Source organism: Salinicola rhizosphaerae (genome assembly GCF_014652715.1).
Taxonomy (GTDB): domain Bacteria; phylum Pseudomonadota; class Gammaproteobacteria; order Pseudomonadales; family Halomonadaceae; genus Salinicola; species Salinicola rhizosphaerae.
This window is the reverse complement of the sequence record NZ_BMZI01000002.1, coordinates 373,214-428,661: the sequence shown is the minus strand read 5'-3', so window position 1 is coordinate 428,661 and position 55,448 is coordinate 373,214. Positions and strand designations below refer to the sequence as shown.

The 55,448-nt window shown below is 62.7% G+C and carries 48 protein-coding genes; 31 read left to right on the top strand and 17 right to left on the bottom strand.

Annotated features, from left to right (window positions below; genetic code table 11):
- Window positions 1-78: 78 nt before the first annotated feature.
- Both gabT and IE125_RS05405 read right to left on the bottom strand, forming a co-directional pair.
- Window positions 79-1,356, bottom strand: a complete 1,278-nt coding sequence (gabT, locus tag IE125_RS05410; protein ID WP_189443814.1) for a 4-aminobutyrate--2-oxoglutarate transaminase — start codon at window positions 1,354-1,356, stop codon at window positions 79-81.
- A 130-nt stretch (window positions 1,357-1,486) separates the two neighbouring features.
- A complete protein-coding gene (locus IE125_RS05405; protein ID WP_189443606.1) occupies window positions 1,487-2,917 on the bottom strand; it encodes an APC family permease in 1,431 nt (476 codons plus the stop codon).
- A gap of 243 nt (window positions 2,918-3,160) precedes the next feature.
- Between IE125_RS05405 and IE125_RS05400 the strand changes: the two genes are divergently transcribed.
- The 4 genes from IE125_RS05400 (at window position 3,161) to IE125_RS05385 (ending at window position 7,689) form a co-directional block, all read left to right on the top strand.
- On the top strand, window positions 3,161-4,618 hold the full coding sequence (locus IE125_RS05400) for an aminotransferase-like domain-containing protein (RefSeq protein ID WP_189443605.1): 1,458 nt from the start codon (window positions 3,161-3,163) through the stop codon (window positions 4,616-4,618).
- Between the two features lie 121 nt (window positions 4,619-4,739).
- A complete protein-coding gene (locus tag IE125_RS05395) occupies window positions 4,740-5,663 on the top strand; it encodes a dihydrodipicolinate synthase family protein (RefSeq protein WP_189443604.1) in 924 nt (307 codons plus the stop codon).
- A 161-nt stretch (window positions 5,664-5,824) separates the two neighbouring features.
- Complete coding sequence (locus IE125_RS05390) at window positions 5,825-7,126, top strand: Nramp family divalent metal transporter (protein ID WP_229808933.1); 1,302 nt, start codon at window positions 5,825-5,827, stop codon at window positions 7,124-7,126.
- A gap of 149 nt (window positions 7,127-7,275) precedes the next feature.
- Window positions 7,276-7,689, top strand: coding sequence for a hypothetical protein (locus IE125_RS05385; RefSeq protein ID WP_189443603.1), 414 nt, complete (start codon window positions 7,276-7,278; stop codon window positions 7,687-7,689).
- Between the two features lie 49 nt (window positions 7,690-7,738).
- On the opposite strand, the gene gyrB is transcribed toward IE125_RS05385, so the two are convergent.
- From gyrB to dnaA, 4 genes are all read right to left on the bottom strand, one after another.
- Window positions 7,739-10,156 carry a DNA topoisomerase (ATP-hydrolyzing) subunit B gene (gene gyrB, locus IE125_RS05380; RefSeq protein WP_189443602.1) on the bottom strand — a complete coding sequence of 806 codons (2,418 nt, stop codon included), beginning with the start codon at window positions 10,154-10,156 and terminating at the stop codon, window positions 7,739-7,741.
- Window positions 10,157-10,175: 19 nt separating this feature from the next.
- A complete protein-coding gene (gene recF / locus IE125_RS05375) occupies window positions 10,176-11,261 on the bottom strand; it encodes a DNA replication/repair protein RecF (protein ID WP_189443601.1) in 1,086 nt (361 codons plus the stop codon).
- Between the two features lie 226 nt (window positions 11,262-11,487).
- Window positions 11,488-12,591, bottom strand: a complete 1,104-nt coding sequence (dnaN, locus tag IE125_RS05370) for a DNA polymerase III subunit beta (RefSeq protein WP_189443600.1) — start codon at window positions 12,589-12,591, stop codon at window positions 11,488-11,490.
- A gap of 128 nt (window positions 12,592-12,719) precedes the next feature.
- Window positions 12,720-14,213, bottom strand: a complete 1,494-nt coding sequence (gene dnaA, locus IE125_RS05365; protein WP_189443599.1) for a chromosomal replication initiator protein DnaA — start codon at window positions 14,211-14,213, stop codon at window positions 12,720-12,722.
- Between the two features lie 621 nt (window positions 14,214-14,834).
- On the opposite strand from dnaA, the gene rpmH reads away from it, so the two are divergent.
- From rpmH to mnmE, 4 genes are all read left to right on the top strand, one after another.
- The gene (rpmH, locus tag IE125_RS05360; RefSeq protein ID WP_035473559.1) at window positions 14,835-14,969 is read left to right on the top strand and encodes a 50S ribosomal protein L34; all 135 of its coding nucleotides are present in this window, start codon (window positions 14,835-14,837) and stop codon (window positions 14,967-14,969) included.
- 11 nt (window positions 14,970-14,980) lie between these two features.
- Window positions 14,981-15,361, top strand: a complete 381-nt coding sequence (gene rnpA / locus IE125_RS05355; protein ID WP_189443598.1) for a ribonuclease P protein component — start codon at window positions 14,981-14,983, stop codon at window positions 15,359-15,361.
- Window positions 15,362-15,467: 106 nt separating this feature from the next.
- The gene (yidC, locus tag IE125_RS05350; protein WP_189443597.1) at window positions 15,468-17,156 is read left to right on the top strand and encodes a membrane protein insertase YidC; all 1,689 of its coding nucleotides are present in this window, start codon (window positions 15,468-15,470) and stop codon (window positions 17,154-17,156) included.
- 149 nt (window positions 17,157-17,305) lie between these two features.
- The gene (gene mnmE / locus IE125_RS05345; protein WP_189443596.1) at window positions 17,306-18,709 is read left to right on the top strand and encodes a tRNA uridine-5-carboxymethylaminomethyl(34) synthesis GTPase MnmE; all 1,404 of its coding nucleotides are present in this window, start codon (window positions 17,306-17,308) and stop codon (window positions 18,707-18,709) included.
- A 70-nt stretch (window positions 18,710-18,779) separates the two neighbouring features.
- Here mnmE and IE125_RS05340 read toward each other — a convergent pair whose 3' ends face one another.
- Complete coding sequence (locus IE125_RS05340; RefSeq protein WP_189443595.1) at window positions 18,780-20,237, bottom strand: aminotransferase-like domain-containing protein; 1,458 nt, start codon at window positions 20,235-20,237, stop codon at window positions 18,780-18,782.
- 217 nt (window positions 20,238-20,454) lie between these two features.
- Between IE125_RS05340 and IE125_RS05335 the strand changes: the two genes are divergently transcribed.
- Entirely contained in the window at window positions 20,455-20,685 is a 231-nt protein-coding gene (locus IE125_RS05335; protein WP_189443594.1) for a DUF1127 domain-containing protein, read from the top strand.
- Window positions 20,686-20,772: 87 nt separating this feature from the next.
- Here IE125_RS05335 and IE125_RS05330 read toward each other — a convergent pair whose 3' ends face one another.
- The gene (locus IE125_RS05330; protein WP_189443593.1) at window positions 20,773-21,594 is read right to left on the bottom strand and encodes a sugar phosphate isomerase/epimerase family protein; all 822 of its coding nucleotides are present in this window, start codon (window positions 21,592-21,594) and stop codon (window positions 20,773-20,775) included.
- Window positions 21,595-21,679: 85 nt separating this feature from the next.
- Between IE125_RS05330 and lplAB the strand changes: the two genes are divergently transcribed.
- The 3 genes from lplAB to ggpS all read left to right on the top strand — a co-directional run bounded on the left by lplAB (window position 21,680) and on the right by ggpS (window position 26,642).
- A complete protein-coding gene (lplAB, locus tag IE125_RS05325) occupies window positions 21,680-22,759 on the top strand; it encodes a lipoate-protein ligase LplAB (RefSeq protein WP_189443592.1) in 1,080 nt (359 codons plus the stop codon).
- A gap of 232 nt (window positions 22,760-22,991) precedes the next feature.
- The gene (locus tag IE125_RS05320; protein WP_189443591.1) at window positions 22,992-24,287 is read left to right on the top strand and encodes an MFS transporter; all 1,296 of its coding nucleotides are present in this window, start codon (window positions 22,992-22,994) and stop codon (window positions 24,285-24,287) included.
- A 75-nt stretch (window positions 24,288-24,362) separates the two neighbouring features.
- Entirely contained in the window at window positions 24,363-26,642 is a 2,280-nt protein-coding gene (ggpS, locus tag IE125_RS05315) for a glucosylglycerol-phosphate synthase (RefSeq protein WP_189443590.1), read from the top strand.
- Window positions 26,643-26,739: 97 nt separating this feature from the next.
- Here ggpS and IE125_RS05310 read toward each other — a convergent pair whose 3' ends face one another.
- The 4 genes from IE125_RS05310 to rdgB form a co-directional block, all read right to left on the bottom strand.
- The gene (locus IE125_RS05310; RefSeq protein ID WP_189443589.1) at window positions 26,740-27,591 is read right to left on the bottom strand and encodes a 23S rRNA (adenine(2030)-N(6))-methyltransferase RlmJ; all 852 of its coding nucleotides are present in this window, start codon (window positions 27,589-27,591) and stop codon (window positions 26,740-26,742) included.
- A 124-nt stretch (window positions 27,592-27,715) separates the two neighbouring features.
- Window positions 27,716-28,429: a YiaD family glycine zipper/OmpA-like lipoprotein gene (locus IE125_RS19355; RefSeq protein ID WP_189443588.1), complete on the bottom strand. Its 714-nt coding sequence runs from the start codon at window positions 28,427-28,429 to the stop codon at window positions 27,716-27,718.
- A gap of 67 nt (window positions 28,430-28,496) precedes the next feature.
- Window positions 28,497-29,669 (bottom strand): radical SAM family heme chaperone HemW, encoded by a 1,173-nt coding sequence (gene hemW, locus IE125_RS05300; RefSeq protein ID WP_189443587.1) that lies wholly within the window; start codon window positions 29,667-29,669, stop codon window positions 28,497-28,499.
- A complete protein-coding gene (gene rdgB, locus IE125_RS05295) occupies window positions 29,666-30,280 on the bottom strand; it encodes an RdgB/HAM1 family non-canonical purine NTP pyrophosphatase (RefSeq protein ID WP_189443586.1) in 615 nt (204 codons plus the stop codon). Before rdgB ends, hemW begins: the two co-directional genes overlap by 4 nt.
- A 450-nt stretch (window positions 30,281-30,730) precedes the next feature.
- Here rdgB and IE125_RS05290 point away from each other — a divergent pair, with 450 nt between their 5' ends.
- Window positions 30,731-31,408 carry a LuxR C-terminal-related transcriptional regulator gene (locus IE125_RS05290; RefSeq protein WP_189443585.1) on the top strand — a complete coding sequence of 226 codons (678 nt, stop codon included), beginning with the start codon at window positions 30,731-30,733 and terminating at the stop codon, window positions 31,406-31,408.
- Window positions 31,409-31,535: 127 nt separating this feature from the next.
- Here IE125_RS05290 and IE125_RS05285 read toward each other — a convergent pair whose 3' ends face one another.
- The 5 genes from IE125_RS05285 to IE125_RS05265 all read right to left on the bottom strand — a co-directional run bounded on the left by IE125_RS05285 (window position 31,536) and on the right by IE125_RS05265 (window position 38,006).
- Window positions 31,536-33,101: a bifunctional aminoglycoside phosphotransferase/ATP-binding protein gene (locus tag IE125_RS05285; RefSeq protein WP_189443584.1), complete on the bottom strand. Its 1,566-nt coding sequence runs from the start codon at window positions 33,099-33,101 to the stop codon at window positions 31,536-31,538.
- Window positions 33,102-33,256: 155 nt separating this feature from the next.
- Window positions 33,257-34,543, bottom strand: coding sequence for a glutamate-1-semialdehyde 2,1-aminomutase (gene hemL, locus IE125_RS05280; protein ID WP_189443583.1), 1,287 nt, complete (start codon window positions 34,541-34,543; stop codon window positions 33,257-33,259).
- 31 nt (window positions 34,544-34,574) lie between these two features.
- Entirely contained in the window at window positions 34,575-35,252 is a 678-nt protein-coding gene (gene thiE, locus IE125_RS05275; protein ID WP_189443582.1) for a thiamine phosphate synthase, read from the bottom strand.
- Between the two features lie 2 nt (window positions 35,253-35,254).
- Window positions 35,255-36,082, bottom strand: a complete 828-nt coding sequence (thiD, locus tag IE125_RS05270) for a bifunctional hydroxymethylpyrimidine kinase/phosphomethylpyrimidine kinase (protein WP_189443581.1) — start codon at window positions 36,080-36,082, stop codon at window positions 35,255-35,257.
- Between the two features lie 169 nt (window positions 36,083-36,251).
- Window positions 36,252-38,006, bottom strand: a complete 1,755-nt coding sequence (locus IE125_RS05265) for a chloride channel protein (RefSeq protein WP_373297375.1) — start codon at window positions 38,004-38,006, stop codon at window positions 36,252-36,254.
- Window positions 38,007-38,339: 333 nt separating this feature from the next.
- On the opposite strand from IE125_RS05265, the gene erpA reads away from it, so the two are divergent.
- From erpA to glmU, 18 genes are all read left to right on the top strand, one after another.
- Window positions 38,340-38,693, top strand: coding sequence for an iron-sulfur cluster insertion protein ErpA (gene erpA, locus IE125_RS05260; RefSeq protein WP_189443580.1), 354 nt, complete (start codon window positions 38,340-38,342; stop codon window positions 38,691-38,693).
- Window positions 38,694-38,850: 157 nt separating this feature from the next.
- A complete protein-coding gene (locus tag IE125_RS05255; RefSeq protein WP_189443579.1) occupies window positions 38,851-39,624 on the top strand; it encodes a transporter substrate-binding domain-containing protein in 774 nt (257 codons plus the stop codon).
- Window positions 39,625-39,722: 98 nt separating this feature from the next.
- Window positions 39,723-40,391: an amino acid ABC transporter permease gene (locus IE125_RS05250; RefSeq protein ID WP_189443578.1), complete on the top strand. Its 669-nt coding sequence runs from the start codon at window positions 39,723-39,725 to the stop codon at window positions 40,389-40,391.
- Window positions 40,388-41,182: an amino acid ABC transporter ATP-binding protein gene (locus IE125_RS05245; protein WP_308430118.1), complete on the top strand. Its 795-nt coding sequence runs from the start codon at window positions 40,388-40,390 to the stop codon at window positions 41,180-41,182. Before IE125_RS05250 ends, IE125_RS05245 begins: the two co-directional genes overlap by 4 nt.
- Window positions 41,183-41,916: 734 nt before the next feature.
- On the top strand, window positions 41,917-43,812 hold the full coding sequence (gene mnmG / locus IE125_RS05240; protein ID WP_189443577.1) for a tRNA uridine-5-carboxymethylaminomethyl(34) synthesis enzyme MnmG: 1,896 nt from the start codon (window positions 41,917-41,919) through the stop codon (window positions 43,810-43,812).
- A complete protein-coding gene (gene rsmG / locus IE125_RS05235) occupies window positions 43,809-44,444 on the top strand; it encodes a 16S rRNA (guanine(527)-N(7))-methyltransferase RsmG (RefSeq protein ID WP_189443576.1) in 636 nt (211 codons plus the stop codon). The genes mnmG and rsmG overlap by 4 nt, the downstream gene beginning before the upstream one ends.
- Before the next feature lie 73 nt (window positions 44,445-44,517).
- Complete coding sequence (locus IE125_RS05230; RefSeq protein ID WP_189443575.1) at window positions 44,518-45,285, top strand: ParA family protein; 768 nt, start codon at window positions 44,518-44,520, stop codon at window positions 45,283-45,285.
- 25 nt (window positions 45,286-45,310) lie between these two features.
- A complete protein-coding gene (locus tag IE125_RS05225; protein WP_189443574.1) occupies window positions 45,311-46,231 on the top strand; it encodes a ParB/RepB/Spo0J family partition protein in 921 nt (306 codons plus the stop codon).
- A 221-nt stretch (window positions 46,232-46,452) separates the two neighbouring features.
- Complete coding sequence (locus IE125_RS05220; protein WP_189443573.1) at window positions 46,453-46,863, top strand: F0F1 ATP synthase subunit I; 411 nt, start codon at window positions 46,453-46,455, stop codon at window positions 46,861-46,863.
- Between the two features lie 3 nt (window positions 46,864-46,866).
- On the top strand, window positions 46,867-47,733 hold the full coding sequence (gene atpB, locus IE125_RS05215) for a F0F1 ATP synthase subunit A (protein WP_189443572.1): 867 nt from the start codon (window positions 46,867-46,869) through the stop codon (window positions 47,731-47,733).
- A gap of 73 nt (window positions 47,734-47,806) precedes the next feature.
- Window positions 47,807-48,055: a F0F1 ATP synthase subunit C gene (gene atpE, locus IE125_RS05210; protein ID WP_011508579.1), complete on the top strand. Its 249-nt coding sequence runs from the start codon at window positions 47,807-47,809 to the stop codon at window positions 48,053-48,055.
- A 69-nt stretch (window positions 48,056-48,124) separates the two neighbouring features.
- Complete coding sequence (locus IE125_RS05205; RefSeq protein WP_189443571.1) at window positions 48,125-48,595, top strand: F0F1 ATP synthase subunit B; 471 nt, start codon at window positions 48,125-48,127, stop codon at window positions 48,593-48,595.
- Between the two features lie 11 nt (window positions 48,596-48,606).
- The gene (locus IE125_RS05200; protein WP_189443570.1) at window positions 48,607-49,155 is read left to right on the top strand and encodes a F0F1 ATP synthase subunit delta; all 549 of its coding nucleotides are present in this window, start codon (window positions 48,607-48,609) and stop codon (window positions 49,153-49,155) included.
- A gap of 16 nt (window positions 49,156-49,171) precedes the next feature.
- Window positions 49,172-50,716 carry a F0F1 ATP synthase subunit alpha gene (atpA, locus tag IE125_RS05195; protein WP_189443569.1) on the top strand — a complete coding sequence of 515 codons (1,545 nt, stop codon included), beginning with the start codon at window positions 49,172-49,174 and terminating at the stop codon, window positions 50,714-50,716.
- A 74-nt stretch (window positions 50,717-50,790) separates the two neighbouring features.
- On the top strand, window positions 50,791-51,669 hold the full coding sequence (gene atpG / locus IE125_RS05190; RefSeq protein ID WP_189443568.1) for a F0F1 ATP synthase subunit gamma: 879 nt from the start codon (window positions 50,791-50,793) through the stop codon (window positions 51,667-51,669).
- Window positions 51,670-51,786: 117 nt separating this feature from the next.
- Complete coding sequence (atpD, locus tag IE125_RS05185) at window positions 51,787-53,178, top strand: F0F1 ATP synthase subunit beta (protein ID WP_189443567.1); 1,392 nt, start codon at window positions 51,787-51,789, stop codon at window positions 53,176-53,178.
- A 60-nt stretch (window positions 53,179-53,238) separates the two neighbouring features.
- Window positions 53,239-53,664 (top strand): F0F1 ATP synthase subunit epsilon, encoded by a 426-nt coding sequence (locus tag IE125_RS05180; RefSeq protein WP_189443566.1) that lies wholly within the window; start codon window positions 53,239-53,241, stop codon window positions 53,662-53,664.
- 195 nt (window positions 53,665-53,859) lie between these two features.
- Window positions 53,860-55,227 (top strand): bifunctional UDP-N-acetylglucosamine diphosphorylase/glucosamine-1-phosphate N-acetyltransferase GlmU, encoded by a 1,368-nt coding sequence (gene glmU / locus IE125_RS05175; RefSeq protein ID WP_189443565.1) that lies wholly within the window; start codon window positions 53,860-53,862, stop codon window positions 55,225-55,227.
- Window positions 55,228-55,448 lie beyond the last annotated feature (221 nt).

Here is a 55,448-nt window from a genome sequence, read left to right as displayed (position 1 = left end):
CCTTCATCGATGGATCACTCCCCGCTCTGATTCCAAGCGGGCATCCGCCGCTTGCTCGATGACCGCAAGCCTTCGCGATCAGGCGCCGAATTCGCTCAGCATGGCCTCGATCAGATCCAGCCCCTCGGCGAGCACCTCGTCGCTGATCGTCACCGGCATCAGAAAGCGAATGGTGTTGGCGTAGAGCCCGCAGGAGAGCAGGATCAGGCCGCGCTCGCGAGCCGTTTTGCAAAGCCGGCCCGCAAGCTCTGCATTAGGCTCACCGCTCTGCTTGTCAGTCACCAGGTCGAACGCCGCCATGGCGCCGAGATTGCGGACATTGGCAACGCTTGCATACGTCTGCTGCCAGGTCTCGAAGCGGGCCTTGAGCTTCTCGCCGAGCGCCAGGCTCTTGTCGAGAATACGCTCCTCCTCGAACACCTCGAGCACTGCCAGCACCGCGGCACAGGAGACCGGGCTGCCGGTATAGGTCCCGCCGAGCGAGTTGCCGCCGGAGGCATCCATCACCTTGTCGGTGCCGACAACGGCCGAGATCGGCATGCCATCGGCCATGCTCTTGGCCATGGTCATGATGTCCGGTTCGACGCCGCTGTGCTCGATCGCGAACAGTTTGCCCGTACGACCGAACCCTGACTGCACCTCGTCGACGATGAGCAGGATGCCATGCTCGTCGCAGATCTCGCGCAGCGCCTTGAGAAAACTCGGCGGCGCCGCGTGAAAACCGCCCTCGCCCAGCACCGGCTCGATGACGATGGCCGCGGTATCGCGCGGGTTGGCATCGGTCTTGAGCGTCATCTTGAGGCTGCGGATAGCATCCTCCTCGCTGACGCCGAGAGACGGTACCGGGTAGGCCGCTCGATAGACCTGACCGGGCATCGGACCAAAGTCGTTGCGGTATGGCGCGACCTTGCCGTTCATGGCCATCGTCATGAACGTCCGACCGTGATAGCCGCCGGTAAAACAGATCACGCTGGAGCGGCCGGTCGCGGCGCGTGCCACCTTGACCGCGTTCTCCAGCGCCTCGGCACCGGAGTTGGCCAGCATCACCTTGGCATGGCCGCGCACCGGGCTCAGCTCGCTCAGCTTTTGCGCGACGCGCACGTAGCCTTCATAAGGCATGACGGTCTGACAGGTGTGCATCAGCTTGTCGAGCTGGGCCTTGACCGCCGCGACCACCTTGGGATGACGATGGCCAATATTGAGCACGCCGATACCCCCGGCGAAGTCGATGAAGCGCTTGCCGTCTTCGTCCCACAGTTCGGCATTCTCGGCACGGGCGGCAAACTGGCCCGCCGGGCTCGCCGCGCCATCGGCGACATAGCGTTTCTTGAGCTCGTCGAGCTGCGCATTGCTCATCGACGATTGGGTCATTGATGTTTCGGACATGGGACACTCCTCCTGACGCGGCACCAACGGTGCCGCTTGCATGAACTGCGCGTCGTCGGCAATCGGCAGGCGGCGCGCCCTGAAAACTCGGGATCGATATCTAAGCCTGAGGCTGTGAATCGTAGCTCTGGCGAATGAGACGATCCCCCATCTCTCGACCGTAGTGCCGTCGCGCCCATCCGTACAGGGCCAGCCCTACGATCATCCAGACACCGAAGATCCCCCACTCCACCGGCGTCAGTGCCGACGGACTTCCCGGCAGGTAGAGACAGGCCATACCAAGCGACAGCAGCACGGCCAGCGCACCGACCAGCTTGCCGGCACCGATCCGGTAGGGGCGCGGCATTTCCGGCTCGCGCAGGCGCAGGATCAGAAAGGAGAGCGCGACGAAAAGGTAGGCAATGACAATGCCCAGGCCGCCGGCGTCGACGAGCCACACCAGCGCCGGACGCCCGAAAAACGGCGCCAGTGTAGAGAGCACGCCGATCAGAATGATGGCATTGGTGGGTGTCTTGTAGCGCGGATGGAGCCGACCGAGAAAGGCCGGCAGCATACCGGAGTGTGCCAGCGCGTAAATCGCCCGCGAGCCACCGATGTAGAACGCATTCCAGCTGGTCACGATGCCGGCGATACCCGCCAGTACCATGAGGTTGCCGGCCCAGGCAGCGTCGAAGACTGCCTCCATGGCAGCCGGCACGCTCAACGTGCTGGCCTCGATGGCCCCGTTGTCGAGCATCAGGCTGGTCCCGAGGACGATCAGCGTGTACCACACCACGGCCATGACGACGGAGAGAACCAGTACCTTGCCGATATCGCGAAACGGCAGATTGATCTCCTCCGCCGCCTGGGGAATCACGTCGAAGCCGACGAACAGAAACGGCACCAGAATCAGCACCGACATGATGCCGCCGATGGCACCGCTCTCTCCGTGGGAGAAGAGCGGCTGCAGATTGCCGAAATCGCCGCTGAACAGCGAACCGGTCACGAACATCACGCCGGCCACGAGTATCAAGCCGGTCACCACCTTCTGCAGTAGCGCGGCGGTCGAGATACCCAGGTAGTTGACCACCATCATGATCAACGAACCGACGACGCCGACGGCCACCCAGCTCGCCTTGACCTCCCATCCGGCGATGGTCCAGAGGTGCCCGACCGAATAGCCGGGAAAGAGATGTTCAAAAACGGTCGGCAGTGCCACCGCCTCGAAGGACGCGACGCTGACGTAGCCGAGCACGATGCTCCAGGTGCACACGAACGAGGCGAAGTGCCCCAGAGCGCGATAGCTGTAGACGTGCTCACCGCCGACCTGCGGCATGGCCGAGGCGAGCTCGGCGTAGGTCAATCCCACCAGCAGCACGGCGATGCCGCCGATGACGAATGCCAGCATGGCACCGAGGCTACCGCCGTCCAGAATGGCGCTGCCGGTGAGGACGATCCATCCCCAGCCGATCATGGCACCGAAGGCGAGAGCGAGCACGTCGGCTCGTGCGAGAACGCGGACGAATTCCTGAGGGCGAGAGGGTTCGGACATGATGTTTGCTCGTCGGGTTATTCTTGAAAGCAGCGGAGACGCCGATGCCGTTGACGTCACGCTATCACTCTCCCCCGACCTTCCGACTAGACCACTTTTGTCCGACGATGGACCACTTTGCACAATCGCCGCATAATCCATGAGCCGGACTTGGACACCAGCGCCGTAGCGCGCTCTTGCGTCCCCCAACTCGCCGGCGTCCGGTGTAGGGAACGTCAAAAGCCATAGCCCCGAGGCCCCTTGATGAACCAGTCTGACGACGACCTGCTGACGGAAATCGGCCGTCACTACCGCCGCCAGCCCGGTCAGCTGACCAAGCAGACCCGTCTCGAACAGGCGCTGCTTTTCCTGATCGAGGACCACTGCCAGGACGGTCAGCGTCTACCGAGTCATCGCAAGCTCTGCCGCGAACTCGGTGTCGCCCGCAATACGCTGGCCGGCGTGATCGACGCCCTGGTGCGGGAGGGACACCTGGTCACCGATCACGGTCGCGGCACCTGGGTGCGCAAAACCGGGCAAGGGGGCGCCGTCGCGGTCGAGCCTCGACGGCTGTCAAATCGCGCGCGCAAGGTGATGGCCGATGTCGGCGCGAGCCAGCTGCAGACCGGCGCCTTCCTCCCCGGTGTTCCCGACATTCTGCAGTTCCCGATGGCCAAGTGGCGCCATCTCTACTCGCGCATCACGGTGGCGCACAACACCTTGCTGCTCTCCTACTCCTCGGGTGGATATGGCCCACTCAAGCGCGCGATCGCCGGATTTTTGAAGCGCTGGCGGGGTATCGACTGCGAGCTAGAGCAGATCATCATCACCGAAGGCGCCCACCACGGCATGCAGCTCTGTGCGCTGGCGCTCGCCGATAGCGCCGACCGTGTCGTCATGGATTCGCCCTTCTACTGGGGGGCACGCAACGTCTTCGCCGCCAACGGTCTCGAGATCGATCACGCCATCTGGCGCCCTCGCTCCGGCTACGATAACCGCCTGCCGTCGCGCGGTCCGCAGCTGCTTTACCTGACCGGATCTCATCACTATCCGTTGGGTCACAGGCGAGCAAGCGCTCACAAACGTTGGCTCGTCGAGCAGCTGGAGCCCGCGTGGACGTTAGAGGACGATTACGAGTTCGGCAGTGATCGCAGTCCCGATCTCCTGTTCGATCCCGAGGCGGCGGATCAGGTCCTGATCGGTTCGTTCTCGAAGTTGATGTTTCCCGGACTGCGTCTTGGCTACCTGGTCGTGCCTCGCGGCCTGAGTCCGGCCATCAACCGGCTGCGCAGCGAAATCTTCCGCGAGGGGCGCTTGCTCGATCAGGCGGTGCTGGCAACCTTCATCGACGATGGGGCACTCGATGCGTGGTGTGCGCGCATGGCGACGGAGTATTACCAGCGCCAGCAGTATCTGAGCGCGCTGCTCGAAGCGGTGCCTGGCGTGCGGGACATTTCTCCACCGGCGGGCTGCATCAGCCTCAGCGTTCAGTTCGCTCCGGCCATCGATGACGACCATCTCTCGCGCTATCTGCTGAACCGCCATCATCTGATTACCCGTCCACTGAGTGCCGTCTGCGCCCCCGGCGACGACCGGCGAGGTCTGGTGCTGGGCGTCGGCATGATTCAGGGAGAGGCGCTCATCGAAAAAGGTCGTCGCCTGGCCCACGGCATCGAGACCTATCTTGCGCATCACGCTTGGGATGTGAGGCGTGAGGTGTGAGGCGTAAAGGGATCGCGACCTCGCCTTCAACCTAAGTCGAATCGACCAATGCCCTATGTCGGGACGCAGCCCGAACGCGCTACCTTTTTGTCATACATCCTACATTGCATCGAGGTAGACCATGCTGACTGCCACCGTGACGCCAGCGGATCTGCAGCGCTCGGTCATTGCCGTGCCGCCGCTGGCGCGACGCACCGACCTGACGCTGGCGACCGAGGAAAATCGCAAGCTGGTCGAGGATCTCGCTATCGGCGGTGTCCACACGCTGCTCTACGGCGGTAACGCCAATCTCTACCACGTGGGAGTCGAAGACTACCCCGCGCTGCTGGAGATGCTCGAGGCGATCGCCGGCGAGCAGACCTGGATGATCCCGTCGATCGGCCCTGACTACGGACGCCTCATCGCCCAGGCGCGCCTGCTGAGAGATCGTCGATTCCCGACCGCGATGGTGCTGCCCCAGGGCTTTCCGGCCACCGCGACCGGCATCGAGACCGGCATCCGCCACGCCGCCGACACCTTCGGCAGACCGCTGATCGCCTATATCAAGCAGGAGCACTATCTGCCGCCCGAGGCGCTCGCGGGTCTGATTGACGCCGGCGCCGTGCTGGCGGTGAAGTACGCGGTCGTGCGTGACGACCCGACCCAGGATGACTACCTGCGCGCGCTGATCGAAGCCATCGGCACCGAGCGCCTGGTCAGCGGCATCGGCGAACGCCCTGCCATCGACCACTGGGAGACTTTCGGGCTCAACGCCTTCACCTCCGGATCGGTCTGCATCGCACCGACGCTCTCCAGCGGGCTGCGCCAATCCTTGATCGACGGTGACATCGATACTGCCTGGCGGCTTCGCGAGACCTTCATGCCGCTGGAAGATCAGCGCGACAGCCTCAGCCCGATCCGCGTGATGCATGACGCCGTCAGCCTTGCCGGCATCGCGGACATGGGCCCGATGCTGCCGCTCATGAGCGGGCTCGACGATGCCCAGAAGCGCGATGTCCGTCCGGCCGTTGCCGCCCTTCGGCAGGCGGAGATCGCCGCTCGCTAGGCCCTGTCAGGCGCCGAGCACCGACATCCGTTTTCCGGCCTGCCAAGCGCGTTTGTCATACATAAGACAAAAGCACAATGGCCGGGCCCCCCCTTTACCGACAGACTGCGATCGATCACTCCCTTTTTACGGCATCGATCGGCTTCATCAGGAGGCGACGTATGGCTAAACACGGCAACTATCCGCTTCAGGCCTCGGGCTCGAGCGGCTTCTGGCACAAGCTGAAGATGACTGCGCGAGACTACGGCCCCGGAATCGTCATGGTTCTCACCATGATGGGTGCCGGCGATCTCGTGACCTCTGCGGTATCGGGCTCCAACTACGGCTACAACCTGATGTGGCTGCTGGTGCTGTCGCTGATGCTGCGCTTCGTGATCCTCAACATCATGGGCCGGTTTCAGATCTACAACACCGGCGGGATGACGATCCTCGAGGGCTACGCCAAGATCCACAAGATCTTCCCGATCTTCTTCGGTATCGCCGCCATTTTCATGGGCCACCTGATCACCGCGCAGATGATCAAGGGCTCCGGGATCGCCCTGGCCTGGATGTCCGGCATCGACTATCCGTTCATCTGGTCGATCTGCGTCGTCATCGCGAGCGTCATTCTCATGCGCCGCAACGCCTACTCCAGCGTCGAAAAAATGATGAAGGTGCTGCTGGGCGTACTGACGTTCTGCTTCATCGGCCTGGCTGTCTACAGCGGGCCCAACCCGGCCGACATTCTGATGGGTACGGTCGGCTTCGGCTTCCCGAGCGAGACGGGCGCCTACGGCGCATTCCTGGTCGGCATTGCGCTGGTCGGTTCGGTTGCCGGGTCGCTGACCAATCTGATCTATCCCTATTTCCTGCAGGACCGCGGTTGGATTCGTCCCGAGCACAAGCGTATTCAGCGCAATGACCTGCTCTTCAGCTTCGGGGCGGCGATCGTCATCGATCTGGCAATCTGGGTCGTCGGCGCGGAAATTCTGCGTCCCAACGGGGTCGAGGTCAGCGACATCGGCGACATCGCGCAGGCACTGGTGCTCTACATGGGCCACCTGGGCGCCTGGATCTTCTACCTCGGCGTCTTCGGGATTCTCTACTCCAGCGTGATCGGTACCGCCAACGGTTACGGCAAGATCATCGTCGACAGCTATTACAAGCTGTCCGAAAAGGCGGTGAAGAAGACCGACGATCTGGACAAGGACCCGAAAGTCTTCTGGGTCACCATGTTCCTGCTGTTCACGCCGCTGGTCTGGTCGATTCCCGGTATGACCGGCTTCGTGACCCTGGTGCTGTTCACCAACGCGCTGAGCATCCTGGCTCTGCCGGCCATCGCCGTGGGCCTTCTGATCATCTCCAACAACAAGGCGTACCTGAACGATAAGACCAACAACATCGTCGAGAACGTCATTCTGGCTGCCACGACGCTGCTGACCCTATGGGGCTCGTACACGCTGCTGATGAGCTTTTTCAAATAGGTGGATGTCATCACGCGACAACGGCCCGCGCCGAAAGCACGGGCCTTTTGCCTTCCAGCCGCACCGGTCTGCGTTGACGCGCCATCAGAGACGGCCGTCATGACATCCGGGTATGCTGGCCGTGACAGAACCCGCCGACAGGAGCGCGCATGACACCCATCATTCAAAAGGAACCCACCGGCTGCGGCATCGCCGCCTGCGCAGCGCTTGCCGGGCTGGACTACGACACGGCCCGAACCCGCGCCGCCGCGCTGGGCATTCATGCCGCTGATCGCACGCTCTGGTCGCAGACCGCGCACGTCAGAGCGCTGCTGACAGAGCTGGGCATCGAGGCAGTGGCGGGGGAACAGCCCTTTACCGGCTGGGACGCGCTACCGGACCGGGCGCTGCTGGCGATCAAGTGGCGCGAGATCGACGGCGTGCCGTTCTGGCACTGGGTGGTGTTCGTGCGCACGGCTTTTGATGCCGTAGTGCTGGATTCAAAGGCAGCGCTTAAAACCAACGTGCGCCGCGACTTCGGCCGCATGGCGCCGAAATGGTTTATCAGGATCCATCCGACATAAAAAAACCGGAGCCTCTGGCTCCGGTTTTATCAACGATGGCACGGTCGGATCAGATGTCCAGGTTGGCCACCAGCGCAAACCGTTCGATGAAGTCACGACGCGGCTCGACCTCGTCGCCCATCAACGTGTTGAACATCTGATCGGCAGCAACGGCGTCTTCGATCGAGACTCGCAGCATGCGACGCGAGCCCGGATCCATCGTGGTTTCCCACAGCTGCTCCGGGTTCATCTCGCCAAGCCCCTTGTAGCGCTGAATGGAGAGACCGCGCTGCGCTTCGACCATGAGCCACTCGAGCGCATCGTAGAAGTTGTCGATCGGCTTCTGCCGCTCGCCGCGAGCGATGTAGGCGCCCTCTTCGATCAGTCCATCGAGCGTCTCGCCCAGACCGGCCAGCGCCCGGTAGTCCGCGCTGCGGAAGAAGTCGATGCCCCAGACGTAGTCGGTGGTCACGCCGTGCGCCGTCAGGGCGACACTCGGCAACCACTGGCCACGTTCGGTGTCTTCGTGCAGCTGGAAGGTGTAGCGCGGACCGCCTTCGTGAGCGATCAGCGAGTCCATCTCCTGCTGCAGCGACTCGATCCAGGTCTGCATCGTCACGCGGTCGGCGAGGTTCGACTCCTCGAGCTTCGATGCGTGCACCATCTTGCGCAGCACCGCGTTGGGGTAGACGCGAGACAGACGATCGATGCGCTTCATCACATCACGATACTGGTTGACCAGCGTTTCCAGATGCTCCCCGCTGATGCCCGGCGAGTCCGCGTTGACGTAGAGCCGAGCCCCATCCAGCGCCGTGGTGGTGAGGTAGTCGGTCATCGCCTGCTCGTCTTTCAGGTACATCTCCTGCTTGCCGCGCTTGATCTTGTAGAGCGGCGGCTGCGCAATGAAGACGTGACCGCGCTCGATCAGCTCCGGCATCTGGCGGAAAAAGAACGTCAGCAGCAGCGTGCGGATGTGCGAACCGTCGACGTCAGCGTCGGTCATGATGATGATCGAGTGGTAGCGAAGCTTGTCCGGATTGAACTCCTCGCGACCGATACCGCAGCCGAGTGCCGTGATCAGCGTGCCGACCTCGGCCGAAGAGAGCATCTTGTCGAAGCGCGCCTTCTCGACGTTCAGGATCTTGCCCTTGAGCGGCAGGATCGCCTGCGTACGGCGATCGCGCCCCTGCTTGGCGCTGCCGCCGGCGGAATCACCCTCGACCAGGTAGAGCTCGGAGAGACCGGGGTCCTTCTCCTGGCAGTCGGCCAGCTTGCCCGGTAGACCGGCGATGTCGAGCGCTCCCTTGCGTCGCGTCATGTCGCGCGCCTTGCGGGCCGCCTCGCGGGCGCGAGCGGCATCGATCATCTTGCTGACGATCGATTTCGCCTCGTTGGGATGCTCGATCAGGTAGTCTGAAAACTGCCGGCTCAGCTCTTGGTCCACCGCGGTCTTGACCTCGGAAGAGACCAGCTTGTCCTTAGTCTGGGAGGAGAACTTCGGATCCGGCACCTTGACCGAGATGATCGCGGTGAGGCCTTCACGTGCGTCATCGCCAGACGTAGCGACCTTCGCCTTCTTCTGGATGTCCTCGGCCTCGATGTAGCTGTTCAGGCTGCGCGTGAGCGCCGCGCGGAAACCGGCCATGTGCGTGCCGCCATCGCGCTGCGGGATGTTGTTGGTGTAGCAGTAGACGTTCTCGGCGAAGGTGTCGTTCCACTGCATCGCCACTTCGACGGCGATACCATCTTCGCGCTGGGTCTCGAAGTGAAAGACCGGATTGAGCGCGGTGCGATTGGTGTTCAGATGATCGACGAACGCTTTAAGGCCACCTTCGTAATGGAACAGCTCTTCCTTCGCATCACGCTCGTCGATCAGACGGATCGCCACACCGGAGTTGAGAAACGACAGCTCCCGCAGACGCTTGGCGAGAATGTCATAGCTGAATTCGATATTGGCAAAGGTTTCCGGCGACGGGCGGAAATGCACGCGCGTACCGCTCTTCTCGGTCTGGCCGACCACCGACAGCGGGGCCTGCGGCACGCCGTGCTGGTAGATCTGCTCGTGAACCTGACCCGCGCGCCACACCGTGAGCTTGAGCTCTTCCGATAGCGCGTTGACCACCGAGACCCCGACCCCGTGCAGACCACCGGAGACCTTGTAGGAGTTGTCGTCGAACTTACCGCCGGCGTGCAGCACCGTCATGATCACCTCGGCGGCGGAGACGCCCTCTTCCGAGTGGATATCGGTCGGGATACCGCGGCCGTTATCGCTGACGGTTACCGATTCGTCGGTGTGGATGATCACCTGGATCTCGCTGCAGTGGCCGGCCAGCGCTTCGTCGATGGAGTTATCGACGATCTCGAACACCATGTGGTGCAGGCCGGTACCGTCATCGGTATCGCCGATGTACATGCCGGGTCGCTTGCGCACCGCGTCCAATCCCTTGAGGACCTTGATGCTCGATGAATCGTAGGCCTGTTCGCTCATTGCTCACTCCATGGTGAAATCATTCCGGGTGCAGCCGACCCCGAGCAAGGCTCGAGATCACGACGTCCGTGCCGGGCTGCCAGACATCGGCCAGCGCCTCGCGATCGACGCTGGTAATGAAAACCTGACAGTTCAGTCGCTCCAGCCACTGGCAGAAGATACGTCGGTGATCACCGTCCAGCTCCGCCGGCAGATCGTCGATCAGATAGAGGCAGGTACGTCCGCTCACCTGATCGAGAAGCCGTCCCTGAGCCAGCTTCAGCGCACTCACGACCAGCTTTTGCTGACCGCGGGAGAGCACCTCCACCGCCGGATGACGACCGACGCGTATTCGCAGATCGGCGCGCTGCGGTCCTTGCTGGGTGAATCCCATCTGGCGGTCGGTATCACGACCGCTCTCGAACACCTCGAGCAGCGAACGTTGGCGATCCCATCCGCGCGAGTAACGCACCCCAAGATCGGGCAGTGGCAGAAGCGCCGCCAGCGTCTCCTCGAAGACCGGTGCAAAGCGCGTCATGTAGGCTTCGCGAAGGGTATGGAGATGCTCGCTCCAGTGCGCCAGTTCGCGCTCCCAGACACCTATTGACGCGACATCCATTCTATCATGCCTGAGCAGGGCATTCCGATGTTTCAGCGCCCTTCTCACGCGTTTCCAGGCATCCAGAAAATCCGGTTCGAGGTGGAACACACCCCAATCGAGAAACTCGCGCCTTGCCGCTGGCGAGCCCTCCAGCAATCGAAAGGCATCCGGATTGATCAGCTGCAGCGGCAGCGCTTCGGCCAACTGCGTGATTCGCTCTGCGCGCTCGCCGCCGATGCGGATATCGAGCTCCTGGACGTCGCGGCGGCGACGTACGCCGAGCGGGCGCGGCGGATCGCCGGCCAGAAGCCCGTGAAGCGTCACCTCTGCGGCGTCGTGGGCAATCAACGACTTGAGTTTCTGGGTGCGAAACGAGCGCGCCATACCGAGCACGTGAATCCCCTCCAGCAGCGACGTCTTGCCGCTGCCGTTGGCCCCGCTGATCAGATTGATGTGCGGACCCGGCGCCATCTCGAACGCGCCCAGATTACGCAGGCCCTGAAACTGGAGACGATCAAGCGGCATGGCACTCGACAACTCGTGGCATGAGGTGGCAGGAAACGCGCGATCTGTCATCAGCGACACCACGCAGACAATCATCCAAACACCCGACCACCGAGACTGAGGAAGTCGGCGAGCGAAGATCAGGCGCGGCAAAAATCGGCGAACCGGCGGAGCTTATGGGGGTATAAGTGAGCAAGGTTCGCCGGTTTTTAACAAAGCATGATCGAGCGCAGCCACTTCTCTGCACTCAGAGGCGCATCGGCATGACGACGTACCTGGCATCCCCACCACCCGGCTCCTCCATCAGCGCCGAGCTGTTGGCATCCGAGAGCGTCATCTGCATGCGATCGGCATCGAGCACGTTGAGCACGTCGATCAGGTAGCCGACGTTGAAACCGATCTCGAGCGCGTCGCCCGAATACTCGATACTGACGTTCTCCTCGGCCTCTTCCTGCTCGGGATTGTTGGCCATCACCTTGAGGTTGTTCTCCTCGAGGTGCAGGCGCACGCCGCGGTACTTCTCGTTGGAGAGAATCGCGGTACGCGCCAGATTCTGGCGCAGCTCGCCACGCTCGGCGATGAAGACCTTGTCGCCGCCCTTGGGAATGACGCGGTCATAGTCGGGGAACTTGCCGTCGACCAGCTTCGAGGTGAAGGTGAACTCACCGGTATTGGCGCGGATATGGTTCGCGCCGAGCGCCAGCTCCACCGGCTCGTCGCTGCCATCGAGCAGACGCGCCATTTCCAGCACGCCCTTGCGCGGGATGATCAGCTTGCGCGATGTTTCGAGTTCGACATCGGCACTGCGCTCGCAGACCGCCAGGCGGTGCCCGTCGGTCGCTACCGTGCGCACCAGATGATCGGCCAGCTCGAGCAACATGCCGTTCAGGTAGTAGCGCACGTCCTGCTGCGCCATGGCGAAGGAGGTCGCATCGATCAGGTACTTGAGCGTGCCACGCGGCAGCGACAGCGTCAGATCGTTCTGGCCATCCTCGATATTGGGGAACTCCGCCACCGGCAAGGTCGAGAGCGTGAAGCGCGAACGTCCGGCACGCAGTACCACACGCCCCTCTTCCAGCGAAAAGCTGATGTCGGACTGATCCGGCAGCGATTTGCAGATATCCATCAGCTTGCGCGCCGGCACCGTCACCGAACCCGGCTCGTCGACCAGCGCCGGCGTCGCGCGTCCGATCAGCTCCACCTCGAGATCGGTGCCTGTCAGCGACAGCTGCTCGTTCTGCACCTCGATCAGCACATTGGAGAGTACCGGCAGGGTCTGGCGACGCTCGACCACCCCCGCCACCAGAGTCAGCGGGCGTAGCAAGGCTTCGCGGGAGATGGAAAATTTCATTGGAGCTCCGTATTCGAATCAATGGCTGGATCGAGTCTGTCTGCGGCAGAACCTGAGCGCCGTCCCATTCTTGCCTCGCCAGGCGCCGCTCGCAATCCCTGTCGGCGGCGAGACGAGACGGCGACGCCTCAACTGGTCAGCAGTCTCATCAGGTTCTTGTAATCTTCGCGGATATCCGCGCTCTCCTCCTGCAGCGCCACCACCTTGCGGCAGGCGTGCAGGACGGTGGTATGGTCGCGCCCGCCGAACGCATCGCCGATCTCGGGCAAGCTGTGGTTGGTCAGCTCCTTGGCCAGCGCCATGGCGACCTGGCGTGGCCGGGCGACGGAACGCGAGCGACGCTTGGAGAGCAGATCCGCCATCTTGATCTTGTAGTATTCGGCCACCGTGCGCTGAATGTTCTCGATGCCGACCTGCTTGTCCTGCAGGGCCAGCAGATCCTTGAGCGACTCGCGGATGAAGTCCTGCGTGATCGGCTTGCCCATGAAGTGGGAGTCCGCGATCACCTTCTTCAGGGCGCCTTCGAGCTCGCGGACGTTGGAACGGATCTTCTGGGCGATGAAGAACGCCGCATCGTGGGGCAGGTCGACCTTGGCTTGATCGGCCTTCTTCATCAGGATCGCCACGCGTGTCTCGAGTTCCGGCGGCTCGATCGCCACCGTCAGCCCCCAGCCGAAGCGGGACTTGAGACGCTCCTCGACGCCGCTGATCTCCTTCGGATAGCGATCGGAAGTCAGAATCATCTGCTGACCGCCCTCGAGCAGCGCGTTGAAAGTATGGAAGAACTCCTCCTGCGACCGCTCCTTGCCGGCAAAGAACTGGATGTCGTCGATCAACAGCGCATCGACACTGCGATAGAAGCGCTTGAAATCGTTAATTGCGTTAAGCTGAAGCGCCTTGACCATGTCGGCCACGAAACGCTCGGAGTGAAGGTAGACGACCTTGGCATTGTCGCGTAGCCCGGCCAGATGATTGCCGACCGCGTGCATGAGGTGGGTCTTGCCCAGGCCGACGCCGCCGTAGAGAAAGAGCGGGTTGTAGGCACCGCCGGGGTTTTCCGAGACCTGCCGCGATGCGGCACGCGCCAACTGGTTCGACTTACCTTCGACGAACGTCTCGAAGGTGAAGTTGGGATTGAGGCCACTCTGGTGCTTGAGACTGCCCTCGACCTGTACCTGGCGATCGCCGCGGTCGCTGGCGCGCCGGCCACTCTCTTCCCGCCCCCCTTCCCGGCTCCGATCCTCCTCGCGCGCGTCTGCCGCTTCCTCGCTGCGCGGCGGCGTCTGCACGCTCGGCGCCGCGGGCCGCTGTTCCGATCGTCCAGGAGCCGATACCGGAGCCCCCAGATCGCGCGGCGAGACCGCCGCAGCGCGACGGCTGCCGACGCTCAGACGAACCTTGGGCGGCTTGTTGCTGGTACCGACTTCGCGCAACAGTTCATTGATGCGCTTGAGATACTTGTCGCTCACCCAATCACGCACGAAGCGGTTGGGGGCGAGCAGGCAGAGTTCGTCCGAGTCACTGTCCTCCGCCTGCAGCGGGCGGATCCAGGTATTGAACTGCTGCGAACTCAACTCATCCTGCAGCGAATTGAGGCATTGTTGCCAGAGCGCGACGGACACACGACCTCACCGGATAACAAGAGATGAATGAGAAACGGCCGCACATTGTAGCGTCCGACTCCCGGGTTATCCACACCGAGTCTCGCACGCTAAAAGCTGTGGATAAACAGCCGACAAGCGGTTGGCAAGTTGCGGAAGAAGACGGAAAAACCGGCGGTCGTGTGCACCATCGTGCCGCTTCATCGGTGCACAGTCCGCAGCTTTTGCACCAGGGATACGCATTTTCCTCACAAGCAAAGATAGATCGTAGGCCGTTGATATCATTTATATAATAAGAGTTATTCACAATAACTATCCCCATCCTTAACCACATGGTGCGATTGACAAGCTCCCGTGCTCGCGCTCAAGACTTCAACCGGGCACGGCCGGCCGCGATATCCTGAAAACCTTTCCGAGTAACCTAGCAGCGCGAATTCTGTCATTGGGCAGTGCGTCGTTTCGCTCACAACCGGGTGTGGATAATTCACGGAAAAATTGCACCTGACCGCCGTATTCACTAGAATTCCCGCTCTTGAGCCGAGTGACCCGGACCCGTCGCGCGTGTCCGACGTCCCGTATCGAACCTTTTTTATAAGCTGAATCATCAGCTTAGCCACTCAACTACCTCGGGAAGCAGCAGTCATGAAACGTACTTTTCAGCCCAGCGTTCTGAAGCGCAAGCGCGTCCACGGTTTCCGCGCTCGCATGGCCACCAAGAACGGCCGTCAGGTCATCAACCGTCGTCGTGCCAAGGGCCGCAAGCGTCTCAGCGCCTGATCGGACAACGGGTGTCCGATCATGGCTTCCCCCGGCAACTCCGTTTGCTGACCGCCGGGGACTACAAGCACGTATTCGACCACGCTCCTCTCAAGGTCCACGGTAAGGGAATGCTGGCGTTGGCACGTCCCAACGCACTGGGCCATCCGCGGATCGGGTTGATCTTCAGCAAGAAGAACGTGCGTCGTGCCGTCGACCGCAACCGTCTCAAACGCCTCGTCCGCGAATCCATCCGTCATCAGCAGCACCGTCTACCGGCTGTGGATATCGTACTGCTTGCGCGACGAGGCCTTCACGAGCAGGACAACGACAGCGTCAGCCGTCAGCTCCACGGCATGTGGCGACGTCTCGAGAAGTCCGCTCGACAGGCTCGGCCCGACACATCGACCTGACCGGACACGACCGCGCCTACGGCCGGGGAGTCTTGCTGATCGTCGCCGGACGATCGCCGATACCAAGGCGCCCACCGACCCACTCCCTTGACGGGCAGACCTCTGTATGGACTTGAAACGACTCCTTTTCGTGATTCCGCTGGCCGTGCTGGCCTACCTGCTGATCATGCAGTGGAATCAGGACTACCATCAGAATGTGGTGGACAATCCGGCGCCGGAAGTCGCCGCCTCTTCGGGTAGCGGTGACAGCAGCGGTAACGGCGCGCTCTCGGCACCGACCGATGGCAACGGCAATGCCAAACCGATCGAAGACGACATGCCCGCGGGCTCCGAGCCGGCCAAGGGCAACAATCTGATCCAGGTTCAGAGCGACGTGCTCGACCTGCGCATCAACCCCAATGGCGGCGACATCGTCTACGCGGCGCTGTTCGGCCACGACCAGGCGCTCGATTCCGACACCCCCTTCGTGCTGCTCAGCGACAACAACGTGCGCAGCTACGTGGCTAAGTCCGGCCTGCAGATCGAAGGCCACTCCGGCCGTATCAATTTCAGCGCCGATCAGCGCAGCTATCAGCTGAGCGAAGGCCAGGATTCGCTGAACGTCGATCTCCATGGCAGCGTCAACGGTGTCGACGTCGTCAAGCGGTTTGTCATCGATCGCGACAGCTATGCGGTCAAGGTCGAGTATCTGCTCGACAACGAAAGCCAGCAGCCGGTAACCGCACGCTTCATCGGCCAACTCGCCCGTGATCAGAGCGCGGATCCGACCAACGGCTCCGGCGTCGGCATGCACTCCTTCCTGGGTGCGGCCTTCTCTTCGCCTGACGAGCACTACAGCAAGGTCGACTTCGACGATATTCGTAACGGCGACTTCCAGAACCGTGACGTCAAAGGCGGCTGGGTCGCGATGATCCAGCACTACTTCACCTCGGCCTGGGTGCCCAACGCCGATCAGCAGAACCTCTACTACGGCAGCGTCGACAACCGTGACCGCACCGTGGCGGCCTTCGCTGGTCCGAATCAGACCCTGCAGCCGGGCGCGCAGTCGACGCTTGCCGCGACGCTCTACGTCGGCCCGAAGGTGCAGTCGCGCCTGGAAGCGGTCGCGCCGAATCTGGAGCTGACCGTCGACTTCGGCTGGTTGTGGTTCCTCGCCAACCCGCTGTTCTGGCTGCTGGAGCACATCCACAAGATCGTCGGCAACTGGGGCTGGTCCATCGTCCTGCTGACCGTCTGTGTCAAGATCGTGCTCTTCCCGCTCGCCGCCAAGGCCTACAAGTCCATGGCGCGCATGCGCAAGATGGGCCCGGAGATGAAGCGGCTCAAGGAGCAGTACGGCGACGACCGCCAGAGAATGTCGCAGGAGATGATGAAGTTCTACCAGAAGGAGAAGATCAATCCTCTGGGGGGCTGCCTGCCGATGGTGATCCAGATGCCGGTGTTCATCGCGCTCTACTGGATGCTGATGGAGTCGGTGGAGCTGCGCCACGCACCCTTCATCCTCTGGATTCAGGACCTGTCGGCGAAAGACCCGTACTTCATTCTGCCGATCATCATGGGCGGCACCATGCTGCTGCAGCAGTTCCTCAACCCGACCCCGCCGGACCCGATGCAGGCGAAGATCATGAAGATGCTGCCCGTCGTCTTCACCTTCTTCTTCCTGTGGTTCCCGGCCGGTCTGGTCATCTACTGGATCGTGAACAACTCGATCTCGATCCTGCAGCAGTGGTTCATCACCAAGAAAGTGCTCAACGATGACTCGGGCGGCAGCAAGGCGGTCAAGGCCAAGGGCTGACGGCCGTCACCTGAGAGAATCTCCAGACCCCCGCCTCGGCGGGGGTCTGGCGTTCAAGGGTCTGGTCTTTCACGCACCGTCACCGGACAATCGACGCCTGAACGACACGCCCAAACCCGATGTCATTCAGCGACTCAATGGGAGATTCCATGCACGCGCCGTCCTCTCCAGTCTCCTCGGCTCAAGGCACGCCGCTCTACCGTCAGGACACCATCGCCGCGCTGGCGACGCCTCCTGGACGCGGCGGCGTCGGCATCGTGCGCGTCTCCGGGCCCGCGGCGGGTGAGCTGGCCAGTGCCATGCTAGGCTACACGCCGAGGCCGCGCTACGCTCACTACGGCCCGTTTCGCGGCGCGCAGAACGTGATCGACGAAGGCATCGCGCTCTATTTTCCGGGACCGAACTCCTTTACCGGTGAAGACGTGCTGGAACTGCAGGGCCATGGCGGACCGGTGCTGATGGACATGCTGCTGGAGCGCTGCGTGCAGCTCGGCGCGCGACTCGCCCGACCCGGTGAATTTTCCGAACGCGCGTTCCTCAATGACAAGCTAGACCTGGCCCAGGCCGAGGCGATTGCCGACCTGATCGATGCCAGCTCCCGAGCGGCAGCGGAAAACGCGCTGCGCTCGCTGCAGGGGGAGTTCTCCACGCGCGTCTCTCGCCTGGTCAGCGAGCTGATCGAGCTCAGACTCTACGTCGAAGCGGCGATCGATTTCCCCGAGGAAGAGATCGACTTTCTCGCCGACGGGGTGGTCGCCGGCAAGCTCGAGACGCTGCGCCAGACCTTGGCGGGCGTGCGCGCCAGCGCCAATCAGGGCGCGCTGATGCGCGAGGGCATGAGCGTGGTGATCGCCGGGCGCCCCAATGCTGGCAAGTCGAGTCTCCTCAACCGGCTGACCGAGCGCGACAGCGCCATCGTCACCGAGATCGAGGGCACCACTCGCGACGTGCTGCGCGAGCACATCCATATCGACGGCATGCCGCTCCACGTCATCGACACGGCCGGCCTGCGTGATACGCCCGATGCGGTGGAGAAGATTGGCGTTCAGCGCGCCTGGGCGGAGATCGAGCGAGCCGATCGCGTTCTGCTGCTGGTCGATGGGCGCGAGACCGACGCCACCGATCCGCGCCTCATCTGGCCCGAATTCGTCGAGCGCCTGCCCGATCCCGCACGACTGACGCTGGTACGCAACAAGATCGACGAGAGCGGCGAAGGCAGCGCATTCGATCTATCCACAACCCCTCCCGTCATCCGCATCTCGGCAGAGACCGGTGCCGGTGTGGATAACCTGAAATCGCATCTGAAGGCCGTGATGGGCTTCGACGCAACGACCGAAGGCCACTTCTCCGCTCGCCGCCGTCATCTCGACGCGCTCGATCGCGCCGCCATGGCGCTCGAAAGCGGTGTTGCCCAGCTCGAGGGCGCCGCCGCCGGCGAACTGCTCGCCGAGGATCTGCGCGACGCCCAGCACGCGCTCAACGAAATCACCGGTGAATTCACCGCCGACGACCTGCTCGGCGAGATCTTCGGCAGCTTCTGTATCGGCAAATAGCACGGGTATCGATCTGCTTGTATCGAGAAGAAAGGCACGATGCGCCGAATGACGCCTCCATTCGGCTCATTTATTGAGCCGATTCCGCCTCGCGGACGGCGCTCGCTTCACGGGAAACCTGCCCGGATAGCTCGTGAACCCGCTCCCCGACCCGCCTCATCGCTCGCCGAGTCGGTTCATCGAACACCGTGTAGTTGATCCGCAGGCAGTTGCGATATTTGCCGGTCGCCGAGAACATGATGCCGGGTGCAATACGGATGCCTTCCGACATCAATTCCCCGTTGAGGGCGACGGTGTCGACCTCGGCGTCGCACTCGAGCCACAGCAGAAAGCCGCCCTCCGGATAGCTGACCCGCGTCGAGCCGGGAAACACTTCGGCGATCAGGTCGAGCATGGCGTTACGGTTTCTCTGATATTGCGCCCGCATCCGCCGCAGATGTGGCTCGAAATGTCCTTCGCGGATGAACTCCGCCACCGCCATCTGCCCCTGGGTCGCGGTCGAACCCGTGCCCACGTACTTCATGTGCAGCGCGCGTTCGAGATAGCGGCCCGGCGCCATCCAGCCCAGCCGAAGTCCCGGCGCCAGGGTCTTGGAGAACGAGCTGCATAGCAGCACGCGACCGTCTTCGTCGAACGACTTGACCGTCACCGGTCGCGGGAAGGCGTAGGCAAGATCGCCGTAGACATCGTCTTCGATGATCGCGACATCGAAACGTCTGGCCAACGCGTAGAGCGCCCGCTTGCGCTCGACCGAGAGCGTATAGCCAAGCGGGTTGTTGCAGGTCGCCGTGATCTGAATGGCCCGGATCGGCCACTGCTCCAGCGCCAGTTCCAGCGCCTCCAGGCTGATGCCGGTTTCCGGGTCGGTGGGGATCTCCATCGCCTTCATGCCATAGGCGCGTATCGACTGCAGCGCCCCATAGAAGCTCGGCGAGTCGACCGCGATGATGCCGCCGGGCTCGCACACCGCGCGCATGGCGATCGAGATCGCCTCGTGACAGCCGGTCGTGATCACGATGTCGTTGGGATGCAGGCGACAACCATGGCCGGCCGACAGCCTGGCGATCTCCTCGCGCAGTTCGGGACGCCCGTAGAGCGTGTCGTAGTTGAGTCCGATCAGATCCTGGCGACGGCTGACGCGGGAGAGCGCGCGCATCAGCGGCTTGAGCGTCGGCGCCTCGATGTCCGGCATGCCGCGGCCGAGATGGAAGAGCCGCGTATCCGGCAGCACGCAGGTGCCCTCACGAACCTGATCCCAGTGCGAGACCTCCACCGGACGCTGGGCCGTGCGTCCGACCGGCGGCGGTCGCGGCCGCTCGCGAGTTGGCGCGACGAAGTAGCCCGATTTGGGCCGCGCCAGGATCAGCTGGGCATCCTCGAGCTGGTGATACGCCTGCTGCACCGTGGACAGACTGACGCCATGCGCCTTGGCCAGCGAGCGCACCGAAGGTAGACGATCCTCCGGACGGTAGTACCCGGCCTGGATGCGTTCGCGCAGATGATCGGCCAGTTTCTCGTAGCGGTGCATGAAGCGCTCTCCAGGGCGGGCGATCGCACCATTGTGTATGCCATGGTTTTCGGATTCACGATACAGATGTCGACAGAATCCGCCATACAGATGCTGTTATCCCTCATCTGTATTCCTGAATTCGACGCTTTCTGAATCTGTGTGGCGATGCGGCTCCGGCGTAGCCTGACTCACTCATCCAGAGCCCGAGTGACCGATACCGCAGGAGAGTGCCGCCATGAGTACCGTCTACCTCACGTCCACCCCGCCCAGCCTGGCAGATTCGACACCCGCCTTCGGCCGAAGACAGGCTTCGACGATGCTCGTCGCGCCGCCACAGAGGCTCGGCTGGTGGCAGCGTCTACGCACCCGGCGCCAGCTGGCTCGGCTGAATGCCGAACAGCTTGCCGATATCGGCGTGACGCGACGGGAGGCGCTGGTCGAGGCCGGCAAGCTGCCCTGGCGTTAATGCCGCGCCAGGCAGCGACAACGGAACACCGACGGGCCATCGAGCGTGGAAGCGTTCACCGCCTCCGATGGGAAGCGGTGAAGGGCATCAACCGATTCGGCGCTCGTCGAGCAGGCGCCAGACGCGGGCGCTGTGACGGATCTGGTCGTCGAGCATCGCCTGTTCTTCGGCGTTGCGTGGCAGCCCGGTCGGCGCAAGGTGCGGCAACACCAGTTCGACCGCGACCGGCCCGCTGAAGCCCCCGCGCTTGAGCGCATCGTGCTGATTGATGAAGTCGACACGCCCCTCGCCGATGCCGCCCCGATTGGAGTCCGAGATGTGATAGATCGCGCTGCGCTCGGCGAAGCGTTCGAGCGTGGCGTAGGGGTCCTTCTCCTCGATATGCATATGGAAGCTGTCGAGAAGCGGGCGAACCCGATCGCTGCCGATATCGGCGATCCAGCGCTCGGCGTCAGCTGCCGTGTGAAGCAGCGGAATTTCATAGCGGTTGCAAGGTTCGATCAGCAGCTCGATACCCCGAGCTTCGGCGTGCGCCGCCAACTGCTTGCCGCACTCGACGATCATCTCCCAGGCAGCCTCGCGGCTATCGCAGTTGCCGGTCCAGTCGGTCAGGCCGTGGATCGTTGCCGGCACGCCGCCGAGATCGGCCGCGAAATCGATGACCTTGCGATAGAACGCGACCGCGTTCTCGGCCGTCGCCTCCTCACTGTCGTGCGGCGCGTGGTCGAAAGGGTCGACGGCAATCAGCGAAAGTCCGTGACTGGCTGCGCTGGCGGCGACCGCCTCGGCGCTATGCCGATCGACAGGCTCGCAGTACTGCACAGCGTCCAGTTCAAGCGAGGCGATCTTCGCCATCAGCGGGTCGAGCTCGTCGATCCCCAGCGTCCAGGTACAAATGCCAATCGTCATGCTGCCTCCTTGCGGTTGTCGATGAGAGTCCGGCGATGCCGGCTATACTGGCGGCAACTCCCTGCCACCCCGATGAGGTTAGACGATGGTCGAACGTTCGCACCAGGATGAGACGAGATGCCACGGCGAGTACAAGGTGCCAGGTGGCAAGCTGGTGGTGGCCGATCTCGGAGTGCGAGACGGCCAGCTCGTTTCGGCCATGCTGTCGGGCGATTTCTTTCTGGAACCGGAAGAGGCGCTCGAGGCAATCAACGAAGCGCTGATCGGCGCCCCTGTCACCAGTGACGCCAGCGTTCTGATCGAGCGCATTCAGCGCGCTCTGCCGGCCGGCACCGAGATGATCGGTCTTTCCGTCCCCGCGATAGCGACCGTGGTCCGCCGAGCGCTCGCCCGGGCGTCGGACTGGCGCGAGCATCGCTTTGGTCTGATTCATCGGCCGCCGGAATCACCCGCACTGCACATGGCACTCGACGAAATACTGACGCGAGAAGTTGCGGCCGGACGGCGTGGACCGACGCTGCGCGTGTGGGAATGGGAGCGCTCGGCCATCATCATCGGGGTCTTCCAGTCACTGGCCAATGAAGTCGATAGCGAAGCGGCAGCGGCCGAGAATATCGAGGTGGTCAGGCGCATCAGCGGCGGCGGTGCGATGTTCGTCGAGCCGGGCAATACCATCACTTGGTCGCTGATCGTGCCGGAGACACTGGTGCAGGGACTTTCGTTCGTCGAAAGCTACGCCTTCCTCGATGACTGGGTGATTCAGGCGCTTGGCGATATGGGCATCAACGCCTGGTACGTGCCGATCAACGACATTACCTCTCCCGGCGGCAAGATTGCCGGTGCAGCGCAGAAGCGCATCAATGGCGCCGTGCTGCATCATGTGACGATGGCCTACGACATCGACGCCGACAAACTGACGCGAGTGCTGCGAATCGGTCGGGAAAAGCTCTCGGACAAGGGCACCACCAGCGCCGGCAAGCGCGTCGACCCGCTCAAGCGTCAGACCGGTCTGGATCGAGAGACGATCATCCAGCGCATGATCGACTCCTTCGCCGCTCGTTTCACGCTCAAGCCGGACACGATCACCGATGCCGAAATGGCAGCCGCCGAGCGCCTGGCCAGGGAAAAATTCGCCAGCGCCAAATGGACCCATCGCGTGCCCTGAGCCACGTTTGGCCTGCTACGCTAAAGCCGATGCACTTCAAAGGTGCAAATTGTTCGATAACCTGTAATATTTCTGATGCCGACTAACGATAATATACTCTTATAAATACGGCGATTTCCCGACAATTCCACCACGACGGCACGCTTACTGCATGGATGAATCGAGAAAGCCGCCTATCGGTTTCGCGTCACGCCGGTAGGGACTTTCCGAATGCGATGACAAGGAGAGCGCCATGTGGTCGTTGCTGCGACCCATTCGAGCCCTGCTGGGTAGCGTTGCACTGCTGCTGCTCGGCAATGGTCTGATCAATACCCTGCTGACACTGCGCGGCGCCGACGAGGGATTTTCCACGACGTTGATCGGTCTGATCATGTCGGGTTACTTCGTCGGTTTCATCTGCGGCACCTGGATCAGTGGCCGCCTGATTCGGCGCATGGGCCACATCCGCACCTTCGCGTTCTGCGCCGGTCTCTGTGCGTCATCGGCACTACTGCACCTGATTTTCATCAACCCCTGGGTATGGCTGGCGCTGCGTGTCCTCTACGGGCTTTCGTTCATCACGCTGATGACCGTGATCGAGAGCTGGCTCAACAGCCAGGCGGCCAGCCATCAGCGGGGGCGTGTGTTTGCCATCTACATGGTGGTCAATCTGGGGTCGCTGGCGATCGCCCAGCAGATCCTGCGTCTCGACTCGCCGGAAGGCTTTCTGCTCTTCGCGCTGACCTCGATCCTGATCTGCTGGGCGTTGTTACCTATCACCATGACGCGGCGTGCACAGCCGGTCATCGCCGATCGCCCCAAAAGTAGCCTCAAGGCGCTCTTGAGCTTCGCGCCGCTGGCCGTCGCCGCCTCGGCAATGTCCGGGCTGGCCATGGGCGCGTTCTGGACACTCACACCGGTCTATGCGCGCAGTGTCGGCTTCGACGTCGCGGGCGTCGGGGTGGTGATGAGTTGCGCAATCCTCGGTGGCGCCCTGCTGCAGATTCCCATCGGGCGTTTTTCCGACAAGCACGATCGCCCCAGAGTGATGACTTACGTAGTGATTCTGGCCGCCCTCGCGGCGGCGGCGATGCCGTTCGCCCCCAACCAGAGCGCGCTTCTCGGTCTGTATTTTCTGTGGGGCGGACTATCCTTTTCTATCTACCCGATCGCCGTGGCACAGTTGATCGATCAGCTGAGTCCCGATGAGATCGTGTCCGGCTCCGCCGACATGCTGGTGGTACAGGGCGCCGGCAGCGCAGTGGCACCGATTCTCGCCGGTGCGATCATGCATGGCGTCGGCGATCAGGGATTGCCGCTCTACATCGCCGCGGTGCTGGCGCTGCTTGCGGTCTATGCCATCTACCGCCGTCGCCGCGTCTCGACGCTGGTTAGCGGCGACACCGCCCATTTCGAACCCATGACGCCAACCAGTAGCCAGGCACTGGAGATGATGTACGACGACGTGCAGAAGGATCTGTTCGCCGACCCCAGCTTCTACGAAGAGCACGAACGCCAGCGGATCGTCGAGATGGCCGGCAAGGCCTGATCGATTCGACAACGCACCAGTGCGGCTCACGCAGGGAAATCGACCCGGCCACGATGACCGGGCAGGAGGAAAACGATGTTACTCGCAACCGATCTCGACGGAACCTTTCTTGGCGGCGACCCCGACGCGCGCCTGAGTCTTTACCAGACCATCGCCGCCCATCCCGACATCCAGCTTGCCTATATCAGCGGGCGCAGCCTGGAGGCGATTCTGCCGCTGCTTTCCGATCCGACACTGCCGCAGCCCGACTATATCGTTGCCGACGTCGGTGCCAGCCTCTACACCGGTGATGACCTGCAGCCGATCCAACCGCTGCAGAACGAGATCGATCAGCGCTGGCCGGGCGAGTCGCGCATCGCCAGCGCCATGGAGCGCTTTCCCGATATCGTCCGACAGGATGAGCCCCAGCTGCGTCGCTGCTCCTACTACTGCCCGCCGGAGCGCGCCGGCGACCAGGCGCTGGCGGGGCTGGCCGAAGAGCTCGACTGCGAAATGCTCTACTCCGCCGGCCGCTATCTGGACTTTCTCCCCAAGGGCGTCAACAAGGGCTCGAGTCTCAAGAAGCTGATCGACTGGCTGGGTATCGACAACGAAGAAGTGCTCGTCGCCGGCGATACCATGAACGATCTCGCCATGCTGACCGCCGGTTTCAAGTCGGTCTGTGTCGGCGGTTCGGAACCCGAGCTGCTCGAGCAGACGCAAGGGCAGACTCGCGTGATGCACGCCACCGAAGCGGGCTGCGCCGGGATCATCGAGGCCTTCGCGCATTTCGGCTTTCTCGGGGCGCATGGCGTGGCGGCGGAGCATCGCCGCGACGAGACGCAGACCGGCAAGGCCGAGCTGGTCATGGTCTATCACCGTCTGCCTTACGAGGAGTATCGTGTCGACGGCAAGATCCAGCGTCGGCGCCCCACCTCACCCAACGGCATCATTCCGACACTGCTGAGCTTCTTCGCCGACCAGCGAGGCTCGTGGATCGCCTGGTCGATTCATGAAGAGGATGATCCCGAGCCCTTCGAGACGCACACCAGCGTCGATGCCAAGCAGTACCCGCTGTTGACCGCTGCGCGCGTACCGCTGACCAAGTTTCAGGTCGACACCTTCTACAAGCGCTTCTCCAAGGAAGCGTTCTGGCCCACCCTGCACACCTTCTGGGAACGCGCCGTCTTCCGCGAGGAGGACTGGGAAGTCTACTGCGAGGTCAACCGCGCCTTTGCCGAGCGCACGGCCGAGGAGGCCGCCGAGGGCGCGCTGGTCTGGATCCACGACTACAACCTGTGGATGGTGCCGGCCTACCTGCGAGAGATGCGTCCGGACCTGCGAATCGCCTTTTTCCACCACACCTACTTCCCGTCGGCGGACGTCTTCAACGTATTGCCGTGGCGCCGCGAGATCATCGGCAGTCTGCTGCAGTGTGACTACGTCGGTTTTCACATTCCGCGTCAGGTCGAGAACTTCGTCGACGTCGCCCGCGGCGTCGTGCCGCTGACCACGCTGGCCCAGCAGAGCTGCGCGCCGCGCTTTCTGACCTACGGCTGCGCGGTCGGGCTGGAAAGCATGACCACGGCGGTCGATACCGGCTCGCGCGTGGTGCGCATGGGCGCGCATCCTGTCGGCCTCGACCTCAACCGGATCAAGAACGCGCTGGCCCAGGAAGGCGCCGATTCGCGGATGGCCGAACTGCGCGAGGAGTTCGCCGGGGTCAAGCTGATCCTCTCGGTGGAGCGCCTCGACTACACCAAGGGTATTCTGGAAAAACTGCAGGCCTACGAGCTGCTGCTCGACGAGAACCCGGAGCTGCGCGGCAAGGTCACGCTGGTCAGCATCTGCGTCCCGGCGGCTCGCGAGATGACGATCTACAACGAGCTGCAGACCCAGATCGAACAGACCATCGGGCATATCAATGGCCGTTTCGCCGACGTCGGCTGGACGCCGGTGCAGTTCTACTTCCGCGGCTTCCCGTTCGAAGAGGTGGTCGCCTGGTACGCGATGGCCGACGTCATGTGGATAACCCCGCTGCGCGACGGCCTGAACCTGGTCGCCAAGGAGTTCGCGGCGACTCAGGGCATGACCCAGGGCTGCGGCGTACTGGTGCTGTCCGAATTCACCGGCGCCGCCGCCGAGCTCAAGGGCGCGATCCTGACCAATCCGCACGACCTGCACGACTTGGCGCGCACCTGCTATCTGGGTCTCAACCTGCCGCGTGCCGAAGCCGAGGCGCGGCTGCGTCAGTTGAACGATATCGTCAGCTACAACGACATCCGTCGCTGGGGAGAAGAGTTCATCGCTGCGATTCAGGGCGAGGAGCCGGAGGCGACCGAAAGCCCGGTCAATCCCACCACGCATCTGGTCTGACGGCCCCGTACGAGCTGCGAGCTTCGACTGCGCCGGTTTCGGGGCGCGGTAGACAGCAGCTGCGAGAAAAACAGGATGGCGGCGTTGAACGCCGCCGTCACGTTTCTCCCGTCCACCATTCGCTCTGGTGGCTGGCGTTGGCCGCAAGCATCGGCGCCAGCGTCGAGAAAGTCGAGTCCAGGGTTTGGTCGAGCTGCCAGGGCGGATTGAGCACCAAAAGGCCACTGCCGTACATGCCGTGCGTGGCATCGGGTTCGCGAATCTTGAGCTCGCTGCGCCACAGTTTGGGGATGCCCGCGTCGCGCAGTGCGTCCAGCATCGAGAGATGACGCCCGGCCGGTAGCAGCGGATACCAGATCACGACCACCGCATGGCGCACCTTGTGCGCCACTTGCTTGAGCGTCTTGACGACCTCCTCATACTCCGCCTTGCGCTCGTAGCTCGGGTCTATCAACACGCAGAGTCTCGGTGTCGAGACCGGAACGAGTCGAGCCAATCCCTCGAGCCCATCGGCGTGGCGACGCTGAATTCGGCCGTCAGCCGGCAGCGTCTGATCGGCCAGATGGCGATGCTCGCCGGGGTGAAGCTCGAAGAGCGTCAGCCGATCCTGTTCGCGCAGCGACGCGCCAATCCACCAGGGCGAGCCGGGATAGCGCGAGAGCCGGTCGCTCTTCTGCAGTGTGGCGAGTCGCGCCACCCACGCGGCCAGTGCCGAATCGGGTTCAAGCCTGCTCCGTCGTTCCCAGAGACGCGCCACGCCCTGATGGAACTCCCCGAGTTTCTGCGTTTCCGGTGCATCCAACGGGTAGACGCCGCGCCCGGCGTGGGTATCGACGAAACTGATGGCTGACGGCTTGCGCATCAATGCCTCGACGAGACACGAAAGCCCCAGGTGCTTGTGTACATCGGCGAAGTTGCCGGCGTGATAGGCGTGCTGATAGGCAAGCATGACGGCGCAAGAATCCTTTGAGCGATAGCCCCCGAGCGAGGGAGCGGCAAGAAGACGGACTAGCATCGAAAACGGGCGCATCCCGTCGGATACGCCCGCGTGACTGGCACCCTGCTGAAATCGATCAGGATTGCTGCGTGGGGGTCAGCGTGATCTCGACACGGCGATTCTGGGCACGACCGGCGTCGGTGTCGTTGCTCGCGACCGGGTTGCTCTCGCCATAGCCGATGGCGTTGATCCGGGTCGACTCCACGCCGCCCTGTTCGAGATAGGTCGCAACGGCGCTCGCGCGGCGCTCGGAAAGCTTCTGGTTATAGCTGTCGCTACCCGTGCTGTCGGTGTAACCCGCAACGTTGATGCGCGTCTCTGGATAGGCTCGCAGTACGGCGTTGACGTCATTGAGCGCCTGGCGCGCCGGCGTCTGCAGGTCGCTGGAATCGATGTCGAAGGTCACGCTGCTGGGCATGTTGAGAATCAGATTGTTGCCATCACGCTCGACGCCGATGCCGGTGCCATCGAGGCGATTGCGCAGCTCCTTCTCCTGCTTGTCCATGTAGGCGCCCACGCCACCGCCGATCGCGGCACCGGCGGCGGCACCGATCAGTGCACGATCGCGGGTGCTGCTGCCACCGTCCCCGGTCAAGGCCCCGGCGACTGCGCCGGCGACTGCACCGATACCGGCTCCGCTCCACGTCTTGGTATTGCCGCCGCCCTGCTGAGAGGTATTTTCACCACCGCTGGAAGCGCAGCCCGTCACACCGACGGCGAGCGCCACCGGCATGGCCAGCCAGAGATTGCTGCGCGTTTTCACGTCTTTCGTCACACCGTTGCTCTTCATGCTTCCAAAACTCCCTATCTAACGTCCTAATCGCCATACCGGAGATCACTGCCGAGCCGCGATATCGTTACCGCGACGTGTCGAACAGCGCCAGCAGGTCATTCAAGAATAGCAACCCCTGCGGCGTCGCCTGCAATCGAGCCTCCGATGCTTCCAGAAGACCTCGCTCGCGCGCGACGGCAAGGCGCGGCGAGAGTTCAGACAACGCGCGGCCGGTATGGTTTTGCCAGCAGCCGGCATCGACTCCCTCGACCAGGCGCAAGGCGTTCATCAAGAACTCCAGGGGCAGCGTATCGGCATCGATCTCGCGCGATCCGGCCACGAATCCCCGCGGGTCACGACTGCGACGGAGATAGGCATCCGGCTGGCGGACTTTCCAGCGGCGTTCGAGCCTGAGACCACCAGCTCCGTCACGCCGCGTCAGCTTGCCGTGCGCCCCTGCGCCGATACCGAGATAATCCCCGAACTGCCAGTAATTGAGATTGTGCCGCGCCCGCTTTCCACCACGGGCATAGGCGGAAATCTCGTAGCGCGACAGTCCAGCGGCTTCGATCCGTTCGTGCCCCGCATCCTGAATGTCCCACAGGTGCTCTTCGTCAGGCAGCGTCGGCGGATGAGAAAAAAACTCGGTATTCGGCTCGAGCGTCAGCTGATACCAAGAGAGATGCGTCGGCTCTAGCGCCAGCGCCTGATCGATATCGGCCAACGCCGTCTCGAGCGTCTGCCCGGGCAGACCATGCATCAGATCCAGATTGACGTTGTCGAACCCCGCCGCCCGCGCGCTCGTCATCGCGCGCGCCGCCTCATCGCCGGAATGGATACGGCCGAGCGCTTCGAGCTGAGCTGCGTGAAAGCTCTGAACGCCGAGGGAAAGACGGTTGATTCCCGCTTCCCGGAAACCTTCGAAGCGCTGCTGCTCCACCGTCCCCGGATTGGCTTCCAGCGTGATCTCGATTCCCGCCGCAAAGCGCAGACGTTCACGCAGCCCGGCAAACAGACGCCGATAGGCCGCGGGCGACAGCAGACTCGGCGTGCCGCCACCGATGAAGATGCTGACGATCTCGCGTCCCTGAACCGCTTCCAGATCAGCGTCCAGATCCGCCAGCAACGCCTCGACGTAAGCGACCTCGGGCAGCTCGGCACCGCGGCCTACGCCATGGGAATTGAAGTCGCAGTAAGGACACTTGCGCACGCACCAGGGTACGTGGATGTATAGCGCCAGCGGCGGCAACGCCCTCATTCCTGAAGCATCTCCATCATCTGGCGCAGCGCGCGGCCGCGATGGCTGAGACGATTCTTCTCCTCGCTGCTCAGCTCGGCAGCGCTCATGCCACACTCGGGCACCCAGAACAGCGGGTCATAACCGAACCCGCCTTCGCCGCGGGGGTAGGCTAGGATGTCGCCACGCCAATCGCTCTGGACGATCAGCGGCACCGGATCGTCGGCGTGGCGCAGATAAATCAGTACGCACCAGTAGCGCGCCGTTCGTTCGCCCTCCGGCACCTCCTTGAGCGCCTCCAGCAGCTTGTCGTTATTCGCCAGATCCTTCGAACCGTCGCGCCGGGCACCGTCGGCATACCGCGCAGAATAGATCCCGGGGGCGCCGCCGAGCGCATCGACTGCCAGACCGGAATCGTCGGCCAGTGCCGGCAAGCCACTGGCTCGGGAAGCGGCACGCGCCTTGAGCAGGGCGTTTTCGACGAAGGTCAGCCCCGTCTCCTCGACATCCGTGACACCGAACGCCGATTGAGGCTGGATGCGATAGCCCAACGGCCCCAGAAGACTTTGAAATTCGGCCAATTTACCGGGGTTGGCGCTGGCGATGACCAGCGCTTCCTCACGCTCGCTCATGGTTCGGCTTCCTGACAAAACGCCCATTTTACGGATGGTGGCCAGACGGGTATAGCACTGCAGGCCTGGCGTGGCACCAGACGTGGCGTGACACATTAGACCGATAGGTCCAAATCGGTATGAGGAAATTCATGGAATGAGCGTAGCCGTTGCGTACTACGCGACTAAGGTCGCGAATGTTTTTTCTCCGATAAGAAACAATGTTTTTCAATTTTCTTTGTAATGATACAAAAAAGTCTTTGATTAATATGGTATTTTTATCGCTTACAAAAATCTTAAATGTCTCAGTCGTGTCACTTTGTGAAAATCTCGACGCCGTATATTTACAAGCCTGGCGGTTTATCAACATGATTGAGCTCCGGCACTCACCGGATAGCGGTAAGCATTTGACCCGAGGATCTCGACGAAAAATGTAAAAGACTAATTAAAATCCTTCCAAGGGATCAGACCATGAACACTGAAAATACCGACATTTTACTTGTTACGGATTGTAATTCTCAGTCCGTTTTATTTCTGGATTACATCCATCAGAAGACCGGCTGTCGCGTCTTTGCGCTCAATCCGCAGGAGCGCTACACGCTGGGCGAGGGGCGACGTGCCCTGGTCCTGCTGGACGGCGATCACGTGCAGGAGAAGGATCTGCTCGCCTGGAACAACCGCGCCGAGGAGAACGGCTCGATCATCCTCTCGGCGTTCAACGTTCGCGACAACAAGCAGGTCATGGAGCTGCTGATCGGCATCCATCTGCGGGGCGTGTTCTACCGTCAGGACAATCTCGAGCTGATCTGCAAGGGCATCCTGCGGCTGCTCGATGGGGAGCTTTGGATCTCACGGCCGCTGTCGGCCATGCTGATCGACTTCTACCGACGCCAGCAGGTCAACACCTATCGCCCGGTCTGCGGTCTGACCCGGCGTGAACTGGAGATCGTCACGCTGCTCGTGTCCGGCGCCAGCAATACCGAGATCGCCGAGAAGCTGTTTGTCAGCGAACACACGGTGAAATCGCATCTCTACAACCTGTTTCGCAAGATCAACGTCCATAACCGGATTCAGGCGACCAACTGGGCGCGCCAGAACCTGGGGACCATTCCGGTCATGGCGTCACGCTACGCCAACGGCCGGCGCTGAATCTCGCGTTATCTCGAAAAGAGGTCAGTGGAAAGGTTCGTGAGTGGCACGATGGCTGATGCCGCCATCGACATCGAATCGCGAAGGGAGTCGCCAATCGCTACTCCCGTCGCGTTCGATGTTGCTGTCAGTTGAGCCGCATGCGCTCCTGGATCAATGACGCCAGCGTCAGGTTGGCATCGGGCGCCGTGGTATCCAGGTGGACCAGATGGGTCGTCTCGTCGCTCTCGAACGGCTCGAAGCGCGCCAACTGATGCTCGAGCACCGATAGACTCTTCTCGGATGATTCGCCGCTGCGTCTTGCGCGTTTGACGATACGTGCGCGCAACGTCGATTGATCGGCCTCGAAGCTGACCATCAACACCGGCAGCCCACGTTTCTCCGCCTCGAATCGCAGCCGCTTGCGCTGCTCCTGCAGCAGACAGGTCGCGTCGACACAGACCGGTAACCCGGCCTCCAGCACACTCCCCGTCAGCGCCGCCAGTCGGCGATAGGTCTGATCGGTCGCGGCCTCGCTGTAGACCTCCCGCGCATCGGCAGGCGCCGACGTGAAGTCGAATAGACGCTTGCGCTCGACGTCGGAGCGAATTCTCACCCCACCCAGCCGCCGCACGATCTCCTCGGTGAATCGGCTCTTGCCGCTGCCCGAAACGCCGACGGCGAGAATCAGATACGGAAAACGGAACTCGCTGTAGTCGCGCGCCATCGCCAGAAAACGGCGGAAGACGTCGATCGGTTCGGCCTGCGGGGGAAGATCGTCGATCAGACCGGCGTCGTGGTCTCTCACCAGCTCGATACGGGCGCGCAGCAGCGCCCGGTGACGCTTGTAGAAGTTGAGCAGCCGCACGACCGGATAGTCGCCGGATAGCTCGAGATAGCGATTGAGCGCGTAATGGGCGAATTCATGCTCGCCGCGAGCTTCCAGATCCATGATCAGAAACGCGAGCTCGCAGGCGACGTCGCACCAGCGCAGACGCTCGTTGAACTCGATGCCGTTGAAGAGAATCGCGCGCCCTTCGAAGCGCACTGCATTACCAAGGTGAATATCACCATGACTTTCACGGATGAAGCCGTCGCGCCGACGCGCTTCGAGAATCGGTTCGAGCCGGGCGAAGCTCTCGAGACTCAGGGTCTTCACGCGCTCGAGGTCGGCCAGATCGGCCGGCGTCTGGAGTAGCGACTCGATCAGCTCGAACTCCTCCACCAGCATCTGTCGAATATGCTCGGGCGAACCGTAAGGGCTCTGCTCGTCGACGCGTGCGGCAGACTCGTGGAGCGCAACCAGCTGATCGATCAGGTCGTCGATCAGCTCGACCGACAGCTCCCCGCTGGCCTGAAGCGAGCTGAGCAGATGGCGGCTGCTGAACTGCCGCATCTTGACGGCATACTCGATCGGCGCACTGTCATCGTTGACCCGAGGCGCCGTCTCGCTACCGGAAATCGCGACACAGCCGAGATAGAGCGCAGGCGCGACGCGACGGTTGAGCGCGACTTCCTGCTCACAGAGCTGGTGGCGCTTTTCCAGCGTGGAGAAGTCGAGAAAGGTGCCGTAATCCAGCGGCTTCTTGATCTTGTAGGCGTATTCGCCCGTCAGCACGACCCAGGAGATCGGGGTCTCGAACACGTCGACGGCGCCGATCGGGTGATCGAAACAGTCGCTCTCCTTGAGCGCCTCAATCAGCGTCCGGCTCATGCATTCTCTCCCAGTGGTTGAATAACTGCCCGTTCCATAGCTGTCCGATCCGTCACCGATCGTTGCATGGCTGACAATCGACGCGATGACAGCCAAGGCCTCGAGGGCCTCTCACACGTCGCCGACCATCACGCCGACGACAGAACCCCAGATCGTCATGGACGCAGGACAGCGAAGGCGCGCTCGCTGGCGGTCAGCGTCGCTTGAATGTCGTCATGCGTGTGCGCGCTCGACATGAAACCGGCCTCGAACGGTGACGGCGCCAGGTAGACACCACTCTCGAGCATTTTCGAGAAGAAATCGCGAAACGCCTGGGCATCGCAGGCCGTCGCCTGGGCGAAGTTGTCGACCCGCTGCTGCGCGGTGAAGAAAAGTCCGAACATGCCACCGGCACGCTGCGTGATCAACTCCACGCCGGCTGCGTCGGCGCGTGCCTGAAGCCCATCGCACAGCGTATCGACCCGCGTGGCGAGAGCGTCGTGGAAACCAGGCTGACGAATCTTCTCGAGCAGCGTGATGCCTGCCGCCATGGCCAGCGGATTGCCGGAGAGCGTGCCCGCCTGATAGACCGGACCCAGCGGCGATATCTGCTCCATGATCTCGCGCTTGCCGCCAAAAGCGCCGACCGGCATGCCGCCGCCGACGATCTTGCCGAGGCAAGTGAGATCGGGGGTGATGCCGTAATGCGCCTGAGCGCCACCCAGCGCCACGCGGAAACCGGTCATTACCTCGTCGAAGATCAGCACGGCAGCGTGAGCGTCACACACCTCGCGCAGCGCCTTCAGAAAACCGGGCTGCGGCGGAATGCAGTTCATGTTTCCCGCAACGGGCTCGACGATGATGCCGGCGATCTGATCGCCGATCGACTCGAAACAGTCGTGAACGGCGTCGATATCGTTGTAGGAAAGGGTGATGGTGTGCTCGGCCAGCGACGCCGGAACGCCCGGGGAGCTCGGTTCGCCGTGTGTCAGAGCCCCCGACCCGGCCTTGACCAGCAGAGAGTCGGAATGCCCATGGTAGTTGCCCTCGAACTTGACGATCTTGTCACGCCCGGTGAACCCGCGAGCCAAGCGAATCGCGGACATCGTCGCTTCGGTGCCGGAGTTGACCATGCGCACCATATCCATCGACGGCATGATCTCGCAGATCAGGTCGGCCATGGTGGTCTCGATCGCCGTGGGCGTGCCGAACGACAGGCCGCTATCGAGGCGCTCGCGCACGGCCGTCAGCACTTCGGGATCGGCATGACCGGTGATCATCGGCCCCCAGGAACCGACATAGTCGATGTAACGCTGCCCTTCGACATCGTAGAGGTAGGCGCCCTGGGCGCGCTCGACGAAGATCGGCGAGCGCGACATGCCCTTGAAGGCGCGCACCGGCGAGTTGACCCCGCCAGGAATATGGCGACAGGCGCGTTCGAAGAGTTCGGCGGAAGTGGTCATGTCGTATTCTCTCGCAGAAACAGTGACAAAATTAACGTTGGCCGACGGCGGCAGTGGCATCCACTGCGGTCGCAAGCGCACGAACGGCGCCGGCGATATCGGGCATGCCGAAAATGGCATGAACCACCGCCAGCATCTCCGCACCGGCGGCGCGCGCCTGGCCGGCGGTATCGATGTCGATGCCGCCGATGGCGACACGCGGCAATCCCAGGGTTGCCACTTCCGACAGCACCGAAAGCCGCGCCGGGGAAGCCTCGGGCTTGGTCTTCGAGGCGAAAAAGCGTCCGAACGCGAGATAACTCGCCCCCGCTTGCGCCGCCGCCGTCGCGAGTCGGGTCGAATCGTAGCAGGTCGCGCCGATGATCGCCGCCCCGCCCAGCCGTTCGCGTGCCTCGCTCAGCCTGGCATCCTCCTGCCCCAGATGAAGGCCGATGCTCGCGCCCCACCGCTGCTGAAGCCGCTGCGCCAGCGCGAGGTCGTCATTGATGATCAGCGGCACCGCATGACGCTCGCAAAGCGCGGCCAGGGCGTCGCTCTGGCGCCAGCGCAGGGCGTCGTCAGCAGACTTGTCGCGGTATTGCAGCAGGGCAATGCCGGCTTCGAGCGCCGTCTCGCAGGCGCCGAGCAGGCTTCGGTCGTCAGGCAGCAGGTGGCTATCGGTAATGGCATAGATCCCGCGCAGCGCGGGGTTATCGAGAGCGGCGACCATGATCACTCCAGCGTGGCATCGAAATCTGGCGCCCGCCAGGCGCGGTCCGGCAGGTACTGCCCCTGGCCAAGCGCCAGGGCATTGTCGAGCGTATCCCAGGTAAACCGCTGCGCCTGGGCGCAGGCAGCGGCCAGCCCCTCGCCAGCCGCCAGCCGCGAGGCGAGCGCAGAAGCCAGCGTACAGCCGGAGCCGTGATAGTTGGCCGGCAGACGCGGCCACTGCCACTGACGATTGAGCTCCGGCGTATGCAGGGTATGCACGACATTACCGGCTGCCGCTTCTCCCTCCAGCGGATCGGTACCGGTAACCAGCACCGCAGCGCAGCCAAGCGACATGATCTCCACCACCTGGGTGACCTCGTCGGCCTCCGGCGCCGCGGCGAGCAGCGCCAGCTCGCGACGATTGGGCGTCAGGATATCCACAAGCGGTAGCAGTCGGCTTCGGAGCGTCTCGGCCAGACCGGGTGTGGATAACTCGGTTCCCGCGCCGCTCGCCACGACCGGATCGAGGATCAGCGGCACGCCGGGCGCCATCCGCGCCACGTCAATCACCGCCTCCAAGACTTCCAGATCGGGAATCAGGCCGACCTTGATCGCACTGACGCGAAAATCATCGAGCAGTGCCCGGGCCGCGCGACGGATGAAATCGCCGCGACAGGCTTCGACGTCAATGACGTCGCGCGTCGATTGCACCGTCATGGCGGTGGGCACCGTCACCGGCCAGCCGCCGCAGCCGCGCACCGCTTCGGCATCGGCGACCAGGCCGGCGCCACCACTGGGATCGTGACCCGCCAGAATCATGACAACGGGTTTATCGTCATAGCGAATCATGGCGCCACTCCGCGGCTGGCGCCATCAGCACTCGCGACGAATTCTCTCGTCGCCAGCATCACTGCTCTTTCCAGCCCATTCGATCGGTCAACGAGGCAGCCAGTCGGATATCGCATCGGTGCTCTCCTCTTCGATCGTGTCGGCTCATCAACGCTTGCGACAGCGCTCATCAGCGTTTGCGCCGATAGTAGTTCTCGATCGCTTCTCGCGTGATGATACCGGAAATCCGCCGTATCATCGGCGCCGTGGTGTGTTCGACGTAGAGCGCATCGACGCCCGATTCGGTCAGTGTATCGTAGGCCTCGGACAGCGTGGCTTCGAGATGCACGGGAGCGAGATCGAGGCGCTGTCCCGGCACCTCCTCGAGATCGATCTGCTCGTGTTCGGCAAGCCACGCCTCGTCGTGGAGCACGCGCGCCAGATGGGCGGCCTTCATCGCCAACGGCGGCTTCTCCTTGTCATCCTGAGTGATCACCAGCCAGGTGGGCTTGGAGTCCAGCAGCGCCTTGGCCCGCTCCTGGTCGATCACCCGCGGCGTGCGTACCAGATTGCGTTCCATCACCGCCGGTACCGCGACCCTCGAGAGCGCCTGCATTAGCGGCTGCTGCAGCGGATGCAGACCCTGCTGCGCGAGACTGGAGAGGAAAAATCCCTGGCAGCGGCAGAGCTGGCGGGCCGTCATCACCGCCACCACGACCGCCAGCATGCCGGGGAGCACGATCTCGGTATTGCGCGTCAGTTCGAGCAGCGCCAGCAGCGCCGCCAGCGGCGCCTGCAGCGCGGCCGCCATCATCGCCGCCATCCCCAGCACCGCATAAAGATCCGGCGCCGTGGTCACGCTCGGCAGCAGAGAGCCGCCGATCACCCCCATCAGCGCGCCCACGGCCGCGCCTGACACCAGCATCGGACCGATGATGCCGACCGGCACGCCGCCGGCGATGCAGATCGCGGTCAGCGCGAGCTTGCCCACCGCCAGCACCAACAGGACATCCAGCGCCACGCTCCCGTTGAGCATGCGATCGATGCTGTCGTAACCGATCCCCTGCACCTCGGGATACCACCAAGCGACTGCGGCCGTCAGCAGGCCGATGACGCCCAGACGCAGGGCAAACGGCAGTCGAGTCACCGCACTGTGGCCCTGGGAAAGCCGCACGAATCCACCCGCGAGCAACCCCACCACCAGTGCGGTGACCACGATCCCCGGCAGGTCCATCAGCGAATCCAGATGCAGCGGCGGGACGCTGAAGGCAGGCTCGGCACCGTAGACGGTCCACGACACCAGCGCGCCCATGGTCGAGGCCAAAATGACCGGCATGAAACCGGCGATGGTGTACTCCATCATCACCACTTCCATGGCGAAGATGACACCGGCGATCGGCGTATTGAAAGACGCGGCGATGCCCGCCGCCGTGCCGCAGGCAACCAGGACGCGCAGACTGTTGTGCGGCAGACGCAGGCGCGTACCGATCCAGCTCGAGGCGGCCGATCCCAGATGAATGGCGGGGCCCTCACGACCAGCCGAGAGGCCACCGAGCACGGAAACGATGCCGACCCACCATTGATTGACCCAGTTGCGCAGCGGCATCTTCCCCTGCTGGTAGGCGAGACGCTCGATGACGTGACTGATCCCCATCTTGGCGGCGCGGCCGGGCTGCGGCCAGAGCCAGAAGCCGATCAGCGCGACCGCCGCAAGCGGCAGTGCCGCTCTCAAAAAGGGTGACAGCGACTCGAACGCCTCGGGATCGGCATCCGGCATGAAGAAGAGCGCGCCAAAATTGAGCAGCAGGCGAAACGCGACCATGACGCTGCCGGTGAGAATGCCCGCGAGAATACCGAGAATACAGAGCTGCGGCATGGCATCGACGCTCGCGAGCTGGCGTCGAAACCGTTCGAGACTGGGGCGTTTCATAGCGAACCGAGGCACGCGCGACAAACCGTTCTCCTTGCCCGACTCACCGCTCGTCTTGTCATCGATCGCAGCCCGGCGTAGCGATGACGAACGAGCCATTCGATCCTGCAGCGCCCGGTTCGCCATCGATCAAGAGGCTGCCGTACCGTGCGAGCGTACGACGGCGCAATCATCATACACCGATCGGCCCCGCTCCGCGGACTTGTCGGAGCAGCCCTGGACCCGACAAAGTTGACCCTTTTACTGGGTATTACCGATAATGAGTCGATATCCGCGGCGCTGCCGCCAGACCGATTCACCCGCCGAGCACCGTCGAACCGGGCTCGGCCCTCTCGAGGGAGCGTGACGATGAGTACAGTGGAGTCCTTCGCTCCAACGCCGATGTTCTTCACCGACGCGGCGGCCAGGCGCGTCAAGGCGCTGATCGCCGAAGAAAACAACGCAACGCTCAAGCTGCGGGTCTACGTGACCGGCGGGGGCTGCTCCGGCTTTCAATACGGGTTCGATCTCGCCGACCAGACCGCCGAAGACGACACGATCATCGATAACGACGGCGTCAGCATGGTGATCGATTCGCTCTCCTATCAATATCTGGTCGGCTCGACGGTCGACTTCGAGGAGGGGCTCGCCGGCGCACGTTTCATCATCAAGAATCCCAACGCCCAGTCCACCTGCGGCTGCGGTGCCTCCTTCTCGGTCTAACGCGATCTCGGTCTGACCCGATACGGCGGGACTTGATCCGATACTCGGCCTGGTGCAGCTCTCGACGAGCAAAACCTAGGTCGACTTGACGTTCCGTAACACTCTTCCTCAAGGTAGATGGTGATTGTCGAAACCAATCAACAACTTGAGGAACACCATGAAAAACAACACCACGATCGGCCAGTGGCTGGCCATTCCCGCCATGGCGCTATCGCTGGGGGCTACCACGCTCGCCCACGCCCAGGACGATACCCTGAACGCCGCCACCGATCCCAGCTTCGTTCCCTTCGAGATGATGGATCAGGACAGCGGTGAAATGGTCGGCTTCGACATGGACATGCTCCACGAGATCGCCAACCGCGCCGGGTTCGACATCGATCTCAAGACCATGGATTTCAACGGCATCATTCCTGCCGTGCAGACGGGCAACGTCGATCTGGCCATCGCCGGCATCACCATCACCGATGAACGCCAGAAGATCGTCGACTTCAGCGATCCTTACTACGACTCGGGCTTGCGTGTCCTGGTTCCGGCGTCGAGCGACGCGAGTTCGCTCGATGACCTCGCCGGCAAGCGGATCGCCACCAAGATCGGCTCCACCAGCTACGACTACCTGCAGAAGAAGCTCGGGGACAACGCGGAAATCACGCCGTATCCAGGCAGTTCCGACATGTACATGGCCCTGATGGGCGGTAGTGCGGACGCCGTCTTCTACGATGCGCCCAACGTCGGTTACTTCGCCCAGACCAAAGGCCAGGGCAAGGTGAAAGTGGTCGGCCCGATGTACGAAGGCCAGCAGTACGGCATTGCCTTCGCCAAGGGCAGCGACTGGGTCGAGCCGGCCAACAAGGCCCTCGCGTCCATGCACGAAGACGGCACCTACGACGAGATCTACGAGAAGTGGTTCGGCAAGGCACCCGACGCCAAGTAACCGCCATCGTCCGAATCGAGGCCGGAACCCAGCGTTCCGGCCTCGCTGGTTAGTGGAGTCGCCAAGGCTCCCCGCTACCGCTGTCGAGGAAATACCGCGTGGAATTCAACTTCCAGTTCGACTGGCAGGCGGCGATCGCGTCGCTGCCCTTCCTGCTCAAAGGCCTGCCCTACACTCTGCTGATCTCCTTCGCCGGTCTCGCCATCGGCTTCGTCGTCGGCATTCTCTGCGGACTCATGCGGATCAGTCCGACCCGCTGGTTGCGCTATCCCGCGATCGTCTATATCGAGGTTTTCCGCGGCACCCCGGTACTGGTGCAGGTGCTGTTCATCTTCTACGGCTTGCCGTCGCTGCTCGGCGGGCCGATCAATGCCCTGACTGCCGGTATTGCCGCAATCGCGCTCAACGCCGGTGCCTACATCTCCGAAATCGTGCGCGGTGGCGTGCAGTCGATCGAACGCGGTCAACGCGAAGCCGGGCTGTCACTCGGTCTCTCCGGAGGACAGACTTTCCGCTATATCGTCTGGCCGCAGGCGCTCAAGCGCATGATTCCCGCACTCGGCAATCAGGGTATCGTCAGCATCAAGGACACCTCGCTGTTCTCGGTGATCGGCGTCGGCGAGCTGGTCCGTCAGGGCCAGGTCTATATCGCCCAGACGTTCACCGCACTCGAGGTCTACTTCATGATCGCACTGCTCTATCTGGTGATCACGCTGAGCCTGTCGATGGCTCTGAGTCTGCTCGAACGCAAGGGGCTGGTGGGATGAATGACAAAGTGAAACGCAACCGGCCGACAGACGAGACGGCTGACACGACGCCCATCGTGCGAATGGAGCGAGTCAACAAGCATTTCGGCGAACTGCACGTGATGCGGGATATCGACCTCTCGGTCGCCCCTGGCGAAGTGGTGGTGATCATCGGTGCCAGCGGCTCGGGCAAATCGACGCTGATTCGCTGCGTCAACGGCCTGGAGCCGTTCCAGTCAGGACGGATCGAGGTCGACGGCAACACGCTCTCGCCCAACGGTGCCAGCGGCAAGTCGCTGCAGGCAGTGCGTACCGAAGTCGGCATGGTGTTTCAGCAGTTCAATCTGTTTCCCCACCTGTCGATTCGCGACAACGTGACGCTGGCCCCGCGCAAGGTCCGTGGCTGGACGCGGCAGCAGGCCGACGATACCGCCAGACGCCTGCTCGAACGGGTCGGCATCATCGATCAGGCCGACAAGTTTCCCGGCCAGCTCTCGGGTGGTCAGCAACAGCGCGTGGCGCTGGCGCGTGCCCTGGCGATGGAACCTCGCCTGATGCTGTTCGACGAGCCCACCTCGGCGCTCGATCCCGAAATGATCGGTGAAGTGCTGGATGCCATGCGCGAACTGGCCAATGACGGCATGACGATGATGATCGTGACACACGAGATGGGCTTCGCCCGCGAAGTCGCCGATCGCGTTGTGTTCGTCCACAACGGCCAGATCGTCGAACAGGGCCCGCCGGCTGCGCTTTTCGACACACCGCAGCACGATCGCACTCAGGCATTCCTCTCGCGCGTGCTCAAGCACTAGACATACCCTCGAACGCGACGCCGTTTCGGCTGCCGGGACACTCTCGCCCATGGCAGGGACGGTGTCGCCAACCTGGCCACGCCTTGCGTCATTTCCTCTCCAGCGACGCTCCTTCACCGGCCCGGTAGCTACACTTTTCCCGCGCAACCTGTCAACACGACTGGAATCGGTCATTCGACATCCTCCCCAGGGCTGACTTTCCCCTGTGGACAATTTTTTTCACGACCTGACGATAGCCCGCACCGCCTCTGCCTCCGAGCCAATATCGGCGGTTGTTGAGAGTCGCGGTGACAGTTAGCGTATGCAGCGGTGGAAAAGTCGTGCGCTCGCTGGCCTGTGCATAAACCCCGGAGTCATCCACAGCTTGAACAGCGCTCGTCAGCAGCCTTCCCAGCGTTTTTCAAACCATTCGATAACAATTTAAGCTACCGTTTTCGTTGAAGAAAAAACAGATATCCACAGAAAATGTCCACACCAATAGTCACTATCACAACAGAACTTCTTTATATTTTTCTTTTTTTATATTGATGAAGTATCGGTAGCGGACCCGGACGAAAAGTCGGTGTGGAAAACCCCCTGACGGTTACCCACAGGAGGTTTATACTGTGCGGCTTTCGTCGCCATCGGCGGCTGCCGTTCCGGGTTCATTGACGCTGCGTCAATAATCTTTCGGGACGCCCTTTGCCCAGATTCATTCACTGTCGGGTGCCGGCGGGTACCCAACGAGGTGAGACGTGGAATACCCCGACCGTTTTCAGGTCATCGTGATCGGCGGTGGCCATGCCGGTACCGAAGCGGCGCTCGCCGCTGCCCGCAGCGGTGCCCGCACGCTGCTTTTGACGCACAACATCGAGACGCTGGGCCAGATGTCCTGCAACCCGGCGATCGGCGGTATCGGCAAGAGCCATCTGGTCAAGGAGATCGATGCGCTGGGCGGTGCCATGGCCGAGGCAACCGATCTCGCCGGTATCCAGTTCCGCGTGCTCAATTCGCGCAAGGGGCCGGCAGTGAGGGCCACGCGTGCCCAGGCGGACCGGGTCCGTTACAAGGCCGCCATTCGCGGCATGCTGGAGAATCAGGCCAATCTCACGCTGTTCCAGCAGGGCGTCGATGATCTGATTGTGGATAACGACACCGTGACCGGCGTGGTCACGCAGACGGGTATCCGGTTCATGGCCGATACCGTGGTGCTGTGTACCGGTACGTTTCTCGGCGGGATCATTCACGTTGGGCTCGACCATCACGCCGGTGGCCGCGCCGGCGACCCGCCTGCGAATGCGCTGGCGCAGCGGCTACGCGCGCTGCCGTTTCGCGTCGATCGGCTGAAGACCGGTACACCGCCACGAATCGATGCCAAGAGCGTCGACTTCTCGCGTCTCGAACCGCAGCCGGGTGACACGCCGCTACCGGTAATGTCCTATCTGGGGTCTCGCGATCAGCATCCGCGCCAGGTCGAGTGCCACATCGCGCACACCAACGAGCGAACTCACGAGATCATCTTCGCCAATCTCGATCGTTCACCGATGTACTCCGGCGTCATCGAGGGCGTCGGGCCGCGTTACTGCCCGTCGATCGAGGACAAGGTCCACCGCTTCGCTGACAAGACCAGTCATCAGGTCTTCATCGAGCCGGAGGGCCTGGAGACTCACGAGCTCTATCCCAACGGGATATCGACCTCGCTGCCGTTCGATGTGCAGCTGCAGGTCGTGCGCTCGATCGTCGGCCTGGAAAACGCTCATATCACGCGCCCGGGATATGCGATCGAATACGATTTCTTCGATCCGCGCGATCTCAGGCACTCGCTCGAGACGAAGTTTATCCACAACCTGTATTTCGCCGGCCAGATCAACGGCACCACGGGCTACGAGGAAGCGGGCGCCCAGGGGCTGCTGGCAGGACTCAACGCGGCGCGGCGCGCCCGAGGCGAAGACGCCTGGTGGCCGCGTCGTGACGAGGCCTATCTCGGCGTTCTGGTCGACGACCTGATCAGCATGGGAACGCAGGAGCCCTACCGCATGTTCACCTCGCGCGCCGAGTATCGGCTGCTGCTGCGCGAGGACAATGCCGATCTGCGACTGACCGAGGCCGGGCGCCGTCTGGGGCTGGTCGATGACCGTCGCTGGCAGGCCTTCTCGACCAAGCGCGAGCGCATCGAACGCGAAAACGAACGTCTACGCACGACCTGGATTCAGCCCGGCACGCCCGGGGCTGAACGGTTGGCCGAAAAGCTCGGCCAGCCGCTCGCTCGCGAATACAACCTGATGGATCTGCTCAAGCGCCCCGAGCTCGGTTACGCCGACGTCGCCTCGCTCAAGGGCGAGCCGGTCGATGACGAACCCGTCGCCGAACAGGTGCAGATCGAGGCGAAATACGCGGGTTATATCGCGCGACAGCAGGACGAGATCGAGCGTCTCAAGCGCCACGAGGCAACGCCGCTGCCGGAAGGACTCGATTACGCCAAGGTCGAGGGGCTTTCGCACGAGATTCGCCAGAAGCTCGCCTCGGCGCGTCCCGCGACGCTTGGCCAGGCCGGGCGTCTCTCGGGGGTGACGCCCGCGGCAGTCTCGATCCTGCTGATCCATCTCAAGAAGCGTCGCCTGATCGACGACAGCCGGGCGCTCAGCGCATGAATTCAGGCTGTGAACGTCTGCTCGACACCGGCCTGGCGGCACTCAAGGTCGAAATCGATGCCGTCCAGCGCCAACGACTGCTGGGCCTTCTGGGGCTGTTGCACAAGTGGAACCGCGCCTATAACCTCACCGCAGTGCGCTCGCCCGAGGCGATGGTGAGCCGGCATCTGCTCGACAGCGCCAGCGTGGCGTTCGCCGTTGAAGGGCCGCGTCTGCTCGATGTCGGTGCCGGGCCGGGATTTCCCGGCCTCGTGCTGGCCATCCTGAATCCCGACCTCGAGGTCACGCTGGTGGACAGCAACGGCAAGAAGGTTCGCTTTCAGCGCCAGGCCGTCATGGAACTCGGGCTTGCCAACGTGCGCTGTGAGCAGGCGCGGGTCGAGGCGTTCAGCGACACCTTCGATCAGATCATCTCGCGAGCCTTCGCGGCACTCGGTGACTTCGTCGGCTTGACCGAGCCGCTGCTGAAGCCCGGCGGAGAGTGGCTGGCGATGAAGGGAGGGCTCGACGCCGAAGAGCGCGAGTCGCTGCCGCCGAACGTGGCGATCCGGGAACGCCGGTCGCTGACGGTGCCGGGGCTCGAGGACGCCGAGCGTCAGCTCCTGCGCCTCGAGCGAATCGCCGGATCATGATGGTTTCATCCCGTGGCTTGAACCACGGGTCGCGCGTAACGCTGTGGTTTCGTCTTGACGAAGGGAGTCGCCAGTGACCCGAATCATCGCATTGACCAACCAGAAAGGCGGGGTTGGCAAGACCACCACCGCGGTCAATCTGGCGGCCTGTCTGGCGGCGCTCGACCGGCGCGTGCTGCTGATCGATCTCGATCCTCAAGGCCACGCCACCATGGGCAGTGGCGTCGACAAGCACGATCTGGACGGTAGCGTACTGGACGTGCTGCTCGGCGAACTGAGTGCTGCCGAAGCGATCGTCGACTGCGCCGTGGCCGGCTATGCGTTGCTCCCGGGTAACGGGGATCTGACTGCTGCCGAGGTCGACCTGCTCGACCGTGATGGCCGCGAACGTGTTCTCGAAGGGGCGATCGAAAGCGTCGCCTCCGATTACGACGTGGTCATCATCGACTGCCCGCCATCGCTCAACATGCTCACCGTCAATGCATTGACCGCCGCTCACGGCGTCTTGATCCCGGTGCAGTGCGAGTTCTACGCGCTGGAGGGGCTGTCGGCGCTGCTCGATACCGTCGAGCAGATCCAGGAGAGCGTGAACCCGAGCCTCGAGATTTTCGGCATCGTGCGCACCATGTTCGATCCGCGCAACAGTCTGACTCGCGACGTCAGCAAGCAGCTTGGCCAGTATTTCGGCGATGCGCTACTCAAGGCCACCATCCCGCGCAACGTGCGGGTCGCCGAAGCGCCGAGTCACGGCGTGCCGGTCACCAAATACGCGCGGCTCTCGCGCGGCAGCCAGGCGCACCGCGTCCTGGCCAAGGAACTGATTCGCCGCCTGGCGCTGTAATGACGATGATTGCGAGGAATACGCCATGACGACGCGCAAACGCCCGCTGGGACGCGGTCTCGATGCCCTGATCGGCTCCAGCGCCCGTCGTCGGGATAGCCTCAACGGCAGCGATGCGTCAGGCCAGGAGGACGCCACGCCGGCCCAGGCGGCGCCCCAAGCTCAGGGTGCCGACGAGCGTCTCGAGCGCCTGCCGCTGCGCCAGCTGACGCGGGGCAAGTATCAGCCCCGACGCGATATTCAGCCCGAAGCGCTTGAGGAACTTGCCGATTCGATCCGCGCCCAGGGCGTGATGCAGCCGATCGTGGTGCGACAAATTGGCGCAGAGCGCTACGAGATCATCGCCGGCGAACGTCGCTGGAGAGCCTCTCAACTGGCCGAGCTGGAGACCATCCCGGCGGTCATTCGCGAGGTCAGTGATGAGGTCGCGCTGGCGCTGGCGCTGATCGAAAACATCCAGCGTGAAAACCTCAACCCGGTCGAAGAAGCGATGGCGCTGAAGCGCCTGCTGGAGGAGTTCGAGCTGACCCAGCAGCAGGTGGCCGATGCCGTGGGACGCTCCCGCGCCCAGGTGGCCAATCTGCTTCGGCTGCTGGCGCTCGACCCCCACGTTCAGACCCTGCTCGAACGGGGCGATCTCGACATGGGGCATGCCCGTGCCCTGCTGACGCTGTCCCCCGCCAAGCAGCGCCACGCGGCGCACGAAGTGGTCGCTCGCGAGCTGACGGTGCGTCAGACCGAAGCCCTGGTGAAGCAGATCGCCAGTGGTCAGAAAAAGAACGAGGAGAAGCGTCAGCCGGCGGATGTCGGGCGGCTCGAGAATCGCCTGGCGGATCTGCTCGGCGCGCCGGTCAAGATTCATCACAACAGCTCCGGCAAAGGGCGTGTCACCATTCGCTACACCAGCCTCGACGAGCTCGACGGCATCCTCGGGCATATTCGTTGATCGGGCATGCGACGGGCGGGAAAACTATTTAGCGCGTTAACGGAATTTGCGCACTTTTCCTGTTCGTTTGCTGCGCAAGACGCATCAGATCGGTGCAGGTTCGGTTGAAGCCCCCTGACCGCTTCTCTATAATCCGCCGAGATTTGCCGGGCTGACGCCGGCTGTAGCAAAACAAGACGCTCTCAGGATCCGACGATTCACCGACAGGCGAGACCGACGCCATGCAGACAGCGGCACCGGCCAAGCTTCCACGACCACGGATCAAGGCGCTGATCGGGCTACAGTGCGGCCTCGTGGTGGGCATGACCCTCGTCGCCTGGGGTATCGGGAACAGTGGCATCGCGCTTTCCGTTCTGTGCGGCGGCCTGGTGGCTGCGCTTCCCAATGCCTTCTTTGCCTGGCGCGCTTTCCGCTATCAGGGGGCGAGCCGGGCAAGAGACATCGTCAAGAGCTTCTATCAAGCCGAGACCGGCAAGTTCGGTTTGACGGCGGTACTGTTCACGCTGGTTTTCGTGGCCGTGCCCCCCTCAAACCCTGCTTTCTTCTTTGGCGCTTATGTGTTGACGTTGCTGGTGCAGTGGCTTGGCCCCTGGTTCCTGCGTCGACCGTCACACACACAATCTCGAGGCTGATCCATGGCTGGCAACAACCCGACGAGTACGGAGTACATTCAGCACCACCTCCAGAACATGACCTTCGGTCTGCACCCGGAGCATGGCTGGTCGATGGCGCACTCCGCCGAGGAAGCCTCGCAGATGGGCTTCTGGGCCATTCACGTCGACACCATGCTGTGGTCGATCGGCCTCGGCGTGCTGTTCCTGGTGCTGTTCCGGATGGTCGCCAAACGGGCTTCCACCGGCGTGCCGACCGGCTTGCAGAACTTCGTCGAGATGATGGTCGAATTCGTCGACGGCTCCGTGCGTGAGACCTTCCACGGCAAGAGCAAACTGATCGCGCCGCTGTCGCTGACGATCTTCTGCTGGATATTCCTGATGAACCTGATGGACCTGGTGCCGGTGGATTTCCTGCCGATGCTGGCCCAGAAAGTGGGTGCCTGGTTCGGCGCCGATCCCGCCCACGTCTACTTCAAGGTCGTGCCCACGACCGACGTCAACGCGACCTTCGGCATGTCGCTCTCCGTGTTTGCCCTGATCATCTTCTACTCCATTCGCACCAAGGGCGTGTCCGGTTTCATCGCCGAGCTGACGCTGCATCCGTTCAGCACGTCCAACAAGTTTGCCCAGATCCTGTTGATTCCGATCAATTTCCTGCTCGAGGCCGTCACCCTTCTGGCCAAGCCGGTTTCGCTGTCGCTGCGACTGTTCGGCAACCTCTACGCCGGTGAATTGATCTTCATCCTGATCGCGATGATCGGATTGTGGCAGCTGCCGCTGCACTTCCCTTGGGCGGTGTTCCACATCCTGATCATCACGCTACAGGCCTTCATCTTCATGATGCTCACCATCGTCTATCTCAGCATGGCGACCGAAGAGCAGCATTGAGACGCGTTTCCCACTAACCCTTAACCCTTGTAAAACTCGACTGAGCAAGACTCGACTGAAACTGGAGACAACCATGGAAGCACAAGTTCTGGGCATGACCGCGATCGCCGTTTCTCTGCTGATCGGCCTCGGCGCACTGGGTACCGCCATCGGCTTCGGTATCCTCGGCGGCAAGTTCCTGGAAGGCGCCGCGCGTCAGCCGGAAATGATCCCGCAGCTGCAGGTCAAGATGTTCATCGTGGCGGGTCTGCTCGACGCCGTAACCATGATCGGTGTCGGTATCGCCCTGTTCTTCACCTTCGCCAACCCGTTTGTCGGTTAACGTCGCCGCTTGCGGCCCGCGTGGCCCCGGTGACATTAACCCCAAACTTGTGACGCGAGAGGTGCTGGCGTGAATCTGAACCTTACACTGATTGGTCAGGCCATTGCCTTTGCAGTCTTCGTCTGGTTCTGCATGAAGTACGTATGGCCGCCGGTCATGCAAGCGCTGCAGGAACGACAGAAGAAGATTGCCGACGGTCTGGATGCGGCCAGCCGTGCTACCCGAGATCTCGAACTGGCGCAGGAGAAGGCCAACGAGACCCTCAAGGAGAGCAAGGAGCAGGCGCAACAGATCCTCGAACAGGCCAACAAGCGGGCCAATCAGATCGTCGAAGAAGCCCGCGAGACTGCGCGGGCCGAAGGCGAGCGCATCATCGAGAGCGCTCGCAGCGAAATCGATCAGGAGATCAATCGCGCGAAGGAAGAGCTGCGGTCCCAGGTGTCCGTACTGGCCGTGGCCGGTGCCGAGCGCATCCTGGAATCCTCCATCGACGAAGCGAAGCATCGTGAGCTCGTCGACAAGCTCGCTGCCGAGCTCTAAGGAGGCGCACCATGGCTCAATCGTCTAGCGAAACCGTGGCACGACCCTACGCCAAGGCGGCGTTCGAGTTCGCGCGCGACCAGCAGGCGCTTCAAGCGTGGTCCCAGAGTCTGTCGCTGGCAGCCGCTGCTGCCAGCGACGCCGATGTTGGCGAACGCATCCTCGGCAATCCGCGTCTGACCCAAGCGGACAAGACCCGGTTGCTGCTCGAGGTATGCGGTGACGATGCCTTCGACGAACGCGTGGAGAATTTCCTGCGCCTCGTCGGTGAAAAGGATCGTCTGGCCGCGCTACCCGACATCTTCGAGGAGTTCGAGGTGCTGCGCGCCCAGGAAGAGAAGCGAGTCGATGTCACCATCGTCTCCGCATTCGAACTGGACGACGCGCAGCAGACTCGCCTCGCCGAGGCTCTGAAGAAGCGTCTGAATCGTGAAATCTCCATTACCACTCAGGTGGACCGCGAGCTGTTGGGCGGCGTGATCCTGCGTACCGGCGATACCGTCATCGACGGTTCCGTACGCGGTCGATTGCAGCGTCTGCGCGAAGCGCTCACCGCTTGAGTTCGAGGGACATGGCATGCAGCAACTGAATCCTTCCGAGATCAGCGACATCATCAAACAGCGTATCGAAAAGCTGGATGTCGCCTCCGAAGCCCGTAATCAGGGCACCGTCGTCAGCGTCGCTGACGGCATCGTTCGCATCCACGGCCTGGCCGACGCGATGCTGGGCGAGATGATCGAATTCCCCGGTGGCGTCTACGGTATGGCGCTCAACCTCGAGCGTGACAGCGTCGGTGCCGTCATCCTGGGTGACTACCTCGAGCTCGAAGAGGGCATGACCGCGCAGTGCACCGGTCGCATCCTCGAAGTGCCGGTGGGTCCGGAGCTTGTCGGCCGCGTCGTCGACTCGCTCGGTAACCCGATCGACGGCAAGGGCGATCTCGAGACCAAGATGACCGATGCGATCGAAAAGGTCGCACCGGGCGTCATCACGCGCCAGTCGGTCGATCAGCCGGTGCAGACCGGTCTCAAGTCGATCGACGCCATGGTGCCGATCGGTCGTGGTCAGCGCGAGCTGATCATCGGTGACCGCCAGATCGGTAAGTCCGCGGTGGCGATCGACGCGATCATCAACCAGAAAGGCACCGGGATCACCTGTATCTACGTGGCCATCGGTCAGAAGCAGTCGACCATCGCCAACGTGGTGCGCAAGCTCGAGGAGCACGGCGCGATGGATCACACCATCGTCGTCGCTGCCGGCGCTGCCGACCCGGCCGCCATGCAGTATCTGGCGCCGTATGCCGGCTGCACCATGGGCGAGTACTTCCGTGATCGCGGCGAAGACGCGCTGATCGTCTACGACGACCTCTCCAAGCAGGCCGTCGCTTATCGTCAGATCTCGCTGCTGCTGCGTCGTCCGCCGGGCCGCGAAGCCTATCCGGGTGATGTGTTCTACCTCCACTCCCGCCTGCTCGAGCGTGCCGCGCGCGTCAATGCCGAGTACGTCGAGAAGTTCACCAACGGCGAAGTGAAGGGCAAGACCGGTTCGCTGACGGCACTGCCGATCATCGAAACCCAGGGTGGCGATGTCTCCGCGTTCGTACCGACCAACGTGATCTCGATCACCGACGGTCAGATCTTCCTCGAGACGGGCTTGTTCAACTCGGGTATCCGCCCGGCGATCAACGCCGGTCTCTCGGTATCTCGTGTCGGCGGTTCGGCGCAGACCAAGATCATCAAGAAGCTGGGTGGTGGTGTGCGTCTGGCGCTGGCGCAGTATCGCGAGCTGGCTGCGTTCTCGCAGTTCGCTTCCGATCTCGACGAGGCGACCCGAAAGCAGCTCGAGCACGGTCAGCGCGTGACCGAACTGATGAAGCAGAAGCAGTACTCGCCGATGTCGGTTGCCGAGATGGGGGTGACACTGTTCGCCGCCAACGAAGGCTTCCTCGACGATGTCGCGGTCGACAAGGTGCTGGATTTCGAGCGTGCCCTTCAGGATTACATGAAGGCCGAGCACGCCGACCTGCTCGACAAGATCAACCAGAGCGGCGGCTACGACGACGAGATTCAAAAGGGTCTCAAGTCGGGTCTCGAGTCGTTCAAGTCCACTCAGACCTGGTAAGCGGCACGGCGCGCTCTGCCAACATCGAGCGCGCCGTATCGCCCAGCTGAGCGGCATGAATCAGGTGATCCGCGATGGCAGCTGCAAAAGAGATCAAATCCCAGATCGGAAGCATCAAGAACACGCAGAAAATCACCAGTGCAATGGAAATGGTGGCTGCGTCGAAGATGCGCCGGGCGCAGGAGCGCATGGCGGCAAGTCAGCCCTATGCGAACCTGATCCGTCGGGTGGTCGGCCATGTGGCCAAGGCCAACCCGGAGTACCGCCACGACTATATGGTCGAGCGTGAGGTCAAGCGCGTCGGCTATATCGTCGTTTCCAGTGACCGCGGCCTGGCCGGCGGCCTGAACGTCAACCTGTTCAAGGCAGTGGTCAAGCACGCCCGTGAATGGGACCAACAAGGCGTCGGTGCCGACTTCGCGGCGATCGGCAGCAAGGCAGCCGGCTTCTTCAACAAGCACGGCGGCAATCTGCTGGCGGCGAAGAAGGGGCTCGGCGATGCGCCCGAAGCCCAGGATCTGGTCGGTAGCGTCAAGGTGATGCTCGATGCCTTCGACGAAGGCAATCTGGATCGGCTTTACGTGGTGTATAACGAGTTCGTCAACACCATGAGTCAGAAGCCCGTCGTTCGTCAGCTTCTGCCGCTCGCCGCGGCCGAGGATGACGCCGAGGGAGAGGAACAAGTCCGTCCCGACAATTGGGACTACCTGTATGAGCCGGATGCCAAGACCCTGCTCGATCACTTGCTGGTTCGCTACGTCGAGTCCCAGGTGTATCAAGCCGTGGTCGAAAACGCTGCCTGCGAGCAGGCGGCGCGGATGATCGCGATGAAGAACGCGACCGACAACGCCGGCAATCTGATTGACGATCTTCAACTGGTGTACAACAAGGCGCGTCAGGCGGCCATTACCCAGGAAATTTCGGAAATCGTCGGTGGTGCCGCGGCGGTATGACGATGTCGTCGCCTTCGCGGCGGCGGTCTCGAGTACGGCTTGGCCAAGCGCCGCGTGGATGAGTTCACTTCGCGCGACGCCCTGAAGGTTTCATTTGCAGGTTTACGAGGAACCACTATGAGCGGACGTATCGTACAAATCATCGGCGCGGTGATTGACGTAGAGTTTCCGCGGGACAATGTCCCCAAGGTCTACGACGCGCTGACGGTCTCGGGCAAAGAGGCCATTCTCGAAGTGCAACAGCAGCTCGGCGACGGCGTGGTACGCGCCATCGTCATGGGCTCCAGTGAAGGTCTCCAGCGCGGCATCGAAGTGCAAAACACCGGTGCCCCCATCTCCGTGCCGGTCGGTACCGAGACGCTGGGCCGCATCATGAACGTGCTGGGCGAGCCGATCGACGAGGCCGGCGCCATCGGCGGTGATAAAGCCGCCGACGTCGAGCGCATGCCGATCCACCGTCAGGCGCCGAGCTACGCCGATCAGGCCGCCTCCAGCGAGCTGCTCGAGACTGGCATCAAGGTCATCGATCTGGTCTGCCCGTTCGCCAAGGGCGGCAAGGTCGGCCTGTTCGGCGGCGCCGGTGTGGGCAAGACCGTCAACATGATGGAGCTTATCCGCAACATCGCCACCGAGCACAGCGGTTACTCCGTGTTCGCGGGTGTCGGTGAGCGTACGCGTGAAGGTAACGACTTCTATCACGAGATGCAGGAGTCGAACGTTCTCGACAAGGTCGCGCTGGTCTACGGCCAGATGAACGAGCCGCCGGGCAACCGTCTGCGTGTCGCCCTGACCGGTCTGACCATCGCCGAGAAGTTCCGTGACGAAGGTCGCGACGTGCTGCTGTTCGTCGACAACATCTACCGCTATACGCTGGCCGGTACCGAGGTCTCCGCACTGCTCGGCCGCATGCCGTCGGCGGTGGGCTATCAGCCGACGCTGGCCGAAGAGATGGGTGCCCTGCAGGAGCGTATCACCTCGACCAAGACCGGTTCGATCACATCCGTGCAGGCCGTCTACGTGCCCGCGGATGACTTGACCGACCCGTCGCCGGCAACGACCTTCGCGCACCTGGATTCGACCGTGACACTGTCGCGTTCGATCGCCGAGCTGGGTATCTATCCGGCCGTCGATCCGCTCGACTCCACGTCACGTCAGCTCGACCCGCTGGTGGTTGGCGAGGAGCACTACAACATCGCACGCGGTGTGCAGAACGTGCTCCAGCGCTACAAGGAACTCAAGGACATCATCGCCATCCTCGGGATGGACGAGCTGTCCGACGAAGACAAGCAGGCCGTGGCCCGCGCGCGTAAGATCCAGCGCTTCCTGTCGCAGCCGTTCTTCGTCGCCGAAGTGTTCACCGGAGCGCCCGGCAAGTACGTCTCGCTGAAGGAGACCATCCGTGGTTTCCAGGGCATCCTCAACGGCGACTACGACGACATGCCGGAGCAGGCGTTCTACATGGTCGGCACCATCGACGAAGCGGTCGAGAAAGCCAAGAGCATGAAGTAAGCCTGCCGCGTTCCCGAGGCCATCGTCTCGGGAACGGGCTCCGTTTGGAAGGATATCGATATGGCCACATTTCAGTGTGACATCGTCAGTGCCGAGAAGGAGATTTTCTCGGGAGATGTCGAGCAGCTGATCGCTGCCGGCGTGGCTGGCGATCTGGGTATCCTGCGCGGTCACGCGCCGCTTTTGACCGAGCTCAAGCCCGGTCCGGTGCGCGTGATCCAGGAGAACGGCGAGGAAGAGCTCTACTACGTCACCGGCGGCTTCCTCGAAGTGCAGCCGGACGTGGTTTCGGTACTGGCGGATACCGCCACTCGTGCCAGCGATCTGGACGAGGCCGAAGCCGAGCAGGCGCGCCAGCACGCGTTGCAGTCGCTCAATGACAAGCAGTCCGAGATCGACTACACCCGCGCGGCAGCCGAGCTGGCCGAAGCGACCGCACAGCTGCGCACGCTGCAGCAGCTGCGTCGCAAGAGCGGCCGCGGCTGAGACGGGCGCCAGGCTCGTCGGTTCTCCAGGCAGTATTCTCGAGCAGTAATCTATAGGGCGGCTCTCCGGAGTCGCCTTTTTCTTTGCCTCTCGCACGTTTCATGTCCAGCCTCACCTCACCTTGTCGACGCTGTGTGGCTGGCGCTCACGCGCTAGAATGACGCCCAATTTCCACTGACCCAAGGATTGATGCCCATGACTCTCGACGTCGTGATTCTGGCTGCCGGCCAAGGCACGCGCATGCGCTCGAAGACGCCGAAGGTACTCCACCCGCTGGCGGGACGGCCGTTGGTGAAACATGTCGTCGATACGGCGGCCGGGCTCGATGGCGCCAAGCTTCACGTCGTGGTCGGGCATGCCGGTGAGGCGGTGCGCGCCTCTCTGGGCGAGCGTGAGTTGACGTTCTGCGAGCAGGCCGAACAGAAGGGCACGGGGCATGCGGTGGCACAAGCGCTCGCTGGCCTCGGTGAAGGCAAGGTATTGGTACTTTACGGTGACGTGCCGCTGATTCAGGCGAAGACGCTGGAGTCGCTGCTGGAGACGGTCGATGAGTCGCACATGGCACTGTTGACCGTGACGCTGGAGGATCCGACCGGCTACGGGCGCATCGTGCGTGGCGACAAGAATGCCGTCACTGCCATCGTCGAGCACAAGGATGCCGACGCGGGTCAGCGCGCCATCCGCGAATGCAATACCGGCATCATGGCGATGACTGCCGCTCAGCTCCGGCGTTGGCTGCCAGAGCTCTCCGCCGAGAATGCCCAGGGTGAATACTATCTGACCGACGTGATCGCCATGGCGGTCGCCGATGGCGTCGAGGTCTCCGTCAGTCAGCCGACGTCGCCGGTCGAAGTCGAGGGCGTCAATGATCGGCGCCAGCTCGCCGCGCTGGAGCGCGCCTATCAGCGTCGCCAGGCTGAACAACTGATGAGCGCTGGCGTCACTCTGGCCGACCCGGCGCGCTTCGACCTACGCGGTGAGGTGACGGTGGGGCGTGATATCGCCATCGATATCAACGTGATTCTGGAAGGCAAGGTGACACTGGAGGACGACGTGGTGATCGGCCCCAACTGCGTGATCAAGGACAGCGTTCTGCGTCGCGGTGCCGCGGTGAAAGCCAATAGTCATCTCGAAGGCGTCGAAATGGGCGAGGGCAGCGATTGCGGCCCGTTCGCTCGATTGCGCCCCGGCACGCGCTTGGGCGCCAAGGCCCACGTCGGCAACTTCGTCGAGACCAAGAACGCGATGCTCGGTGAGGGCGTGAAGGCGGGGCATCTGAGCTATCTGGGCGACGCCGAGATCGGCGCCGGCACCAATATTGGCGCCGGTACCATCACCTGCAACTACGACGGCGCCAACAAGCATCGCACCCAGATCGGCGAGTACGTCTTCGTCGGCTCCAACAGCGCGCTGGTCGCCCCGGTCACCATCGGCGATCGCGCCACGATCGGGGCAGGCTCCACGATCACTCGTGAAGTGAAGGACGATGACCTGGCTTTAGGCCGCAGCCGTCAGGTCGCCAAGGCGGGCTGGCAGCGCCCGGTGAAAAAGCCGAAGCCTTGATAGGTTCGGGCCCTCACTCGGGGCTTATTCACTTCAGTCAAGATTACGACTGACGAGAGCTTTACGGCTGTCGTCGTCGTGACTGCGAGGGGTAAGCCCCTCGCGCTCCCCTTTTTCGCGCCACAGGCTCAATGAATCCCGAACGCCTCCGTCAGCGCTTCGGGTCGGCGCGCAAGGACATCTGACCGCCATGGATGGCGGAAATGCAGAAAATGCAGGAG

Excerpts from the sequence above, each read along its gene's own strand:
- gabT (WP_189443814.1), bottom strand. The coding sequence starts at position 1,356 with ATGAGCAATGCGCAGCTCGACGAGCTCAAGAAACGCTATGTCGCCGAT.
- IE125_RS05405 (WP_189443606.1), bottom strand. The coding sequence starts at position 2,917 with ATGTCCGAACCCTCTCGCCCTCAGGAATTCGTCCGCGTTCTCGCACGA.
- IE125_RS05400 (WP_189443605.1), top strand. The coding sequence starts at position 3,161 with ATGAACCAGTCTGACGACGACCTGCTGACGGAAATCGGCCGTCACTAC.
- IE125_RS05395 (WP_189443604.1), top strand. The coding sequence starts at position 4,740 with ATGCTGACTGCCACCGTGACGCCAGCGGATCTGCAGCGCTCGGTCATT.
- IE125_RS05390 (WP_229808933.1), top strand. The coding sequence starts at position 5,825 with ATGGCTAAACACGGCAACTATCCGCTTCAGGCCTCGGGCTCGAGCGGC.
- IE125_RS05385 (WP_189443603.1), top strand. The coding sequence starts at position 7,276 with ATGACACCCATCATTCAAAAGGAACCCACCGGCTGCGGCATCGCCGCC.
- gyrB (WP_189443602.1), bottom strand. The coding sequence starts at position 10,156 with ATGAGCGAACAGGCCTACGATTCATCGAGCATCAAGGTCCTCAAGGGA.
- recF (WP_189443601.1), bottom strand. The coding sequence starts at position 11,261 with ATGCCGCTTGATCGTCTCCAGTTTCAGGGCCTGCGTAATCTGGGCGCG.
- dnaN (WP_189443600.1), bottom strand. The coding sequence starts at position 12,591 with ATGAAATTTTCCATCTCCCGCGAAGCCTTGCTACGCCCGCTGACTCTG.
- rpmH (WP_035473559.1), top strand. The coding sequence starts at position 14,835 with ATGAAACGTACTTTTCAGCCCAGCGTTCTGAAGCGCAAGCGCGTCCAC.
- yidC (WP_189443597.1), top strand. The coding sequence starts at position 15,468 with ATGGACTTGAAACGACTCCTTTTCGTGATTCCGCTGGCCGTGCTGGCC.
- mnmE (WP_189443596.1), top strand. The coding sequence starts at position 17,306 with ATGCACGCGCCGTCCTCTCCAGTCTCCTCGGCTCAAGGCACGCCGCTC.
- IE125_RS05340 (WP_189443595.1), bottom strand. The coding sequence starts at position 20,237 with ATGCACCGCTACGAGAAACTGGCCGATCATCTGCGCGAACGCATCCAG.
- IE125_RS05335 (WP_189443594.1), top strand. The coding sequence starts at position 20,455 with ATGAGTACCGTCTACCTCACGTCCACCCCGCCCAGCCTGGCAGATTCG.
- IE125_RS05330 (WP_189443593.1), bottom strand. The coding sequence starts at position 21,594 with ATGACGATTGGCATTTGTACCTGGACGCTGGGGATCGACGAGCTCGAC.
- lplAB (WP_189443592.1), top strand. The coding sequence starts at position 21,680 with ATGGTCGAACGTTCGCACCAGGATGAGACGAGATGCCACGGCGAGTAC.
- IE125_RS05320 (WP_189443591.1), top strand. The coding sequence starts at position 22,992 with ATGTGGTCGTTGCTGCGACCCATTCGAGCCCTGCTGGGTAGCGTTGCA.
- ggpS (WP_189443590.1), top strand. The coding sequence starts at position 24,363 with ATGTTACTCGCAACCGATCTCGACGGAACCTTTCTTGGCGGCGACCCC.
- IE125_RS05310 (WP_189443589.1), bottom strand. The coding sequence starts at position 27,591 with ATGCTTGCCTATCAGCACGCCTATCACGCCGGCAACTTCGCCGATGTA.
- IE125_RS19355 (WP_189443588.1), bottom strand. The coding sequence starts at position 28,429 with ATGAAGAGCAACGGTGTGACGAAAGACGTGAAAACGCGCAGCAATCTC.
- hemW (WP_189443587.1), bottom strand. The coding sequence starts at position 29,669 with ATGAGGGCGTTGCCGCCGCTGGCGCTATACATCCACGTACCCTGGTGC.
- rdgB (WP_189443586.1), bottom strand. The coding sequence starts at position 30,280 with ATGAGCGAGCGTGAGGAAGCGCTGGTCATCGCCAGCGCCAACCCCGGT.
- IE125_RS05290 (WP_189443585.1), top strand. The coding sequence starts at position 30,731 with ATGAACACTGAAAATACCGACATTTTACTTGTTACGGATTGTAATTCT.
- IE125_RS05285 (WP_189443584.1), bottom strand. The coding sequence starts at position 33,101 with ATGAGCCGGACGCTGATTGAGGCGCTCAAGGAGAGCGACTGTTTCGAT.
- hemL (WP_189443583.1), bottom strand. The coding sequence starts at position 34,543 with ATGACCACTTCCGCCGAACTCTTCGAACGCGCCTGTCGCCATATTCCT.
- thiE (WP_189443582.1), bottom strand. The coding sequence starts at position 35,252 with ATGGTCGCCGCTCTCGATAACCCCGCGCTGCGCGGGATCTATGCCATT.
- thiD (WP_189443581.1), bottom strand. The coding sequence starts at position 36,082 with ATGATTCGCTATGACGATAAACCCGTTGTCATGATTCTGGCGGGTCAC.
- erpA (WP_189443580.1), top strand. The coding sequence starts at position 38,340 with ATGAGTACAGTGGAGTCCTTCGCTCCAACGCCGATGTTCTTCACCGAC.
- IE125_RS05255 (WP_189443579.1), top strand. The coding sequence starts at position 38,851 with ATGAAAAACAACACCACGATCGGCCAGTGGCTGGCCATTCCCGCCATG.
- IE125_RS05245 (WP_308430118.1), top strand. The coding sequence starts at position 40,388 with ATGAATGACAAAGTGAAACGCAACCGGCCGACAGACGAGACGGCTGAC.
- rsmG (WP_189443576.1), top strand. The coding sequence starts at position 43,809 with ATGAATTCAGGCTGTGAACGTCTGCTCGACACCGGCCTGGCGGCACTC.
- IE125_RS05225 (WP_189443574.1), top strand. The coding sequence starts at position 45,311 with ATGACGACGCGCAAACGCCCGCTGGGACGCGGTCTCGATGCCCTGATC.
- IE125_RS05220 (WP_189443573.1), top strand. The coding sequence starts at position 46,453 with ATGCAGACAGCGGCACCGGCCAAGCTTCCACGACCACGGATCAAGGCG.
- atpB (WP_189443572.1), top strand. The coding sequence starts at position 46,867 with ATGGCTGGCAACAACCCGACGAGTACGGAGTACATTCAGCACCACCTC.
- atpE (WP_011508579.1), top strand. The coding sequence starts at position 47,807 with ATGGAAGCACAAGTTCTGGGCATGACCGCGATCGCCGTTTCTCTGCTG.
- IE125_RS05200 (WP_189443570.1), top strand. The coding sequence starts at position 48,607 with ATGGCTCAATCGTCTAGCGAAACCGTGGCACGACCCTACGCCAAGGCG.
- atpA (WP_189443569.1), top strand. The coding sequence starts at position 49,172 with ATGCAGCAACTGAATCCTTCCGAGATCAGCGACATCATCAAACAGCGT.
- atpG (WP_189443568.1), top strand. The coding sequence starts at position 50,791 with ATGGCAGCTGCAAAAGAGATCAAATCCCAGATCGGAAGCATCAAGAAC.
- atpD (WP_189443567.1), top strand. The coding sequence starts at position 51,787 with ATGAGCGGACGTATCGTACAAATCATCGGCGCGGTGATTGACGTAGAG.
- IE125_RS05180 (WP_189443566.1), top strand. The coding sequence starts at position 53,239 with ATGGCCACATTTCAGTGTGACATCGTCAGTGCCGAGAAGGAGATTTTC.
- glmU (WP_189443565.1), top strand. The coding sequence starts at position 53,860 with ATGACTCTCGACGTCGTGATTCTGGCTGCCGGCCAAGGCACGCGCATG.